Source organism: Arthrobacter sp. NQ7 (assembly GCF_029581595.2).
GTDB lineage: Bacteria > Actinomycetota > Actinomycetes > Actinomycetales > Micrococcaceae > Arthrobacter > Arthrobacter phenanthrenivorans_B.
Window position 1 is genome coordinate 170965 of sequence record NZ_JARFXU020000004.1, and the last position, 57003, is coordinate 227967.

Sequence of the window (57003 nt, forward strand, 5' to 3'; positions counted from 1 at the left end):
TCGGAGCAGTTGCTCACCTGGGGTTGGCGCTTGCCGTTCTGGGCCTCCGCCGTCGTGGTCGTCGCTGCATACCTGATCCGCCGCCACATCCAGGAGCCGCCTGAGTTCGTAAAGGTCCAGGCCGCCAAGGTGAACGTCGCCCCCCTCAGGCACCTTTTGCGCTTCCACTGGCGCGCGGTGCTGCGGATCGTATTCTGTGCGCTCATCGCGGGCACCAGCTACATGATGCAGACCTTCTCGGTGGCGTTCGGGACCGCCGGATACAAGCTGGATAAGCCGACCATGCTCCTGACCACCACAGTCTCGGCAGTGATCGCCCTCGGAATCACGCCCCTGGCAGGATTCCTTGTGGACAAGATCGGCCGCAAAACGATGTTCCTCATCGCAACGGGCGGCGTAGGCATCACCATGGTGCCCTACCTGTGGTCAATCACGACCGGCAACTGGTCGCTGATCTTCCTGTTTGGCATCATCAACTACTCCCTCTTCTACTCCATGGTGAACGCGTCCTGGCCGTCGTTCTTCGCAGAGATGTTCCCGGGCCGGCTGCGCGTCTCCGGACTCGCCCTTGGCACCCAGGTCGGATTCGCCATCTCGGGCGTCATCGGCCCCGTTCTCTCGACAGCACTCGCTGGCCCCGACCTGAAAGATTGGGTTGGCCCGTCGATGGTCGCGCTCGGGTTCATGGTCCTGGCAGGAATCTCCGCCCTCACCGCGAAGGAGACCAAAAAGTACACGCTCAAGGAACTCGACGAGGTGCAGCAGAGTGAGCGGGAGACGGCCGTCCTCACGGCCGCGACCGTGCCCGCGGGCACAGCTACGCACGGCCTCGCTGGTTAGCCTGCCATGCAGATATAACGGGTAATCGGCCCCGAGCTGATCGCGAACTAGCTGTATGGGTCAGGACGTTGGATACATCGTGAATACGTGAAGACCTCTTAGGCGTAGTGGCTACCACACACAGCCAACGAGTAAGAGGTCTTCGCGTTCCGCAGCGTGATGCCCTCCTGGCATAGGGCCCCCGCGTCCGGGCGTGGAGGTCGGAGGACACCGTGACTGTTTCGTAGGACGCAGAAGCGGCGGTACGCATTCGATCCGAATGTGTACCGCCGCTTCTGGGCTTCTCTTGGCTGCTTCAGCCTTCGTCGCAGAGCAGGTGGAACCAGCTGTCGGCGAGGATCTCGAGGGCATGCTCGCGGTTTGGTTCAAGCTTTCGCCGGGTCCAGAGCGTGGCCACATAGTCAAGCTGCGTGAAGGCCAGGGTTCCGCGGATGTGATGCGTTTCCTCGGAGAAGCGGCCAGCGAGACGCATTCCCTTGACCAGATCGGAAATGACTTCCTCGTGCCATTCCTCCACCATGGTGCGCACCTCGCGGTCCACAGCGGCTGCCTCGTCAAGGATGTCGAGGTAGGGGCGGAAGACCGGCCAGAGCGCCGCCCTTGATTCAAGCCAGGCAAGAATGCCCGCCAGCTCGCCCACACGCACCACGTCCACGAGATTGGCTTCCGAAGACCCCGCCTCCGGGCCGTCCGCCCGGTCCAGCACGGCGTTGACGCGCCCCATGAAGTCCCTCATCAGGTCACTGCGTGAGGGGTAGTAGGCATAGAAGGTCACCCGGGTGGTGCCAGCTGCCGCCGCGATCTCATCGATAGTTGTCGCGGCATAACCCTTCTCGGTGAAGAGTTCGAGTGCGCGCTCAACGATCATGTCGCGCGTGAGCTTTTTCTGGGCTTCCCGAAGCGACGACATGGGTCAATCCTAACGTTCTGTGGTGTCAGACGCGGGCGGACCCTGCAGGGCGCAATGCAGCGGGACCTGTGTCAGCCAGGCGACGCAGTTTGGGGACGGGGATACGGTAGTTGACGGCGGCGGCGGTTCCTGAGCCGTCGTCGTTCTGCCATCGCATTAGCAACGACCCGCTCTCCCCGCCGGGCTCACAAAAATCGGCTTCGCCGGTCACGGGCGTGAATCCGACTGCCTTAAGGGAAAGGCCGAAGCCCTCGGTCCAGAAGTACGGCGTGAAGTTCAACTCCGGTGCGGCGTCGCCCTGCAGCAGGCCGACGGCGGCGACCTTCGCCTGGTCGATGGCACTCGTCCACAGGGGAACCCGCTGAACTCCGCGGAGGGTTGGGAAGAATGCCACGTCACCTGCGGCGACGATCTCCGGCCGGGCCCGGCCGCGGGAATCGACGCGCAGCGACCCGTCCGTGAGGATGCCTGAGCCTGCGAGCCACTCGATATTCGGGTCGTCACCGATGGCGGTGACCACCAGATCGGCATGGAGCCCGGTGCCGTCGTCGAGGACGACCCGTGTCCCTGAATCGTGATGTGCAAGGCGGGCATGCCCGCCTTGCACCACGCGCAGGCCGCGCTGGATGGCGGCAGTCGTAAAGATACCGGCAAGATGGGCACCGAGTTGGCGCGCCAGTGGCGCGACGTCGGAGACGAGCGTGACCTCGCAGCCCAGATGCAGGCAACCGGACGCTACCTCCATCCCGAGCGGGCCACCGCCGATCACAATAACGGACGGACGCGAGGCGACGAGTTCCTTGAGGAGGATCGCATCCTCGATGGTGCGCAGGGTGAGCTCGCGGGGACAGCCATCCCCTTGCTGTACGCCAGTGAGGCGCCTCGCCCGGGAACCGGAGGCGATGACCAGGCCGTCATAGGGCAGCTCACCGCCCCCTTCCAGGCGCACGAGGCGGGCATCGGCGTCAAGGCCCGTGGCGCGGACGCCGAGCAACTCGGTTGCATCGTGGGTAGGTTCGGGGAGTTCGTGCGCCTGGAGGGTGTCATCACCGTGAAGCAGCGCTTTGGACAGGGCGGGGCGGCTGTATGGGTGGTGGCGTTCCGCGCCCACAACGGTCAGTTCACCATCGAATCCGGCCGAGCGCAGCGAGTCACAGGCAGTGAGTCCGGCGATGCCGTTGCCGACCACAACGATCCTCCGCATCGTCATGCCGCGGCCAATCGCAGGGCAGCAACGGGACAAACCCTGACCGCCGCTTTGGCGGCGTCCACGTCGGTCCCGTCCACCTCCGGCACATCGATGACCAGTTCGCCGTCGTCATCCAGGTGCATCAGTTTGGGGGCGGCTTCCTCGCAGAGTCCGTGTCCTTCGCAGCGCGGACGGTCCAATTCGATCCTCATGCTGCCACCACCTTTTCAACCTGCAGCGACTCGAAACTCCGGGTGATGTTACTGGGCTCGCGGGCCTCGTCGGAAATGGTCAGCGATTTCACCCGACGGGCAAGGGCCTCGATGATTGCGTGCGCCTCAAGCTTCGCCAGACCCTGGCCGGCGCAGCCGTGCGGCCCATAGCCGAAGGACAAGTGGTCCACGGGATTGCGCTTGATATGGAAGGCGTCCGGGTTCTCGTAGTGCCGCGGGTCCCGGTTGCCGGCCCCGAATAGAATGCCCACCTGGGCGCCCCTTGGAATGATGGCTCCGTCAATCTCCACGTCCCGGGTGGCCTTACGGCCCCAGATATGGACCGGCGCCCAATAGCGCAGCACTTCGGCGAAGGCCGCGGGGACGAGCTCCGGGTTCTGCCGGACCAGCTCGAACTGCTCAGGGTGGCGGCCGAACAGCGCAACGATGTTCCCGATGGAGGCGATGGTGGTGTCAACGCCAGCTCCGAGGTACTGGTGGATGATGTGCCCTGCGGTGCCGGCGGGAATCTCGCCCCGGGTCTCGGCGTCGAAAATGCCGCGGCCAATGGAGCCGGGGGCCAGGTCTTCGGCAATAACCGACGAACACCAGCCGTAGAGCTCGCCGGCGATCGGGAAGCTCTCCTGGGTGCGCTGGTTCAGCGGGCCGATCACCTGCATGGCGGCCTGGCCCCAGCGGAGCATGTTGTCCTTGACGTGACCCTGGAACCCGATCAGATCGGCAACGATTTCGATCGGGAACGCACGGGCCAGGGAATCGATGGCCTCGAAGCTTCCGCTGGCGGCCAGTTCGGCAACGAGCATGTCGGCTTTTCCGTCAATGACCACCTTCAAGCCGCGGAGCGCGCGGGGGGTGAGGTTCTGCGACAGCGTGGCACGAAGCTGGGTGTGGATTGGCGGATCGGAGGCCAGCGAGGTGCCCTGCAGCGCCTCGTTCACCATGGGGTTGAACCCGATGCTGGTGGACGAAAACGTTTCCGGATCGCCAAGGGCGTCACGGATGGCGTCGTAGCGCGTCAGCACATACAGGTCGTTCTTGGGCAGATGAACGACGGCGGCCTGCTCGCGGAGCGCAGCGTAGGTGGGGTAGGGGTCGACGAGGATGTCATCATCCCAGATGTCGATGTCGGATGTGATGGGTGCAGTCATGGGTTTTCCTTTTGGTGATGGCAGGTCGTGGTCGGCGCCGGAGGTCAGCGTTGGACGGTGGCTTCGGCGTTGGCTTCGGTGGTCTCCGCGATGGCGTCGGGCGTAGGTGCCGGGGTCCGTGCTGAGATGAAGAGGGTAAGGACGGCGGAGAGGACCGCCGCGATGCCCGCGGTGAGGTACACAGCCTGGAACCCCTGGCCGAGCGAGGTCTCCGCCACGCCCCGGATCTGAAGCTGTGCAGCGTTGATGGCCTGAACCATGCCCTCGACGGCCTGCACCGGCGCACCACTTGCCGTTGCCTGCCCGGAGAACTGGGCGATCACCCCTTCCCAGCCGGAGAGGAAGCCCAACGGCGGCACGTTTGCCAGCCCGTTGACGGCCTCCGAGGGCAGGCCTGCCCCGCTGAGGATCCCGGCGAGGGGACCCGCGAAGGCCGTGGCTCCGATCCCGAAGGCGATGGCTGAGCCGACGACGGGGCCGAGGGCGAAGCCAAGGTCGCGCAGGAGGTTTGTCGTCGCCGAAGCCATGCCGATCTGCTTGGGCGGGACGGTGTTGATAGCAACAGCGGTGACAGATCCAACGGTGAGGGCGAATCCGATACCCAGCACCAGGAGCGGCGGGATGAATGCCGTCCAAGGGGTGCCGCCGAAGGCCTCCGGGGTGCCCAGGGCGAAGGTGGAGAGCCAGAAACCGGAGACGGCCATAAGCGCGAAGCCAGCAGTGAGCACCCAGCGCGGGGCCACGTGGTGGATGAGCCATCCTACAACCGGGATGAAGGCGAATGCAGGCCCCTGGATAAAGACGAAGAGCACACCGACCTTCCAGGTCTCAGCAAGGGCAAGCCCGCTGACGGCGACGCTGGTGCTGAAGCAGATCGCGAGGAAGGCGAACATGCCCGTGACCGCCACAATGCCGGTGATGGAGTAGGAGCTGTTCCTGAACAGCGACAGGTGGATCAGTGGCTGCGCGGTGCGTAATTCGATAACGACGAACGCAACCAGGAGGACGCCGCCCACGATGTAGCTTGCAATCACCTGGGCGCTGCCGAAGCCGGCATCCACTGCGGTCACCGTGGCGTAGAGAGCGGCGATCAGGCCGAGCGCGAGCGTAATCTGGCCGGGCAGGTCCAGTCTGCGCCCCTCGGCGGCGGCGGAGTCCTTCGCCCGCAGAGCGACGATGAGGACGAGAACGGCAATTACTGCTGCAATCAGGTAGGCGGCCCGCCAGCCGCTGAACGCATTCGGTGCGCCCGGAGCAGCGCCTGGAACGGTAAAGAACTGCGCCGTGAAGCCGGCGAGCACGGGGGAAATAACCGCGCCGAGGGACAGGAACCCTGCCCAGGTGGCAATAACCTTCGCCCGTGCGCGGTGGTCAGGGGTGATGGCCGCGATCATGGACAGCGAGATGGGGAACAGGATGCCCGCCCCGATGCCGCCGACCGCCTGCGCGACGATCATCATTCCGGTGGTCTGCGCCACCGCTGCGAGTACGGACCCGGCAACGCTGACCGCGGCGCCGACGTAGAGCAGCTTCTTGCGTCCGAACATGTCGCCAAGCAGGCCCCAGCTGAGCTCGAAGACCACGATGCCCATCAGGAACATGCCCGCGATCCAGGTCAGGCCTGCGCCTGATGTGCGGAATTCGACGGCGAAGGTGCCGCTGAGGGCACCTGGCAGCGCATTGGTGATCTGAGCCAGGGTAACCGCGCTGTAGGCGGCCACGAAGGTGGCCCGTACCGAGCCGGGACTTCGCGATATTCCCACCTGCGCAGTGTTGGTCGTAGTCATCGGTGAAACTCCTTTGTTTCCTCACTCACGTGATGTCGCTAACAGTCTGAAGCGAACGCTTACACTGTGTCAAGTAAATTTATGCACGAAAGTTTCCTTGACACCGTGTAAAGAATTGTGTGATGCTGGCGACACCGCAACGGAGCGACGGCACGTTTCGAACTCCGCGGCGCTCCTGCATTCAGCACCCGATCTCCAAGGGAGAAGCCAAGTGAGTCACACCACCCCCATCACTGCCGGTGACGCGTTCCAGCCCACGGACGGCAATACCGTCAATACGGTCCTCGGGCCTGTACCTGCTTCTGAACTGGGCGTCGTCGCGGTCCACGAGGCCTTGTTATCGGTGCTCCCGGGTGCCCAGTACGCTCCTGACATCTCCATGGACCGGGCGGAGACCTTCCAAACCCTGGCCGGCAAGTTACGGGACTTCCGCGAGCAGGGCGGCAAGACCATCGTTGACAGCACCGGCATGTTCCACGGCCGCGACCTCAAGCTCTATGAGGCGCTGTCCCGATCCACCGGCGTCCACATCGTCGCCTCCACCGGCCTGGGCCCTGAGGAAGAGCTCGGCGGGTACTTCCTGACACCGCAGACCAACCCGCCCACCCCGTGGCCGGCCGAGAAATTTGCCGATCTTTTCGGCAAGGAGGTCACCGAGGGGATGGTGGTCCCCAGGGTGGAACGCCGTGCGGCAGCCGGAATAGTCGCCACCACCGCTGACCGGGCCGGCATGACCCCGACGGAGGAAAGCCTCTTCCGCGGATCCGCGCGGGCTGCCCGGGAAACCGGGGTGCCCGTCTCCATCCGTTTCGGCGCCGACGCCCTGCACGACCTGGACGTCATCCTGGACGAGCAGCTTCCCGCGGACCGCGTGCTGGTTGGCGGCCTCGATCGGCGGGATGCGAAAGGCTCCGCCGTTGAGGTAGCGGCCCGCGGGGCTTTTGTGGGCATTGACCGCGTGGGACTGAACGATCACGCCGATTACCTCACCGACCAGGAACGCGCCGAACTGATCCTTGAACTGGTGAAAGGCGGCCATGCGGACAAGATCATCCTCTCGGGCAACTCGATCGGCGTGGCCAAGGGCCTGCCGGAGTACAACCTGCCTTACAGCCACGTATTGACCACGTTCATGCCCTTCCTCCACGCCCGCGGACTTGGTGAAGACGACGCCCGACGCATCCTCGTGGAGAACCCGCGCAATCTGCTGACCGTGCGCTAAGCAACGCGCCGCCCCCCCACAACAAGCTTTCGAAACCCTGAGGTGAACGAATGACCAAGGTCAACACGGTGCTGGGAACCATCCCGGCCGAAGAACTGGAAATCGTGGCGGTCCACGAACACATCGGCTACGGCATGCCCGGATCCGAACTGGACACCAGGTGGTGGAAATCTCCGGAGCAGGCGTATGAGGAGACCGTGCCGAAGCTCCGGAAGTTCCGCGAGTACGGCGGCGGGACGATGGTGGACGCCACCGGCATCTGCAACGGCCGCGACATCGACTACTACAAGTCCCTCTCCCGGAAGACCGGCGTCAACATCGTGGCCTGCACCGGCTTCGTCGGCGGCGACACCGCCCTGCCCCACTTCTCCCGCGCCACCGTGGACTACCTGGCCAAAGTCTTCATCCACGAAATCACCGTCGGCATCGGGAATACCGGCGCCAAGGCCGGCGTCATCAAGGTCGGCGTCAGCCGCGGCGGACGCATGACGGACCTGGACAAGCGGATCTACCGCGCCGCGGCCCGCGCCGCCGTCATCACCGGAGCCCCGATCCTCACCCACCTGGCCATCGACCCCGAACCCGCCGTGAGCATCTTCAAAGAAGAAGGCCTGCCGCTGGACCGGGTGCTCTTCGGCCACGCCGACGACGGCCTGAACGCCCCCATCACCCCGCACGACTGGATCTACGAACAAGGCGGCCGGATCGGCTTCGACACCTTCGGCTACGACCTCGAAGTGCCCGACCCGCCCTTCTGGGGCCGCAAACGTGCCGAGCGCATGGAGCACTTCGTCAAGCTCGTCAACAAGGGCTACGCGGACAAACTCCTCGTCTCCGCCGACGCAAACTGCAGCCCCCTTGGCTGGCCGGGCGTGAAGGGCCACACCATCAACTACATCTTCGAGGACATGATCCCCGACATGCGCGCCGCCGGCATCGACGACGCCACCCTCAAGCTCCTCCTGGAAGAGAACCCCGCCGACTTCCTCTCGCTCCACGCCTGACCCACAAAGGCCACCACTCCCTCCACCCCCAGGCCCCGCCTGACACACGAAAGAGACTTATCCAATGAAGGCTGAAGACCTCAAAAACCTCAAGATCGCCATCGTCGGCGCAGGCTACGGCGGCGCTGCCGCGGCCAAGGCACTGAGCCTGCTCGGTGCAAACGTCACGGTCTATGAGCAGGCTCCGCAGATGGGCGAGGTCGGCGCCGGCATCGGCCTGCGCCCGGCCACCGTGGCCCGGTTCCGCCAGTGGGGCATCTTCGACGCGATCGCCAACGTCAGCTCCGCGAGCGACTACTTCCAAATCCTCACAGCCACCGGCGACCCGATCATGAAGGATACCTGGCCGGAATCCGGCGAAGAGAAGCATACCTACCTCATCCATCGCCGTGACTTCATCGAGGCGCTGCTCGGCGTGCTCCCCGAGGGCATGGTGCAGCTGGGCCACCGGCTGGAGACTGTCGAAGACCAAGGCGGCCGCTCCGTCCTGACCTTCGCGAACGGTGAGACCGCCGAGGCCGACCTGGTGGTCGGCGCCGACGGCATCAAGTCCACGGTGCGCGAGCAGCTCTTCAGTGCCAAGGGCCCGGTATTTTCCGGAGAGCACGCCTACCGCGTGGTGATTTCCGCCGACGACGCCCACGGCATGGTGACCGATGACAACCTGCGCATGTACATCGGCAAGGGCACCAAGGTCTACCTGCTGCCGCTGCGCCACCGCAACCAAATGTCCTTTGATATCACCGCCCTGAACCCTGACGGCACCTGGGCGCCCAGCATCACCAAGGAAGACCTCCTGAAGACGGTGGAAGGCTTTGACGAGCGTATCGTCGGCATTGCCCGCGGACTGGACATGGACAGCGTGAACATCCGCGCCGTCTATGACATCGACCCCGTGGACACCTGGCACACCGGCTCGGTGGTGCTGATGGGCGACGCCGCCCACTCGATGCTCCACCACCAGGGCCAGGGCGCCAACTCCGCCATTGAAGACGCCGGAGCGCTGGCCGACGCACTGGCCCAGGCCGGCTCGGTCAAGGAGGCGCTGGCCTTGTTCCAGGCCACCCGCAAGCCCGTTACCGATGAGCTGCAGCGCATCTCCCGCCAGGGCTGGAGCGAAGAAGAGGTCAACGACGTCTTCCCGGGCCAGAAGCCCAAGTCCCAGCAGCCCACCGCCGTAGGACAGGCCTGAGCCCATGTCGCTGCATCCCGAAATTGCCAAGATCCTCGGCACCCTCCCGCCGCCGCCACCGGGCCCGCTGAACCCCGACGCCATGCGTGCCGGCGAAGCAACGCAGGTCCCACCGCTGGAGGACCGCCTGCCGCTGCACGCCGTCGAAGACGCCACTGCCGTGACGCCAGCCGGCGACATACCCATTCGGATCTACACACCGGCCGACGCCAACGCCTACGGCCTGCTGGTCTACTTTCACGGCGGCGCGTTCTTCCTGGGCAGCCTTGACACCCACGACCACGTGGCGCGGGCCCTGGCCAAGGAAACGGGCCACAAGGTCATCTCCGTTGGCTACCGGCTTGCCCCCGAGTCCGCCTTCCCGGCAGGGCTCGAGGACTGCTACGGCGTTGTCCGCTGGGCCGCGGGGCACGGTGACAGCCTGAAATGGGACGGAAAGAACCTCGCCATTGCCGGCGACAGCTCGGGCGGAACCTTTGTGGCCGCCGTCGCAGCCAAAGCCCGCGACGACGGGTTCAACCGGATCACCCACCAGGTCATGTTTTACCCGTCCCTCGACCTGGACTTCGACGAAGACCGGTACCCCTCGATGCGGGAGAACGCCGTCGGGTACGGCCTCGAAACTGCGGGTTTGAAGCCCTTCAACTCCTTCTACCTCCAGAACGGTGCGGACCCGGCCGATCCCCTCGTCTCCCCCATCAAACGCCAGGACCTTACCGGGCTCCCAGCGGCGCTCATCATCACCGCCCAGCACGACCCCCTGCGGGACGAAGGTGAGCTCTACGGCCGGCGGCTGGAAGAGGCCGGGGTGCCCGTCACCGTCAGCCGGTATGCCGGCGCCGGACATGGCTTCGTCCAGCACTTCTCCTGGCTCCCGGAGTACCACCGGGCGTTCGAAGAGACGGCGGCGTTCCTGAACACTGCACCGATAAAAACGGAGGCCGGGCAATGACAACACCTGTCGCTGTCCATCCTCTGGTCTCACCGTGGGGCAGGTTCGGGCTGTACAGCTTCTTCATCGACGCCCCGGAACCCGCCATCGTGGACACCGGGATCGCGTCCTCCCCCGCTGAAGGCATGGCGCCGGCACTGGAAGCCATCGGCCGCCGCATCGAGGACGTCCGCTGGATACTTCTCACCCACGGGCACATCGACCATATCGGAGGCGCGCACGCCCTGTGGGAACTCACCGGGCGGCGCGCCAAGGTGGTAATCCACGAGGCCGATGCCCCCATGCTCCGCTCACGCCGGGCGCACGTGGACGAATATCTTTCAGGCCGGGGCCAGTACCTGCAGGATCCTGACGGCGAGACGAAGCAGGTGGCTGCCGCCAACGCCGTGATCTCGGGGGAGATGGAGCCGTCCATCCTCGTACGCGGCGGCGAGACCATCTCGTTGGGAGACGACGTCACCGTGTCGGTCCACTCGATTCCCGGCCACACGTCGGGTTCAGTGGCCTACGTCATCGACGGGCAGAACGACGTCTTCGTCGGAGACGCTGTGCAGGTCCACGGCGCCGCAAATGGGTTCCCAGGCTACGTGGACCCCGAAGGTTACCGCTCCAGCCTCGAATACCTCCGAGACAAGGTCCGGCCCCGCCGTCTGTATCTGGGGCACCCCTACCGTCGCGGGGACGGCACGCCCTACGGCGTTGAACTCGATGAAGACCAGGCCCGCGAAGCCCTCACCGAAAGCCTGGACACCGAAGCCCGCGTCAGCGCGGCCACCTGCCGGTGCCTGGCCGCTCGCCTTGAGGACACGGAATCCCCATACTCACCCTTCGCACCCGCGGCTCGGGAGCTTCATTACGACGGCGACCCCGCCCTTGAGCCCTCGCCCTTCTTCACCACAATGAACGGCTACCGCACACAATTCCCCACGCCTTTGCAGAGGAGCATTCACCACCATGGCTGAATACCAGACGATCGACGCCGGCGGCCAGAAAATTGCCGTCCGCAAGGACCTGCGCGTCCCCATGCGCGACGGCGTGGAACTTGCCGCCGACGCTTACCAGGGCACCGATGACAAGCCACGGCCCGCACTGGTGGCATTGAGCCCGTACGGCAAGGAACTGCAGGCCCTGGCCCTGAGCACCCCGCCGCAGCGCCGGCCCAGCCCCATGTGGGACGGCTGCATCGAAGCCGGTGACATCGCCCGGATCGTAAAGGAAGACTACGTCCACGTCATCGGCGACCTGCGCGGCTCCGGGCACTCAGGCGGCGAACATATCGGCAACTACAACGCCGGCGGCGTCTCCCTGGGCCAGGACGCCTACGACTTCATCGAATGGGTCGCTGAGCAACCCTGGTGCGACGGCAACGTGGGCATGGTGGGCATTTCCTACTTCGGATCCATGCAGATCCTCGCCGCCGCCGAACGCCCGCCCCACCTGAAGGCCATCTTCGTCTCCGGCGGACACTACGACTTCTACGAAACCACCTACCACGGTGGCGTCATGTGGTTCATGCCCCGCGCCGCCCGCGAAGGCCGCGGCGGGGACTCCGGCTGGGCCTTCACGGATCGGGTGAAGTCCCGGATGATCGAAAAGCACTCCCCGGAGGAACTCAAGGAGCTCGTGGCCAAACGCCTGCAGGACCCGGACGTAGCCGCCTGGCCCAACCTGGTGCACGTCCTGAACTACCCCACAAACCACGAAGCGTGGTTCGACATCGTCATGAACGAACTCGACGGCGACTGGTACGAAGAGCGCAATCCAATCACCCTGGCCCCGAATATCGATATCCCGGTGTGGCTGCAGCTGGACCAGGGCCGCGGCTGGACGCTGGACGGCACCATCGAGCTGTTCAATGCGCTCAAGGGGCCGAAGAAGCTGGACATCGGCCCGTACCCGCCCATGCAGTCCCGGCCCTTCATCGAAGAGCACGACAAGATGTTCCGCTGGTACGACTACTGGATCAAGGGCATCGACAACGGCGTGATGGACGAACCCGCCGTGTCCGTCTTCGTGGAAGGTTCCCGCGAGGTGGTCACGGCGGATGCATGGCCGCCCAAGGACATCGAGTACACCTCCCTCTACCTGCGACCGCGCCACAAGCTCTCCGCTGAACCAGAGTTGATGGGCACCGAATACGCCGCCCCCGACGGCTTCTACCAGGCGCCGCTCACCGTCACCGACCAGGTGCAGATCATCAGCTGGAGCACGGAAGCCTTCCAAGAACCCACCGAGATGATCGGCACCGGTGCCGCACACATCTTCGTTCAAATCGACCAGCCGGACACGAACTTCATCCTGCGCCTGTGGGACACAGCGCCAAACGGGAAGCGGCAGCTCATCACCACCGGGTACCTCAAAGCCTCCCATCGCGAACTCGACGACCGTACCACCGAGGGCAGCCCCTACCACCCGCACACCCGTACGGTTCCCGTGGAGCCGGGGAGAATTGAAGAATACGTAGTTCGCCTCTACCCGTTCGCCAACACCTTCAACCCGGGACACCGCCTCGTTGTCGAACTGTCCAACAACGAGCCACTCGCCGACGAGCACAACGCACTGCTCCCCCCGGACGCCTTCCACCTCCCGGTCGGCAGGCCCGTTACCCACAAGATCTACCGCGACGCCCACCACCACTCCCGGCTTGTCCTGCCATTCACAACGCCCACGCAGGAAACCTGAGACTGCTTTTCGCAGGCAGGACGGGTGGGACATCACCGAACCAACGAGAAGCTGATAAGACATGCCCCTCCGCACGCGCCGAAATGTTCCACAGACCCCGAGCCGGGAAGAATGCCTGCCTCATACGCCGGAGCCCAGCCCGATAGCCGTGGAGATGCCGACCCGTCGGGCAATTCCCGTTGACATAGACGAAATTGTTGCCTCACCCTGGATCGGGCTCCACTATAGGCACGAGTTTCTGCTCCACCACAGGCACGAACTCTTGGTAAAGGCCCAGTCGTGAGCCGTTGCTGAGCCCGAGCGCTTGCTGGCCCCGCTCGCGGGCAGACCCTATTGGTGGGAGCTCCGGATAGAGTCCGGCGGCATCGGACTTCAGCAGGACCAGGATGCCGCCTTTCCGAACTCTCCCTCCACACACCCAGCCGTACAACCAAGCAAGGCTTGGTCCCTGATACGGACCAAGCCTTCCTTGGGTCGAGTCCCTGGCCCAGGCCGTCGCGGCACTGACCTGACTTCGCGTCATCGCAGAGTCCTTCGGGGATGAATGAGGCGGACGCCCGGGCGCACTGACGGTCCAGGGTGACTCAGAGGTTGATTCTCCTCTTTCACGACCATGCGGGCCCGAAACGGAATGATCATGTAGTACCCGTTACTCCGGACCATGAATTGGTGTTGGACGCTCCGCCCAACAAGCCAGAACCGGAACGAGGAACGACAGAAAAGCAGCAGACAGCAGCATAGGACCCACAAGCCAAGGTCCTGATCCCGCCACCCACACACCCGAACAGGCCACCGCGGCGGCCAGGCCAAAGCCCACGAACCAACCGTCAGAGTCAACGGGCCAAAGCTCTGTACACACGCTCAAACCAAAAAACCCCCTCTCTCGAGGCGATTTGTCGTGCCCGAGGTGGGACTCGAACTGTCTTCTAGGCCTTGCATACACCGGGAATTGGCGGAAACACGGGAAATCCGAGCGGGTTCGACCGATATACCTCCCAGTTCAAAGGCCAGAGTGTGGACATTGCCCGCACCCCTGCGCAAGGGCCAATTTCTCGAGCTCGGCCGGTGGTCCCCGCAATGTGCGGTGTTTTACCCGCGTTTCCCGTGCCGGCCATCACACTGGGAGCAGGTGCATCCCGGGGGTAGGTCAGGGCGACCCTCGGGAGCCATGATGACACTATGACTGATCCCCAGCGGAAGCTGTCCGCCGCCGAGCTCACCGAGGCCGGGCTCACCGGCTGGCACCTGATCGGCGAGGCTCTCACCGCCAACTTCAAGACCCGCAAGTTCTCCACCGGACTGGAACTCGTGAACCGCAGCGGCGCCTCCGCCGAGGAGGCCAACCACCACCCCGACCTCACGCTCACCTACCCCGAGGTCCGCGTCACGCTCTCGAGCCACGATGTCGGCGGGATCACCAGCCGCGACATCGAGCAGCCACGCCGCCGACCTCGGGGTCGCCACCGCGGAGTGAGTTCCCGCCGTCGGGCAGAGGCGAAGACTCGTCGAGGCGCTAAGCGGCCTTTACGGAATCTCCACTATCGACGTTTTAAGGGTTCGTTGGCCGAATCCCGAGCTGTCCGGGACTTTGCACCTGCCTGCTTGTTACTTCGAGCTGAACATCTGCTCGACCGCTACAAAGCCCGGAGAGGTGGATATCTACGGGTTCAAGGACTCTCGCAGTTGTCGCAGCGCGTCCTGGACAACGGTTTCAGATCGATGTATCTCCCTCACGTTCATTCCGGTGAATTCTTTTACCGCACGGCGCAGGCTTTGCACATTGGTGAATCCAGACATGGTCGCGATTTCTGAGTAGGTGATCCTTTGGGCGTTGGGCTGAAGGAGGAGTTCGAGGGCTTTGCGGGTCCTTATTGCGCGTATCCGCTGGCCCAAGTGAAATTCTTCGTTCTGGAAGAAGTAGAACAAAGAGCGACGGGAGAGATTGAATTTCTCCGCGACCATAGCCACATCAAGATTCGGGTTGTCATAACTGGCATCAAGATATTTCTTCACTGCGCGGCTTAGGGCCGGTTTCTGCGTCTCATCATTGACTGCGGTTTCGAGCAGGGAACCCACAAGGGTCGCCATAACAGATCGGAGGATTTCTGCGGTGCCCGACGCTTCGCCGTCGATGCCGGGCCGCTTCCAGCTCAGCAGAGCAGGGATCACGAAAGTGCCCACAATTGGGTGATTGGCAAGGTCAGGCAGGCGAAGCAAGGAACGCAGCGCTGCTTGACTCACATTGAGGCTGGTGCGGTCAATGTTGAGTTGCAAGGCGTGAAAGCCTTCGGGCGCATCAAAACTTCCGCCCAGCGAGGTATCGATAAACCTCACGGAGCCTGGTGATATTGGCTCAGGCACCCCGTCGAGGGTGAGGGTTAGGCCCGGTGCTTTGCGGAAATAGGCCAGGCGCACATCCGTGGCGTCGGGGTTGGGCGTCCACAAGCCCCGAGCGGCAGCGTTATGCATTTCTATAAGGCTGAAGCCCGGCCCGGCAAGATTGATGGCTGAGGGGTTGACGGACAAGGGAGTCGTGCGGGCAATCTTCTCCAAGCGCATTGGGGTTTCCACAGCGCTGCCATACCAGACACGCCAATGTTCGAACCGTTGTTCGGGAGTGAGCCCCTCAGGAACTTTATATAGTCGCAGTCGGCCGCTGTTCGCGTTCTCCGATTGAGGCATACCATCCTCCTCACCAGCCGAGCACTTGGGCAGTGCTGAGAGCGGCACGACCGTTAGCAAGCGGTCGCCGGAGGCTCAAACGACCGACTGGAACGACCTCGGCTGTTATGCGTAATTTTACCCGGTTGCACGGGCGATTTGCCTTGGGAAAATGCGGTGGGCGCTTGGAAGTGACTCCTGCCCCGCCTTCTCCTTTACTAATCACAGTGGCATCGCCTCCTGTGACGACTTGATCAGGGAAATGCGTCCTGCAACTGCTCGGGCGTCATGCCCTGGCGCGGTTGGGATGTGTGGGCGGCGTGCCCCATTTTCTGGAGACCATGATTGTCTTCATCTTCGCCGGAATTCAGCCTAGCTGCGAGGTGATTGACTCGGTGAGGGGCGAGGGCATACTCGATGGCCAGGATACTGGCACCAACCACTCCAGCTTCCGGCCCCGTTTCGGATTGGGTGATATTCAGGTGTTGGGTCGCCAACGGGGTTGAACGTGCGTAGACCGTTTCGCGTATCCCGGCGATCAGATGTTCTCCGGATTGTGCGAGCGATCCGCCTACGACAATCAACGAGGGGTTAATCAAGCTCACACACATGTTCAGCATCTCTCCGATGTCACGCCCTGCCTGGCGCACTGCTTGAATCGCGGCCAAATCGCCGGAACGGACGAGTGCGACGACGTCGTTTCCGGTGATGGCCTGAAGCCCGATTTCACGGAGTTGCGCGGCAATGGCGGGTGCGCCGGCTATTCCCTCCAGGCAGCCGCTCTTGCCGCAGCGGCATAGGATTCCTGCTCCTCTGGAAACAGCAATATGGCCGACGTCTCCAGCGACCCCTGCCGCGCCGCGCTGCAATACGCCACCACTGACTACACCCGAACCGATACCGGTAGCGACTTTGAGGAAGATCATGTTGTCCTCAGCGGGCCAGCGCGTCGCCCGCTCCCCGAGGGCCATAAGATTGACGTCGTTATCGACTAGGACGGGAACGTCAAAGATTTGCTGAATGTAAGCGGGGACATCGAATCCGTCCCAGCCCGGCATGATCGGGGGGCTGATCGGCTTTCCGGTGGAGTGTTCCACCGGACCGGGTAATCCGATACCGAAGGCGATGATATCCGTGGCAGGGCGCTTCATCGCTTTCAAATGGCCCGTCAGCGTCATCGTTAGCCAGTCCAGAACAGCTTCAGGTCCGCTGGATATCTCAAGTCGTTCAGTGGTTTCCGTGAGCACTGTTCCCGATAGGTCCGTAAGAGCCAGGGTCGCGTGGGTGGCGCCGACGTCCGCGGCGGCGGCCAGCTTGGCACCCGGGTTGAAGGCTAGCCGTGCTGACGGGCGGCCTCCGGTGGATGGCGCACCCGAAACTGGCGCAACCAGTCCGAGTCTTACGAGTGGCTCCAGGCGAGAACTGATCGCACCTCGTCCCAAGCCCGTTATTCCGGCCAGGTCCGCCCTGGTTCGCGGGCGTCCGTCCCGCAGGATATGCAGAAGTTCGCTGGGGCCGCCGTTGTCCATGTCTCTCCATTTCAAAACTCGAAAGAGGCGAATGATGAGACCGAGGTCGTGGCTCATCAGACTCACTCGGCCCCGACGGGCCCTTATCTTCACCCAGTGTCAGGCGCCTCAATGTTCCCGTCCACTCGTCAATGCCCGCAGCATCAAAAAGTGCAACTTTGGAGTGGATTACCTACCTACCAGCGTCAGAAGGTGCAGACTTTTGCTGGGCGACTGACGAAAGCCCTGTCGTGCATGTCACTGTTTCGGCATGGAAAACCACAGAACCACGACAGCCCCCTCCCGGTTACGGGCCGGGTTCGTCGGCGCCGGGTTCATGGCTCAGGTGCATAGCCGAGCCGCCCGTGCTGCGGGGGCGGAAGTCGCCGGCATCGCATCTTCAAGCCCTGCCAGTGCCGCCCGCGCCAAAGACCGTCTGGGCATCACGCAGGCTTACCCCTCCGTCCAGAACCTCATAGAGGACGATGCGATCGATGTCATCCACGTCTGCACCCCGAATGCCACCCATTTAGCCGTGGCGGAGGCCGCGCTCGCAGCCGGCAAGCACGTGGTCTGCGAGAAGCCCCTGGCTACGAATGTGCAGGATGCCGCCCGTCTGGTGGAGCTGGCCGCGAGCACCGGGACGGTTGCTACCGTTCCCTTTGTGTACCGGTTCCATCCCATGGTGCGGGAAGCCCGGGAACGCATTGCTGCCGGGCAGACGGGGCGGATCTCCTCCATCCAGGGGTCGTACCTCCAGGACTGGCTGCTGTCCCGGGATGACGACAATTGGCGGGTGGACGCCGGTCTCGGGGGCCCATCACGCGCGTTCGCTGACATTGGCTCCCACCTGTGCGACCTGATCGAATTCGTCACGAATGACCGGATCGCCCGGATCGGCGCTGTTAGCCGAACTCTGTTTTCCGGCCGGGCTGACCACGAGGACGTCAAGACGGAAGACCTCGTTGCGGCGGTATTCACCACTGATAGCGGCACTGTCGGAAACCTTCTGGTCAGCCAGGTCGCACCGGGCCGGAAAAACCGGCTGATGATCGAGATCTCCGGCACCGAAAGCACTGTGCAGTTTGATCAGGAAGCACCTGAGACATTGTGGCTGGGCAAACGGGCCGGCTCCCAGCTGCTCGTCCGCGACCCGGACGCCCTGTCGCCGGACGCAGCGCGACTTTCCGTCCTCCCCGCCGGGCATCCACAGGGCTACCAGGATGCCTTCAATGCCTTCGTCGCCGATACTTACGCCGCCATCGGCGGGGGAAGCCCGGAGGGTCTGCCCACGTTCCGGGACGGGCTGCGGGCCGCCGTCCTTACCCAGAGCATCCTCGAATCCAACACAAGCGGTCACTGGAGCGAGGTTCCAAACATCAAACAATTAGAAGGAGTGCAGCAGTGAAAATCATCCAGGTAGGCCTCGGCGCATGGGGCGCCTCATGGCTGAACGTCATTCACCAAAGCAAGACCTGGGACCTCGCCGGCGTCGTCGACGTCAACCCGGTCGCGGCTGGGGCCGCAGGTGAACAGTATGGAATCCCGGCCTACGCCACGATCGAAGAAGCTCTGAATCACAAGGAAACCTTTGACGCGGTCCTGGTTATCGTTCCACCCGAATACCACGCCGCAGTGGCCATCCCGGCCCTCGAAGCCGGTGTGCACGTACTGATCGAGAAGCCCCTCGCACACAGCCTTGAGGACGGAATCCGGATCATCGAAGCGGCGGAAAAATCCGGCAAGCAGGCCATGGTGTCGCAGAACTACCGGTTCAAGCGCGCGGCACGGACCGTCCAACGCCTCATCAGCGAAGGGGTCATCGGAGACCTCGAGCACGTCTTTATCGACTACAAGAAGAACCCCCCGTTCGAAGGCTTCCGGCTCGAAATGGATGAACCCCTCATCGTGGACGCGATGATCCACCACCTGGACCAGCTCCGCGGCATCGTCGGGGTAGAGCCCACAGCCGTGCGTGCACGGTCCTGGAACACGGGCACGTCCAGGTTCAAGGGCAACGCCTCCGCGGTTGTGCAGTTCGACTGCGACAACGGTGCCCGCGTTGTTTACACCGGCTCGTGGAGCTCCTACGGCCCGCAGACCAGCTGGGACGGTGACTGGGAAATCCAAGGCAGCAAGGGCGCCATCACGTGGAAGAACAACGAGGTCACGATCAACTTCGCCTCGCTGTTCGACACCGTCTTCCTCGCCGGCGCGGTGGAACGCTCCGGCGTCATGCACGTCGACCTGGATCCCCTGCCGGTCGAGGAACGTTTGGGAACACTGGCTGCGTTCCGCGACGCCATCGAAACCGGCCAGAAGGCTGAAACGGACGTCACCGACAACATCCAGAGCCTGCAGCTGGTCATGGCCACCGCCGACTCCGCCCGCAAGGACGGTGCGCCCATTTCCCTAAAGACCAACGCCGAACTCTTCGGCAGCAACTAGCACTTCCGGCCTGAGGAAGTGTCGAAATGACTGGAGAAACAACCATGCAGCCACAAACAGCCACCGGCGCAGCCGGCACGGTTAACAGCAAGGCTGGCCCCGGCAGGTCCGGGGACGAGACCCGATCAAAGCTTTCCGGTGTCGGCAGCTTCATCGGCGCGCAGGGTCTGCTCGTCGTCGTCCTGCTCTTCGGTGTACTGCTGACCTTCCTCAGCCCGGTGTTTCTGACCCCGGTGAACCTGGTCAACCTGCTCTACCAGTGCACCATCCTGGGCGTATTCGCCATCGGCATGACCTTCGTGATCCTGACAGGAGGCATCGACGTCTCGGTCGGATCCACCGCGGCCCTGGCCTCCGTGCTGTCCATGGGCGTCATCGTGAAAATGAACATGCCCGCCGAAGTCGGCCTCCTTACCGGCCTGGCCGTCGGAGGGGTGGTGGGCGCCCTGAACGGGCTGATGGTCACGAAACTGGAAATATCCCCGCTGATCGCAACCCTTGCAACCTTGTCCGCCGGATCCGGCATCGCCTTCGCCTACACCGACGGCGGCAACATCACCCCGGTTCCGAAGCTGCTGACCAACATGGTCAGCGCAAAAATCGCCGGCGTCCCCTTGCTCATCCCGGCGGTTCTGCTGCTAGCCTACCTGGCACACCTGGCGCTAACCCGTACCACCTACGGGCGGTCCATCTACGCCGTGGGCGGCAACAAAGAAGCCGCACTGCTGGCCGGTATCCGGGTCGACCGGGTGACCATGAACGCCTACGTCATCGCCGGCCTCTCAGCCGGCATGGCAGGCCTGCTGCTCACCGGCCGCCTGGCCTCGGGCAGCCCGCGCGCCGGAGACGGCATCGAACTGACCATCATCGCGGCCGTCGTCATCGGCGGCACCAGCCTCTTTGGCGGCCAGGGCAACATCAAGGGCACGCTCCTGGGCGTGCTGCTGATCGCCATGGTCTCCAACGCCGTGAACCTTCTGGGCATCCCGTCCTCCTACGACAAAATCGTCCAAGGCGTAGTCATCTTCGCTGCCGCCGCCCTGGACGTCTACCGCTACAAGTACGTCAAGCGGAACCTCTCGAGGAAACGCAAGATCGGACCCGCGCCCGCCGCAGACCAGAAAGCGGGCAGCCCCAAGGTGACCGAAGCCGGCCAGGACCAGACGGCCCGGACACCCGCCTAACCTCCTCGATGCCACCGCACGTCGGTGCACCCGTCGGAATAACCTACAGAAAGAGCAAGTCAATGAAGACCTCACCTAAATTGGCGATCCTAGCGGCAGTGTCCGCCGCCACCATCGCCCTCAGCGGTTGCGGCGCATCCCCCTCTTCATCGGGCCAGGACGCCAGCGGCGGAGCCAAGCCAAAAAAGATCGCGGTACTGCTCTACAGCCAGAGCTTTGAATTCATGGTCGCCCTCGGACAAGGCATCAAGGACAGGGCCAAAGAACTCAACGTCGACGTGACCGTCCTGGATGCCAAGGGCGATTCCAGCACCCAGATCAGCCAGATCCAGGACCAGCTCGCCAAGGGCGTGGACGGCATCGTATTGAGCCCGAACAACTCGGCAGAACTCGCTCCCGGGGTCCAGATGATCCACGACGCCGGCAAGACGGTCACCACGGTTGACTCGGTGATTCCCGGTGACGTCGCCGATGCCGCCGTTGCCTTCGACAACAAGAAGGCTGGGAAGCTTGGCGCCGACGCGCTGGCCAAGCTGATGGGGAACAAGGGAACGGTACTCGAATACCAGGGAGCGAAGGGTGCATACCACGCGATCCTCCGCGGTGAGGGCTTCACTGAAGGCATCCAGCAGAACCCCGGCATCAAGGTTATCTCCCGCGACGCGCAGTGGACGGCCGATAACGCCCTCTCGCTGACGGTGGACAACTTCACCTCGGATCCAAGCATCAGCGGCCTCTTTAGCCACAACGACGAAATGGTCCGCGGCGTCGTCTCGGGACTCTCTCAGATCAACAAGGGCGCCCCCGTCGGGGCCGCTGGCCACATCCCGCTCGTCGGAGTGGACGGCACACCGCTGGCCCTGGACCGGATCCGCAAGGGCGTCCAAGACGCCACCATGGACCAGAACCCGTTCGAGATGGGAGCCCTCGCCCTGCAGGCCGAGGTCGACATTCTGGACGGAAAGCAGGTCCCGAAGATGCAGCTGACCGACACCCAACTCATCACCAAGGAAAACGTCGATGACCCCAAGCTCTGGGGAAACATCTTCAAAAACTAGGCCAGTCCGGCTCAACTAACCCGGACGGGCCAGGCGCCACTGTCTGGCCCGTCCAGCACCGACAGTAATTCAAGGAGAAAATGTGTCCCGCTTCAAATATTCCTACAACGCCATCGTTTACTACCAGGAAGACATCGCCAAAGGAATCGACCGTGTAGCCCGCTACGGCTACGACGCCATCGAACTCGTCGGAGAACCCGCAACACACAACGTCGAAGAGATCAACAAGCTGACCAAGGATGCCGGCATCGACGTCAGCTCCATCTGCAGCATCTGGTTCGGCGAGGAACGTGACCTGATCAACCCCAGCGCAGCCAACCGGCAGAAGGCACTGGACTACGGCAAATCCGTCGCCGACTTCGCCGCCGGCGTCGGAGCCCCGACCATCATCGTCGGACCATCCCCGGTCGGCAAGACCGAGGCTCTGGCCAGCGACGAACAGGAATGGGACTGGGCCGTGGAGAACGTCCGCACACTCGGTGAATACGCCGCAAGCGTGGGCGTGAACATCACCCTCGAACCGTGGAACCGTTACGAGACACACTTCCTCAACCGGCTCGACCGCGCAGTCGAGCTCCTGGACGCTACAGGTCTGAAGAACGGTGGTGTGCACGGCGACCTCTTCCACATGAACATTGAGGAAGACACCATCCACGGCGCCTTCGCCCGCGCCGGCGGCAAGGTCAACCACGTCCACCTCGCAGACTCGAACCGTGCCGCCCCCGGAGTAGGACACATCGACTTCCGCCCGACCCTGCAGACACTCAAGGACATCAACTTCGACGGTTACCTGACCTTCGAACTCCTTCCGGCCGCATCGAACCCGTTCGCGATGATGGCACGCGGCGGCCACCTGGAGTTCCTGGACCCCTACACGGAAAAGGCCATCAACGAGATGAAGAAGCTGGAACAGGAGCTGTGGCCCAATGAGTAAATACCAATTCGGGATCAGCACCTTCATCCTGGTCTCACCCTTCACCGACCAGGACGTTGACCAGTTCGACGTTGCCAAAGACATGGGCTACGACCTCATCGAGGTCTGCATCGAAGACCCTGCCGTGGTCAGCGCGGAAGCGCTGAAGAAGGCCTCCGAGCGCACCGGGCTGCCCGTATCCATCTGCGGGGCGTTCGGACCGGACCGGGACGTCTCCCACGAGGACCCCCAGAAGCGGCGGCAGGGCATCGACTACCTGAAGCTGTGCGTCGACATCGCCCAGGAAGTCGGATCCCCGCACGTGGCCGGCCCGATGTACTCCGCCACCGGCAAAGCCCGGCTGCTTCCCCCGGAAGAACGCCGCCAGCAGCGCCAGTGGGCGGCCGACAGCCTCAGCGAAGTCGCCGACTACGCGGCCGAACGCGGCGTCACCCTCGCCATCGAACCGCTCAACCGCTTCGAAACGGACCTGGTCAACACCGTCCAGCAAGGTCTGGAACTGTGCGAACTGATCGGCCGGGACAACGTGGGCCTCATGCTCGACACCTTCCACATGAACATCGAAGAGAAGAACATCGGTGAAGCCATAACGGCAGCCGGTGACAAGGTTTTCCACTTCCAGGTCTCCGAAAACGACCGCGGAACGCCCGGCAGCGGCCACGTCCCCTGGTCCGAGACCTTTGACGCGCTGAAAACGATCGATTACCAGGGTTCCATCGTCGTGGAGTCCTTCCTGCCCACCGTTGAAGAAATCGCCAAAGCCGTGTCCCTGTGGCGCCCTGTGGCACCGTCCATGGACGCACTCGCCCGTGACGGACTTACCTTCCTGAGGAGGGAACTGCCGTGACCCCAACGCCCGGAGGTGCTCCGGCCATCGTCGAAGCACGCAACCTTGTAAAACTGTTTCCGGGCGTTGTCGCCCTCTCCGGCATGAACTTTGAGCTTCATGCCGGAGAGGTGCACTGCGTCTGCGGTGAAAACGGCGCCGGAAAATCAACGCTGATCAAGACACTGAGCGGTTTTTACACTCCCGACGAAGGTGGGGTCTACGTCGACGGCCAGCTCATGCACGCCAGCACCGTCGCCTCCAAGGCCGCCGGCATCGCCACCATCTACCAGGAACACAACCTCGTGCCGGACCTCTCCGTCGCGGAGAACATCCTTCTCGGCAACTGGGGCGGTAAAAAAGGGTTCCTCTCCCGCCGCGAGATCCGCAAACGCGCCCGGAAAGCCCTCGACCAGGTCGCCCCGCACCTCAACCTCGACACCCCCGCCATGGCCCTTTCCACCGTGGACGGTCAAATGGTCGAAATCGCCCGCGCCATAGCGCAGGACGCCAGGGTCATCATCATGGACGAACCCACCACCGCCCTGACCGAGCAGGACGTTGACAAACTCTACAAGCTGGTCCACGAACTGCGGGGCAAAGGCCTGGCGATCATGTACGTGTCGCACAAACTGGAGGAAGTCTTCACCCTGGCCGACAAGATCACCGTAATCCGTGAAGGCAAGACCGTTGCATCCTCCGTCCCGGCGGACCAGCTCGACGCCCGCTCCGTCGTGCAGCTCATGGTCGGCAAAGACGTCGATCTCTACGAGCACGTCCCCCGGGAACGCGGTGATCTGGTACTCGAAGCCCGCGGCCTAAGCCGCGCAGGTGCCTTCGCGGACGTGCATCTGAAGCTGCACGCAGGGGAGATCGTCGGATTGGCCGGACTCGTCGGAGCCGGCCGTACCGAGGTCGCCCGCTGCATCTACGGCGCCGATAAGGCCGACGCAGGAACCGTCGAGATCGGCGGGCGAAAGCTCCGCCTGAACGACGCTACAGCCGGGATCGCAGCGGGAATCGCCCTCGTCCCCGAGGAACGGAAGCTCCAAGCCATCATTCCCATGCTGTCCATCCGGGAAAACACCACGCTGACACTCCTAAAGCACATCAGCCGCTGGGGAGTGCTGAAGCGCGGCTATGAAAAGAAGATGGTAGCCGACTACATCAAGGAACTCGATGTCAGGACCCCGTCGGCCGAAACCCCGATACAGTCCCTCTCCGGCGGCAACCAGCAAAAAGTCATCATCGCACGCTGCCTGGCCAGCAACCCCAAGGTCCTCATCCTGGACGAGCCAACAAAGGGCATCGACATCGGCGCCAAGGCCGAAATCCACCGCCTGATTGAACAGCTCGCCCGCCAAGGGGTGGCCGTCCTCGTCATCTCAAGTGAACTCCCCGAACTGCTCGAACTCTCCGACCGCGTCATGGTCATGCGGGCCGGCCGGGTCGTGGCCGAGCTCGACAAGGCCCAGGCAACCAAAGAGAACGTCATCGCCTACGCCGCGGCATAAGCCATCCTCCCAGAACGGAAACCATCATGACCGATCAACAAACCCGCCCGTTCACCCTGTTCACCGGCCAGTGGGCCGACCTGCCCTTCGAGGAAGTCGCGCGCCTGGCCTCCGGCTGGGGTTATGACGGCCTGGAAATCGCCGTCTCCGGCGACCACCTGGACGCCTGGCGCTGGGACGAACCCGGCTACGTTGACGCCAAACTCGCCATCCTGGAGAAGTACAACCTGAAGGTCTGGGCGATCTCCAACCATCTCAAGGGCCAGGCCGTGTGCGATGACCCGATCGACTTCCGCCACGAAGCGATCGTCGGGTCCACGGTCTGGGGCGACGGCGATCCCGAAGGCGTCCGCACCCGCGCCGCCGAGGAAATGAAACACACCGCCCGGCTCGCCAAGGCCCTCGGTGTGGACACCGTGGTCGGGTTCACCGGCTCCTCCATCTGGCAGTACGTCGCCATGTTCCCGCCCGTCCCGGAAAAGGTCATCGACGCCGGCTACCAGGACTTCGCCGACCGCTGGAACCCCATCCTGGACGTCTTCGACGAATGCGGGGTCCGTTTCGCCCATGAAGTCCACCCGTCCGAGATCGCCTACGACTACTGGACCACCGTCCGAACATTGGAAGCGATCGGGCACCGCGAAGCGTTCGGCCTGAACTGGGACCCGTCGCACTTCATGTGGCAGGGCATTGACCCGGTCTCCTTCATCTGGGACTTCAAGGACCGGATCTACCACGTGGACTGCAAGGACACCAAGCTCCGGCCCACCGGCCGGAACACGGTCATGGGCTCGCACCTGCCCTGGGGCGACCCGCGCCGCGGCTGGGACTTCGTCTCCGCCGGCCGCGGCAACGTCCCCTGGGAAGCCTCCTTCCGCGCCCTCACCGCCATCGGCTACAACGGACCCATCAGCATCGAGTGGGAAGACGCCGGCATGGACCGCCTCCACGGCGCCCCCGAAGCCCTCGCAGCGCTGAAGAAGTTCGACTTCCCCGCCTCCCAAACCAGCTTCGACGCCGCCTTCAGCAGTTGAGGTTCGCTGGATTGAAATACTCCTGAACCGGACAAGAAAATGTCCGTCTTGAAGTCGCTTGCACTAGCCTTCGCGGCCCTGTGGATGAAGCAAAGGCGGCAACGACAAGGAGCGGGTATGCCCAACCGCTTCGTCCTCCGACCACAGGCAGACCGCTGCTATTGGCAGGCATGCGAGCGAGCCATCCACAAACCATAGCGGCACCGACGAAGTCATGGACTAGGAATGCGCAGGCCGGTAGAGCGGTCGAGCCGCAGGTATCGGCAGGCGGTGCAGTCTCCATGCCTAGGCTGCATCTGCAACTCTTCCGCACGGTTTGCCTCCGCGGAACAACAAGCGGTCTCTAATACCGTTGCCACGTCGTAGTTCCCGATTGATGTGGCCAGTCCTACAGGGCTCTGTCGTATAAGGATTGAATGCATCGGATCGGCACCCCACGAATGTTGCAGATCGATCATCTCGGGCCGTCCGTGCGAGTTGAAGACGGCAACGAAGAGCGGTGGTGTTGCCCAAGGCATTGGTTTTGTCGGCTGTGGCCATGGTTGAGCGGCGCGGCTTCCGCCGTCAACCCAGCGGCACAATCAAGGAGAACCCGGAAGGGCCGAAAAGTAACCGTTCGCCACGCAGCCCCGCAGCTGACCAGGAGAGCAAACGCAAAAGAGGGAAGGCCCGATTGGCCTTCCCTCTTCTTTGTCCCACAGGTTTCGCGTCGGACGTTGCGGTCAGACGCGGGACCTGCCGCGGACAAAGTGGATGATCAGGACGATCACGGCCACTACCAGCAGGATGTGAATGAGTCCGCCGCCGATGTTGGCCAACAGGCCGAGCAGCCAGAGAACGGCGATAATGATGGCTATCCAAAGCAACATGAATATCTCCTTCGTTCACTCTGCGGATGGAATACTGCTCCCCGCCCGCTGTCCGTATAGTGCGCTCAGCCTACGACATGTCACAGCAGTACGGCCGGAACCTGGCGATTCTTTCGTCTGCTGCGCCGATCTGCTCGCGCACTTCACCAATCCAGGCGTCGAACCGGCCTTCACGCTGATCACCGGCTACGCGTGGGCATGTGCGGAGCGACCGCGGGCCTTGGTTTTTCGGAGTGACAGCGACAGCGTGACGACCAGCAAGGGCAGCACCGTAGCGTGATAGGCCACGTCAGCAGGTTGTCCGCCACTGAGCGTAAAACCGAACCCGACGAGGAAGCCCACGATAGCGAAACCCGTTGCCACTACCGCTGCTGTGCGCCCGCGCGCCGGACTGCGTATGGCCAGCACGGCGCCGGCAATGAGGACCACTCCAATGATTGCTTCGGCGATCCCGGCGGCCGCCGGGTTGTAGTGCTTGGCGCCGCCGGCGATGACACCGGAGAGGTGCAGTCCCGAGATCACCGCCAGGGACTGGGCCTCAAAGAGCATCAGGGAGGCGACGGCGCGGCGAATGCGGTCCGAGGAAAATCCCTGCCCGGAGTTCTTGATGGTTGTCATACCAACGACGCTAATCGGCAGCCGCACGTCCCGCATCGTCCCGGGGAGGTATCTGGGGTTACTCCCTAAGCAGTACTGCTGCGACCCCAAGAGACTACTCCTACGGCAAGAAGCGCGAGGCCGTCAAGGTGATCTCCCGCCAGGACGCGCCCCAGCTCCTACCGCCTAAAGCGGCGGCGGCCTTACGGTCCCTGCGGCAGCGTCTAGACCTGAGATTTCATTAAGTCAAGCTTTGTCAACACTGCTCACGCCAATACGCCGCTGACCTGCGGAAACATTGTGCCCGAGGTGGGACTCGAACCCACACACCTTTCGATACCGCATTTTGAGTGCGGCGCGTCTGCCAATTCCGCCACTCGGGCGCGGAATACGAGGAGCAAGAGTACGCCCACAGCTGACTGTGAGCAACGCGATCGCTTCACGTACGCGGAATTACTCTACATGCAGATAGGCTGAATTCCAGAATCGCGCCGCCGTCGCCGCAAACGAACCCCTGCAAGCCAAGTACAGCCGCGGTGGCACCTAAGATAGTGATGTCCCGCCGTACCTTTTCAAGGAGATCCCGTGACTGAACAGACGGAGTCCAAGCCCACGTCCCAGCCGGCGCGCCGCGTCATTGTGGCAGAGGATGAAACCCTCATCCGCCTCGATATCATCGAGATCCTGCGCGGCGAAGGCTACGACGTTGTGGGTGAGGCGGACAATGGCGAAAAGGCCGTCCAGCTCGCCGAGGAACTGAAGCCGGACCTGGTCCTCATGGACGTCAAGATGCCTGTCATGGACGGCATCTCTGCGGCCGAAAAGATCGTCAAGGCCCGCATCGCCCCCGTGGTGCTGCTGACCGCCTTCAGCCAGAAGGAACTGGTGGAGCGTGCCCGCGACGCCGGCGCCATGGCCTACGTGGTCAAGCCGTTCACCCCGGCGGACCTCATCCCCGCCCTGGAGATCGCGCTCTCCCGCCACGAGGAGATCAAGGCCCTCGAAAGCGAGGTGTCGGACCTGCAGGAACAGTTCGCCACCCGCAAGCTGGTCGAACGCGCCAAGAGCCTGCTCACCACCAAGATGGGCCTGACGGAACCGGAAGCGTTCCGCTGGATCCAGAAGACCTCCATGGACCGCCGCCTCAGCATGCGCGAGGTTGCCGAAACCATCATCAACCAGGTCAACTAGCCGGCCGGCCGGGCCTCGGGACATTACGACGACGGCCCGGCCGCCCAAGTGTAAGGCGGCCCCAGGGTAAGGCGGCCCCACAGTAACGGTCACCAAGGCGGCCACGCCAGCACAGCGAAAAGGACCCCCGCCAACCGGCAGGGGTCCTTTTGCGTTGAAGCCTAGGCCTGGGCGGCTTGGTTCTTCTTCTTCTTTTCCGGCCAGGGGCCGAGCTTTTCCTTGTTGCTCACGAACTCTCCGGCGCGCGTGGAGTCGGCGAGGTCGCCTACCTTGTGCACCTTCAGGGAGTTCGTGGAGCCGGCCTTTCCGGGAGGCGAACCGGCAGCGATGACCACCAGGTCACCGTCCTCAACCAGCCCCATTTCCTCCAGGCTGCGGTCAACCTGGGCGGTCATGGCGTCGGTGTGGTCCACCATCTGCACCAGCACGGGCTGGATGCCCCAGGTCAGCGCCATCTGGTTCCAGACCTGCTCCACCGGGGTGAACGCGAAGACCGGCTTGATGGGGCGCAGGCGGGACAGGCGACGGGCCGAGTCGCCGGACTGGGTGAACGCACAGATGTACTTTGCGTCCAGCTGGTCGGCGATTTCGACGGCGGCACGGGTGATGGCACCGCCACGGGTCCTGGGCTTGGTGCCCAGCGGGGGGACGCGCTCCAGGCCGTGGACCTCGGTGGATTCGATGATCCGGGCCATGGTCTTGACGGTCTCGATCGGGTACTTGCCCACGCTGGTCTCACCGGAGAGCATGACGGCGTCGGCACCGTCCAGGACGGCGTTGGCGCAGTCGGACGCCTCTGCACGGGTGGGGCGCGGGTTGTCGATCATGGACTCGAGCACCTGGGTGGCCACGATGACCGGCTTCGCCCAGCGGCGTGCCAGTTCCACTGCACGCTTCTGCACGATCGGCACTTCCTCCAGCGGAAGCTCCACGCCAAGGTCGCCACGGGCCACCATGATGGCATCGAACGCGTCGATGATCTCAGGCAGCTGCTCAACGGCCTGCGGCTTCTCGATCTTGGCGATGACCGGCACGCGGCGGCCTTCCTCGTCCATAATCTCGTGCACGCGGGTGATGTCGGAGGCGTCGCGGACGAAGGACAGTGCCACCAGGTCAACGCCGCGGCGCAGGGCCCAGCGGAGGTCGTCCTCATCCTTTTCGCTCAGCGCGGGGACGTTCACGGCCACGCCGGGAAGGTTGATGCCCTTGTTGTTGGACACCATGCCGCCGACGGTCACCTCGGCGACCACCTTGACGTCGTCCACCTCGATGGCACGCAGGGCCACCTTGCCGTCGTCGATCAGCAGGGCGTCGCCCACCTTGACGTCCTCGGTGAGGCTCTTCAGGGTGGTGGAGCAGATCTCCTGCGTACCGGGGACGTCCTCGGTGGTGATGGTGAAGATGTCACCGACGGCCAGCGCGTGCGGGCCGTCGACGAAACGGCCCAGGCGGATCTTGGGACCCTGCAGGTCGGCCATGATCGCCACGGCCTTCCCCAGGTCGGAGGCCGCCTTCCGCACGTTTTCGTAGGTGTTGTCATGCACGGTGTAGTCGCCGTGGCTCATGTTCATGCGGGCGACGTCAACGCCGGCCTCCAGCACAGCCAGGGTGTTCTCGTAGCTGGCAATTGCCGGGCCGAACGTAGCCACAATTTTTGCGCGTCTCATATACCTACCCTATTGGTCTCTTGCATTGGTTAAGTTGTCGGCGAGGTGAACCCTCGGTGCATCCCCCGGGTCTGTGGCTAGAGGACGGCGATGGCGCGGTCCGTCGGCGCAACGGGAGCGGGGAGGATGGTGCTTCCCATCAGGTACTTGTCCACGGCTGCTGCGGCGGCACGGCCTTCGGCGATGGCCCACACGATCAACGACTGTCCGCGGCCGGCGTCACCGGCGACGAATACACCTTCGGTGTTGGTCATGTAGTAGCCGTCGCGGGCCACGTTGCCGCGGCCGTCGAACTCGGCGTGCACCTGCTCGGTGATGCCGGCCGGCTCAGCGCCGGTGAAGCCAAGGGACAGGAACACCAAGTCGGCCGGGATGATCCGCTCGGTGCCGGCCTTGGGCAGGCGCTTGCCGTCCACGAATTCCGTCTCGGCCACCTTGACGCCGGTCAGCCTGCCGTTTTCGCCAACGAACTCGACGGTGGAGGCGAGGTAGGTGCGTTCGCCGCCTTCCTCGTGGGCGCTGGCCACCTCGAACAGGGTGGGGAACGTCGGCCACGGCTGGTGGCTGGCACGCTCCGACGGCGGCTGCTTGCCGATTGCCAGGGTGGTCACCGAGGCAGCGCCGTGCCGGTGGGCGGTACCCAGGCAGTCGGCACCGGTGTCGCCGCCGCCGAGGATCACCACGTGCTTGCCGTGCGCGTTGATCTGGTTTTCGATGGTTTCCCCAGCGACCGCGCGGTTGGCGGGAACCAGGTAGTCCATGGCGAAGTGGATGCCGTCCAGGTCGCGGCCCGGGATGGGCAGGTCGCGCGGGACGGTGGCGCCGGTGCAGACCACGACGGCGTCGTAACGCCGGCGCAGCTGCTCCCAGGTCACGTCGGTCCCCACGGCCACGCCGGTCCGGAAGCGGGTGCCTTCGGACTTCATCTGTTCGACGCGGCGGTCCACCTGCTCCTTTTCCATCTTGAAGTCGGGGATGCCGTAGCGGAGCAGTCCGCCGATCTTGTCGTCCCGCTCGTAGACGGCCACGGTGTGGCCCACCCGGGTGAGCTGCTGGGCGACGGCCAGGCCTGCAGGGCCGGAACCGACCACGGCCACGGTCTTGCCGGTGAGGCGCGTGGGCGGCAGCGGGTTAACCCAGCCGTTGTCCCAGGCCTCGTCGATGATCGACACCTCAACCTGCTTGATGGTCACGGCGGGCTGGTTGATACCCAGCACGCAGGACGCCTCGCAGGGTGCCGGGCAGAGCCGGCCGGTGAACTCCGGGAAGTTGTTCGTAGCGTGCAGCCGCTCGATCGCTTCCTCGCCCTTGTCCCGCCACATGAGGTCGTTCCACTCGGGAATCAGGTTGCCCAGCGGGCAGCCCTGGTGGCAGAACGGGACGCCGCAGTCCATGCAGCGCCCGGCCTGGGCCTTCAGCGTGCCCTTTTCCTGCGCCTCATAGACTTCCTTCCAGTCCATGATGCGGACAGGAACGGGACGGCGCGGCTGGGTTTCACGCTGGCGTACTTTCAGAAATCCGCGTGGATCAGCCACCGGTCACCTCCAGGATTCGAGACCATACTTCTTCGCCGTCCGGGTCAAGGCCCTCTTCGATGGCGTCGAGACGGGTTTGCAGCACGGCCGCGTAGTCGCGCGGCAGCACCTTGGTGATGCGGGCAGCGGTGTCATCGAAGTTCTCGAGGAGGCGCGCCGCCAGCTGGGAGTCAGTTTCTTCCACGTGCTTGACCAGCAGGCCGTGGACGATGTCGCGGTCCTCGGCGTCCAGCTCGCGGAGCTGGAGTTCGCCGGACTGCAGGGCGTCCTTGTTGACCTTGGCGGTATCCAGGTCCAGGACGTAGGCGGTGCCGCCGGACATGCCGGCGCCGAAGTTGCGGCCGGTGCGGCCGATGATCAGCGTCTGGCCGCCGGTCATGTACTCACAGCCATGGTCGCCGATGCCTTCGACGACGGCGGTGGCACCGGAGTTGCGGACCAGGAAGCGTTCGCCCACCTGGCCGCGCAGGAACAGCTCACCGCTGGTGGCGCCGTAGCCGATGACGTTGCCGGCGATGACATTGGTCTCCGCCTTGAACACGTTGGTCCGGTCCGGGCGGACGATGATCCGGCCGCCGGAGAGTCCCTTGCCCACGTAGTCGTTCGAGTCACCGAAGAGCCGCAGGGTGATGCCTGCGGGCAGGAAGGCGCCCAGCGACTGCCCGGCGGTGCCGTTCAGCGTGATGTCGATGGTGTCGGTTGCCAGGACGTCGGTACCAAAGGTCTTGGTGACAACGTGGCCCAGCATGGTGCCCACAGAACGGTCGGTGTTGATGACGTCCACGGTGATCTTCACCGGGCTGCGGTCCGTCAGCGCTTCGGTGGCCATGGTGATCAGGCGCTGGTCGAAGTGCTTGTCCAGTTCATGGTTCTGGCCGGTCATGTTGCGCAGCGGCGCGTCGTCGTCGAACTCCAGGCCGTGCAGGATCGGATCCAGGTCCAGGCCCTCGGCCTTCCAGTGGTCGATGGCTTCGCGGGTGTCCAGGACTTCGGCGTGGCCGATGGCCTCCTCGAGGCTCCGGAAACCGAGCTCCGCGAGGATCTCGCGGACTTCCTCGGCCAGGAACTCGAAGAAGTTCACCACGAACTCCGGCTTGCCGCTGAAGCGGGCGCGCAGCTCGGGGTTCTGGGTGGCGACGCCCACGGGGCAGGTGTCCAGGTGGCAGACGCGCATCATGATGCAGCCTTCCACCACCAGCGGGGCGGTGGCGAAGCCGAACTCCTCACCGCCAAGCAGGGCGGCGATGACCACGTCGCGGCCGGTCTTGAGCTGGCCGTCCACCTGCACCACCACGCGGTCGCGCAGGCCGTTGAGCATCAGCGTCTGCTGGGTCTCGGCGAGGCCGAGCTCCCACGGGACACCGGCGTGCTTGAGCGAGTTCAGCGGCGAGGCGCCCGTGCCGCCGTCATGTCCGGAGACAAGTACGACGTCGGCCTTCGCCTTCGTCACGCCGGACGCCACGGTGCCGATCCCGACTTCCGAGACAAGCTTCACGTGCACCCGTGCCGAGGGGTTGGCGCGCTTGGCATCATAGATGAGCTGCGCGAGGTCCTCGATCGAGTAGATGTCGTGGTGCGGGGGCGGGGAGATCAGCCCGACGCCGGGGGTCGAGTGCCGCGTCCGGGCCACCCACGGGTAGACCTTCTGCGCCATGAGCTGGCCGCCCTCGCCGGGCTTGGCACCCTGAGCCATCTTGATCTGGATGTCGTCGGCGTTGGTGAGGTAGAGGCTGGTGACACCGAACCGGCCGGAGGCGATCTGCTTGACCGCGGAACGGCGCTTGGGGTCGAGCAGGCGGTCCACGTCCTCGCCGCCTTCCCCGGTGTTGGACTTGCCGCCCAGCTGGTTCATGGCGATGGCCAGCGTCTCGTGGGCCTCCTGGGAGATGGAGCCGTAGCTCATGGCTCCGGTGGAGAACCGCTTGACGATGCTGGAGACGGGCTCCACTTCCTCAAGGGGCACGGAGGGGCGCTCGTTCTTGAACTTGAGCAGGCCGCGGAGGGTCATCAGGTTGGTGGACTGGTCGTCCACGCCCTTGGTGTAGGCCTTGAAGATGTCGTAGCGGCGTTCACGGGTGGCGTGCTGCAGCCGGAAGACGGTCTCCGGGTTGAACAGGTGCGGCTCGCCGTCGCGGCGCCACTGGTACTCGCCGCCGCCCAGCAGTGGGCGGTGCGGCTGCTCGATGCCGCCCTCGGGGTAGGCCATCTGGTGCCGCGCGGAAACTTCGGCCGCGATGACGTCCAGGCCCACGCCGCCCAGCTGGGAGTGCGTGCCGGCGAAGAATTCGTCCACCAGTTCCTGGCCGAGGCCCAGTGCCTCGAAGGTCTGGGCGCCGGTGTAGGAGGCCACCGTGGAGATGCCCATCTTGGACATGATCTTCAGGACGCCCTTGCCCAGGCCCTTGATGAGGTTGTAGACGCCGTCCTGCGGGGTGACGCCGGTGACGTCGCCGGCAGCGATGAGCTGCTCCACCGATTCCATGGCCAGGTACGGGTTGACGGCGGATGCGCCGTACCCGATCAGGACCGCAACATGGTGCGTCTCGCGGACGTCGCCGGCCTCCACCACCAGGGCGGTCTTGGTGCGGTTGGCACTGCGCAGCAGGTGGTGGTGCACGGCGCTGACCAGCAGCAGGGACGGGATGGGTGCCCACTGGGCGTTGGAGTCGCGGTCGGAGAGCACGATGTACTGCACGCCGCGGTTGATCGCGCCGGACACCTGCTCGCAGATTTCGGTCAGCCGTGCGCGCAGCGCGTTCTCGCCGCCTTCGGGCCGGTAGAGGCCGCGGACCTTCATGGCCACGCGGTTGCCGTCGGCGTCCTCGATGTTGGCGATCTTGGCGAGCTGGTCGTTGTTGATCACCGGGAAGGGCAGCTGGACCTGCGGCTGGCGGACCTGCTTGGTGTCCAGGAGGTTGCCGTTGGGGCCGATGGCGCAGGTCAGGGAGGTGACCAGTTCCTCGCGGATGGCGTCCAGCGGCGGGTTGGTCACCTGCGCGAAGGACTGCACGAAGTAATCGAAGAGCAGGCGCGGGCGCTTGGACAGCACCGCCACGGGGGTGTCCGAACCCATGGCGCCCAGCGGCTCGGCACCGGTGCGGGCCATCGGGCCCAGCAGGATCTTCAGTTCCTCGGTGGTGTAGCCGAAGGTGCGCTGGCGGATGTTGACGGAAGCTGCCGTGTGCACCACGTGCTCGCGCTCGGGAAGTTCGTTGAGGTCGATCAGGTTGTCCTTGACCCAGTCGGCCCACGGGTTTGCCGCGGCAACCTCTGCCTTGACCTCTTCATCGTCGATGATGCGGCCGGCCTCGGTGTCCACCAGGAACATCTTGCCCGGGGACACGCGGCCCTTTTTGACCACTTTGGAGGGCTCGACGTCGATGACGCCCACCTCGGAGGCGAAGACGATCAGGCCGTCCTCGGTGATCCAGAAGCGGCCGGGGCGCAGGCCGTTGCGGTCCAGGGTGGCGCCCACCAGGTTGCCGTCGGTGAAGGAGACGGCGGCGGGGCCGTCCCACGGTTCCATCAGCAGCGAGTGGTACTCGTAGAACGCACGGCGTGCGGGATCCATGGTGGCGTGGTTTTCCCAGGCCTCGGGGATCATCATCATGATCGCGTGCGTGATGGGCCGGCCGGAGAGCCACAGCAGTTCCGCTACCTCGTCGAAGGACGCGGAATCGGAGGCGCCGGGGGTGCAGATGGGGTACAGCTCTTCCGGCGAGTCGCCCAGCAGCGGGTTGGCGAGCTGCGACTGGCGGGCACGCATCCAGTTCCGGTTGCCCTTGACGGTGTTGATTTCACCGTTGTGGGCGATGGTCCGGAACGGCTGCGCGAGGGGCCAGGACGGGAAGGTGTTGGTGGAGAAGCGCGAGTGCACGATCGCCAGCTTGGTCTTGAACCGCTTGTCGGACAGGTCCGGGTAGAACGGCTCCAGCTGGGCGGTGGTGAGCATGCCCTTGTAGACGATGGTGCGGGAGGACAGCGACGGGAAGTAGACGCCGAACTTGTTCTGGGCCCGCTTGCGGATGCGCCAGGCCCGGGCATCGAGTTCGTTGCGGTCCAGTTCCTCCCCGTTGGCGGCGGCCAGGAACGGCTGGGAGAAGTAGGGCATGCAGGCACGCGCCATGGCCCCGACGAGGTCGGCGACGACGGGCACTTCGCGCCACCCGAGGACTTTCAGGCCCTCATCGGCGGCAAGGCCTTCGATGCCGGCCTTGGCGGCGTCGGCTTCCCGCTGCTCGGCAGGCAGGAAGGCAGTGCCGGTAACGTACTGGCCCGGGGCCGGCAGTTCGAACTCGGTGACGGCGCGGAAGAATTCGTCCGGGATCTGCATCAGCAGGCCGGCTCCGTCCCCGGTTCCCTCGTCGGCGCCCACGGCACCGCGGTGTTCCAGGTTGCGCAGCGCGGTCAGGGCGGCATCAACGATGTCGTACCCGGGCTCGCCGCGGAGGGTCGCGATAATGGCAAGGCCGCACGCGTCCTTCTCCTGCTCCGGGTTGTACAGCCCGGCAGCCTCCGGCATGGCGGCGAAGCGCTTGAACGGCGACAGTGCAGTCCCGGGCTGATCCGGTTCAGACCAGCTGGGAGTGTTAAGAGTTTGGGTCATGGGAGACGTCCTTCCTCCTGATCGTGCGTATGGAAGGGACACCGTTGGCCCCACTCGTCGGCGCCGTTGCAAGGGCACAACAAAGTGTTGATTACTGGAAATTGTAGGTCAGCGCAGCCTGCTGAACTAACGGTTACGCAGGCCCCTGCCCGGGACAACACCGGCCAGCAGCTTCACGCTGTACGGATGGTGCCCCATGCCACGACATTGTGGTTGCGGGCCCTTCGAGCGGTGGCTCTGCTGCCCTGCCTGGCCGGCGTCCTACTTGCCGGAGCCGGCCTCCGATGCGGACCCTGTGGCTGTGCTGCCGGAGTGCCCGGCAGCCGTTGCATCCGGTCCGGGCTTGGAGCCCGCCGGTGCAGCCTCGGCTTCTTCCGTGGGGTCGGAAGCACGCCTGGAACCGCTTTGGTTATCAGGGAGATTACCACGCGAATCACTATCTGAGACAACGGCGTCCGGATCACGGACTTCTGTGACTGTCCCGGCATCCGGGCGTTCCGTGCTGTCCCCAACAGGCTCGTGGCCGGGGAGGTAGACGGTGTCGGGGTCCGGCCGGCCCTTGAGGCCCAGCAGGATGAAGGCGATCAGTGCCGCGAGGAATACGAAGATGCTGGTCCACACGTTCAGGCGCGTGGTGATGCCGAAGATGGTGATCTGTTCGGCGTCGTCGATCCGCATCGCTTCGATCCACACGCGGCCCAGCGTGTAGTACATGGCATAGAGCCAGAAGAGCCGGCTGCGGCGGAAGTGGAAGCGCCGGTCCAGGGCAAGCAGGATCAGCACGCCTGCCAGGTTCCACAGCGATTCGTAGAGGAAGGTGGGGTGGAACAGGGTGTCTGCGGGCATGCCGGCCGGGAAGTTGGGGTTGTCGGCGTCGACCTGCAGCCCCCAGGGCAGCGTGGTGGGGCCGCCAAAAAGTTCCTGGTTGAAGTAGTTTCCCCAACGGCCCACCGCCTGGGCCAGGAGCAGCCCGGGCGCAGCCGCGTCCACGAACGCGCTGAGCTTGACCCCGCTGCGGCGGCAGCCGATCCAGGCACCCACGGCGCCCAGGACCACGGCACCCCAGATCCCCAGGCCGCCGCGCCAGATCTGCGGAATCAGGGAGAGGTCTCCGGTGCCGTCGAAGCCGGGGCCGAAGTAGGCGTCCGGGGAGGACACCACGTGGTAGAGCCGGCCGCCGATAATGCCCAGCGGGATGGCCCAGATGACGATGTCCCAGACACTGCCTTCAGGGGCGCCGCGCTTGGCCCAGCGGACGGAGGTCAGCCACAGGCCGACGATGATGCCGGCCAGGATGCACAGGGCGTAGGCGTGGATCCGCAAGGTTCCCCAGGGCAGGGGGATGTCGAAGCCGGACCAGTCCGGGCTGGGGATGCTGGCGGGAACCAGGCCGGGGGCCAGGGCTGCCGCCTGGAGGAATGGCTGCATGGCCTAGGCCCCGGCTTCCTGGGTGCGGCCGGTTTCCGGCACGAGTCCCGTGCTGAGGTCCTTGGTGAGGGCGGCGACGGCGTCTACTCCCCCGTCCCGCAGTGCTGCCACCAGGGCGGTGCCTACGATGACGCCTTCTGCGTAGGCGGCAATTTCGCGGACCTGGTCCGCGGTGGAGACGCCAAGTCCTACGCAGACGTGTTCGGCACCTGCCGCGTGGGCTGCTGCCACAACGTCCTTCGCCGCCGTGCTGACCGATGTCCGGGCGCCGGTGACGCCCATGATGGAGACGGCGTAGACGAAGCCGCGGCTGGCGTCCACGGTGCGCTGCATGCGCTCGGGGGTGGAGGACGGGGCCACGAGGAACACCCGGTCCAGGCCGTACTTGTCCGAGGCGTCCATCCACTCGGCTGCTTCATCAGGGATGAGGTCCGGGGTGATGAGCCCGGCTCCCCCGGCCTCGGCCAGCCGGCGGGAGAATTCGTCCACGCCCATGCGGACCACGGGGTTCCAGTAGGTCATGACCAGGACGGCGGCGTCGGTCCTGCTGGTGATGCCGGCCACGACGTCGAAGACCTGGCTGACATGGAAGCCCTTGGCGAGGGCCTCGGTGGTGGCGGCCTGGATGACCTGGCCGTCCATCACCGGATCCGAGTACGGGATGCCGATCTCGATCAGGTCGGCACCGTTCTCCGCCAGGGCAATGCCGGCGGCGATGGTGTCCTCCACGCTGGGGTAGCCGGCGGGGAGGTAGCCTATGAGGGCGGAGCGTCCCTGCGCCCGGGCCCGGTCAATGGCGGCTGCCGACTTGCTGGTCATCTCTGCGTGGTTCACAGCTGCTCCCCCTCTTTGCCGATTTCGGATTCGGCGGAATTCTTGTCCAACAGGTCAAACCATTCGGCGGCGGTGGCCACGTCCTTGTCCCCGCGCCCGGACAGGTTGACGATGATGATTTTTTCGCCGGCGGTGGCTGGGTCCTCGGCGGCCAGGCGCTGGCCTACCTTGATGGCTCCGGCCAGGGCATGCGAGGACTCGATGGCGGGAATGATGCCCTCGGTGCGGCACAGCAGGCGGAAGGCCTCCATGGCTTCGCTGTCCGTGATGGGCTCGTAGCTCACCCGCCCAATGTCGGACAGGTAGGAGTGCTCCGGGCCGACGCCGGGGTAGTCCAGGCCCGCCGAGATGGAGTGCGACTCAATGGTCTGGCCGTCGTCGTCCTGCATCAGGTAGGACCGTGCGCCGTGGAGGACGCCGGGCTTGCCCAGGCTGATGGTGGCAGCGTGCCGGCCGGTCTCCACGCCGTCGCCGCCCGCCTCAAAGCCGTAGATCTTTACGGAGGGGTCGTCCAGGAACCCGTGGAAGATGCCGATGGCGTTGGAACCGCCGCCGATGCAGGCGCAGACGGCATCCGGGAGGCGTCCTTCCTGCTCCAGGATCTGGGCGCGGGCCTCGTCACCGATGACCTCGTGGAAGTAACGCACCATGGCCGGGAACGGGTGGGCGCCGGCCGCCGTGCCAAGCAGGTAGTGGGTGTTGGCGACGTTGGCCACCCAGTCCCGGAGGGCGTCGTTGATGGCGTCCTTGAGGGTCTGCGAGCCGCTGGTCACCGGGATCACCTTGGCGCCCAGGAGTTCCATCCGGGCGACGTTCAGCGCCTGGCGGCGGCAGTCCTCGGCGCCCATGTAGACCACGCATTCCAGGCCCAGGAGTGCAGCCGCGGTGGCGCTGGCCACGCCGTGCTGGCCCGCGCCGGTTTCGGCGATGATGCGGGTCTTGCCCATGCGCTTGGCGAGCAGCGCCTGGCCCAGGACGTTGTTGATCTTGTGGGACCCGGTGTGGTTGAGGTCCTCGCGTTTGAGGAAGACCCGCACCCCGCCGGCGTGCTGGGAGAACCGCTTGGCCTCGGTCAGCAGGGACGGCCGGCCGGAATAGTTCTTGTTCAGGTCCGCGATCTGTGCGCGGAACTCTGGATCGTCCTTGGCCTTGTTGAAGGTCTCTTCCAGTTCGTCCAGGGCGGCGATCAGCGACTCGGGCATCCATCGGCCGCCGTAGTTGCCGAAGTACGGCCCCGGGGCGTGGCGGAGGGATCCGCCCTGCAGGAATGCTTCCGTAGTGATGTTGTCAGCTTTTCCTGAGGGTGCGTCAGCCATCAGTCCTGTCCTGTTCAGAGTTGGTCGGTCAAAAAGCATGCTGGTCCGGCGGCGCCGGACGATGTTCCTGGGGCCGGCGGCAAGCCGGACCCGCAGGGGTTTGCGTCCAGGTGTGGTCAGGCCCGGGCGGCGATGGCTGCGGCACCTGCCGCAGTGAATTCGGCAATCCGCTCCCGGGGAGTGGCGTGGCTGACCAAAGCCTCGCCCACCAGGATGGCGTTGGCGCCGCTGGCGGCGTAGTGGGTGACGTCGTCGGCGTCGCGGACGCCTGATTCGGCCACCACGACTGCCTCCGCGGGTATCAGCCCTGCCAGGGAGGCAAAGACTGAGCGGTCGACGTCGAGCGTCTTCAAATTGCGAACGTTGACGCCGATGATCCGGGCGTTGGCCGCCACGGCCCGCTCGATTTCCTCTTCGGTGTGGGTCTCCACCAGCACGTTCATGCCAAGCTCGCGGCTGAGGGCGCTGAACTCGGACAGCTGGGCGTCGGAGAGCGCGGCCACGATGAGGAGGATGAGGTCGGCCCCGTGGGCACGGGCCTCCCAGACCTGGTACTCGTCGAGCGTGAAATCCTTGCGCAGCAGCGGGGTGTCGACGGCGGCGCGCACGGCGTCGAGGTCGGCGAGGGAGCCGTTGAAGCGGCGCTGCTCGGTGAGGACGCTGATGACGGAGGCCCCGCCGTCGGCGTATTGCCTGGCGAGGGACGCCGGATCGCCGATGCTGGCGAGGTCGCCCTTGGAGGGGCTGCGGCGCTTGATTTCGGCAATGACTTTCAGCTGTTCCCGGGTTGGGGAGGTTCCGCCAAGGGCCGCCCAGGCGTCGCGGGCAGGCGCGGCGGCCTGGGCACGGTCCTTCAGCTGAGCCAGGGAAACGAGCCGCTTCCTGGCCTCCATATCCTCCCTGACACCGGCGTTGATGTCGTCGAGAACAGTCGCCATCAGTGGCCGGAGTTCTTCAGCTTGCTGCCTTCGACGCCGTAGCCTGCCTTGCGCATGACGTAACCGAGGATCAGGCCGATGACCATGACCACGGCGCCGCCGATGAAGATGGGCGTGCTGGCGATGACGAAGGCGATGGCTGCGATGAGCGCACCGACGAGCATGACGATGACGCAGGTCCAGGCGGCCGGGCTGTTGCCGTGGCCCAGTTCCTGGCTGTGGTCAATGACGCCGGGGGCCACCGTGCGGGTGCCTGACTTGGAAACGGACGCAGGTGCTTTGCTCATGGAAAATCTCCTCAGGGTGGATACTGCTTACATTCTGCCATTTTTTGGCTGCCACCCGCGTATCGGCGGGCGTCGGCGCCCGGACCGCGGCGGCAGCCCCTGGCCTTAGGTCGGGTCCTCGCCGCGCGACAGCCGGTCCCAGCTGTCGATTTCATCCACCGGGCCCACTGGTGCCGCGGCCCCCGCGGTGGCGGGTGCGTCATATTTCGTCCGCGATTTCCAGTAACGGGATGCGGGCACGATCAGCAGGGCGGCCAGCACCAGCAGGCAGCCGGCGACGACGGCGAGCACCGGGAAGGCGGTGAGTTCAACGTGCGCCTGGCTTCCGGAGACACCCGTGGCGGCTGCGATGCTCCCCTGTGCCGCCGCCAGCGGATCGGCGAGGACAGTGGCCGCAGCGGCTGCCACGCCGGCGGAGGCAAGGACGATGATGGCGGTGATGACCCACCGGGCGATCCTGCCGGCAATGGCTGCGGCCAGGCCGCCGGCCAGCGCTACAAGGGCCAGTGCCGTGACGGTGGTGGCCGCCTTGCTGCCCTGGACCTGGATGGCATTCTGGGCGGCGCCGGCCTGGCCCACCTGGTTGGGGTCCAGGGTGGCACTCATCCACGTCTGGGTCGTGGTCCCGAAGGCAGCCAGGGCCAGGAGGGTGATCAGCATGACCAGCGTCGACTTGCGCGCCCACACCGGCACCGGCCTTCTCTTCCCGGCCTTTCCGGGGCGGTCAGCAGCGGTACCCGGATCCGCCATCAGGACTCCGTCCCGCCGGGGAGGGATTCCGCGGAAATGTTGTGCAGCGACCCGGCCGTGTGCACGGCGCGCAGCGGGGCGGCGGCCTTGTTGACGGTTTCGAGGGCCTCGGTGGGGTTTACGGAGTCGGCAACGATGCCGCCGCCGGCCTGCACGTAGGCGCGGCCTTCCCGGATCAGGGCGGACCGGATGGCAATGGCCATGTCCATGTCGCCGGCGAAGTCGAGGTAGCCCACCACGCCGCCGTAGATGCCGCGGCGGTGGGGTTCCAGCTCGTCGAGGAGGCGCAGTGCCCTGGGCTTGGGCGCCCCGGACAGGGTGCCGGCCGGGAAGGTGGCCTTGAGTACGTCATAGGCCTTGGCCTTCGGTGCCAGCCGGCCCACCACGGTGGACACCAGGTGCATGATGTGGCTGAAGCGCTCCACCTCCATGAACTGGGTGACGTCCACGGTGCCGGCCACGCAGACCTTCGAGAGGTCGTTGCGGGACAGGTCCACCAGCATGAGGTGCTCGGCGCGTTCCTTCTGGTCCGCGAGGAGCTCCTCGGCGAGGGCCTTGTCCGCCTCCACCGTCTTGCCACGCGGCCTGGAGCCGGCGATCGGGTGGGTGATGACTTCCCCGCCCGTGACCGTCACCAGTGCTTCCGGAGAGGACCCCACGATGGAGTACTCGCGGCCTTCGGCGTCGGCCAGGCTGAAGATGTACATGTAGGGGCTGGGGTTGGTGTTCCGCAGCACCCGGTACACGTCCAGCGCGGACGCCTGGCATTCCATCTCGAAACGGCGCGAAATCACCACCTGGAAGACCTCGCCGTCCACAATGGCTTCCTTGCCGCGGTCCAGCGCCGCAAGGTATTCGGCCTCGTCCCACCGCTCCTGGACGCTGGAGGCGAAGTCCAGGGCGGCAGGAGCCAGGACGGAGACGGGCTGCACCACCGGTGCGCTGATCTTCGCCAGGAGTTCCTTGACGCGTGCCACGGCGTCGTGCCAGGCCTCGTCCACCCGCTCGGAGCTGTTGTCGAAGTTGATGGCGTTGGCAATCAGCAGGACTGTGCCGTCCACGTTGTCATGCACTGCCATGTCGGTGACCAGGTTCAGCGCCATCTCGGGCAGTTGCAGGTCGTCCTCGGGCGGGCTGACCAGCCGTTCCCAGTGCCGGACGGTTTCCCAGCCGAGGAAGCCGACCAGGCCGGAGGTGAAGGGCGGCAGCCCGTCGAAGCGGTCGGTGCGCAGGGCGTCGATGGTGTCCCGGACGGCGTCGACGGGGCTGCCGCTGACCGGTACGCCTGCGGGCGGTTCACCGAGCCAGTGCGCCTGGCCGTCCTTCGTGGTCAAGGTGGCACGCGACCTGGCCCCAATGAAGGAATAGCGGGACCAGGCTCCGCCCACAGCCGCGGATTCCATCAAGAAGGTGCCGGGTTGGCCCTGGGCCAGCTTCCGGTAGAGGCCGATGGGGGTTTCGGCGTCGGCGAGGACCTTGAGCCGGACAGGAATGACGCGGCTGTGGCCGGCAAGTTCCCGGAATTCCTCGAGGCTTGGGCTGATGGTTCCAAGGTCCTGCATGGCTATGCTTGTCCGCCTGTTCTTCGAAAGGGGCCCGCGTTGGGAGCGCCTGGAGTGTGCTTGCTGGGTGGCGCGGCCGGGTATGCGGCTGCGCTGCCGGCGCCTGCCGGTCAGCCTGCCTGGCCGGCCACTACGTCGAGGGCCCGGCCGTCAAAGCAGGTGCGGGTGCCGGTGTGGCAGGCGGCACCCACCTGGTCGACGCGCACCAGCAGTGCGTCGCCGTCGCAGTCCATCGCCACGGATTTAACCCACTGCACGTGGCCCGAGGTGTCACCCTTGCGCCAGTACTCCTGCCGCGAGCGGGAGTAGAAGGTCACCCGTCCGGTGGTCATGGTGCGGTGCAGGGCCTCGTCATCCATCCAGCCCAGCATGAGCACCTCGTTGGTGTCGTACTGCTGCACCACTGCGGCCACCAACCCCGCGGCGTCGCGCTTGAGCGCCGCGGCAAGCCCTTCCGGAAGCGGGCTGGCGGGGGGTGCGGCCGGGGCGGATCCTGCGGACGGCGCCACGGCTGACGGCACGGGCGCGGACGCGGCTGTTCCTGCGGTTGGGACGGGGGTTGGCTGCTCAGACATCGGATCAAGTCTAGTGCCTTCACGGGCACGTTCTCCTGTTGTGAACAACGGCACGCCACCGGGTACCGCCGTGCTGCCCAACTGCGCAGCTCTCGTGCTAGTTTTCCAAGTGATGCATTTCGTCGAACCGTCCCGAGAAGTCCTGGCCGAAACCCTGCTTGCGGCGGGCCCTGATGCGCCCACGCTGTGCAAGGGCTGGCGTACCAGGGACCTTGCCGCGCACCTTTACCTGCGGGAGCGCAAGGCCGCCGTCGGGCTCGGTTTGATCATCAAGCGCCTGGCCAAGGCATCGGACCAGGCGACCGCCAAGCTCGCGGCCAAGCTGACCAGCACCGAGGACTATGCCCGGCTGGTGAACACCTTCCGCGCGGGTCCGCCGGCGCTTTCCCCGATGAGCATCAAGGCGCTGGACGAAAGCGCCAACCTGATCGAGTACTTCGTCCATACCGAAGACGTGCGCCGCGCCGTGGACCGCTGGGCGCCCAGGGCCCTGGACGAGGCCTACTCGGATGCACTCTGGGATGAACTGGTCAAGCGTGCCGCCATCCTGTACCGCGGCGTGGACCTTGGCATTGTGCTGGTCCGGCCGTCCGGTCCGCGCCACGTTGCCAAGCGCGCACCCGTGTCCGTGGCGATTGTCGGGGAGCCGGGCGAACTGCTGATGCACGCCCACGGCCGGACCCGCCACGCCCTGGTCACCTTCGAAGGCCAGCCCGACGCCGTCGCCCTCCTGCAGTCAGCCGAAGTCGGGCTCTAGTCCCCACCACCGGAGATTGAGCCTGTCGAAATCCAGCGTCGACAGGCTCACCCACTGCTACCTGACTTCGAAGCCCGCGTCCCGGATGGCGTCCTTGACCAGGTGCATCATGTTGTCCGGCCCCCAGTGGAAGATGGAGGCGGCCAGCACCGCGTCAGCGCCGGCTGCGACCGCCGGCGGGAAGTGCGCCGGCTCCCCCGCACCGCCGGAGGCGATGATCGGGACCCTGACGGCGGCACGGACCAGTTTGATCAGTTCGAGGTCGAAGCCGTCCTTGGTGCCGTCGGCGTCGATGGAGTTCAGCAGGATCTCGCCCACGCCCCGGTCAGCTGCTTCCTTTGCCCACTCGATGGCGTCGATGCCGGTTCCGGTGCGGCCGCCATGCGTGGTCACTTCGAAGCCCGACGGCGTGGGCTTCGATCCCGGGCGGGTGCGGCGGGCGTCGACGGACAGGACGAGTACCTGGGAGCCGAAGTGCCGGGTGATCTCGTCGATGACGTCGGGGCGGGCCACGGCAGCGGTGTTGATGGAGGCCTTGTCCGCGCCGTAGCGCAGGAGTTTGTCCACCTCGGCCACGCCGCGGACACCGCCGCCCACCGTCAGGGGGATGAAGACTTCCTCGGCGGTGCGGCGGACCACGTCAAAGGTGGTCTCCCGGTTGCCGGAGGAGGCCGTGACGTCAAGGAATGTCAGTTCGTCGGCGCCGGCGTTGTCATAGCGGTGGGCAAGCTCCACGGGGTCGCCGGCGTCGCGGAGGCCCTCAAAGTTGACGCCCTTGACGACGCGTCCGGCGTCAACATCAAGGCAGGGAATGACCCGTACTGCTACTGCCATGGGAACTCCTGGAATTCTGTGGTGCTCTGGTGGGGGCCGGTATCAGATGCGGCAGGCGTGGATGCTGCTGACCAGGATGGCGCGGGCGCCGAGGTCGTAGAGCTCATCCATGATCCGGTTGGTTTCCTTCTTGGGCACCATGGACCGGACCGCCACCCAGTCGGAGTCGCGCAGCGGCGAGACGGTGGGCGATTCGAGTCCGGGGGTCAGGCCGGCCGCCTTCTCCACGAGCTCCTTGCGGATGTCGTAGTCCATCAGCACGTACTGCCGGGCCACGAGGACTCCCTGGAGGCGCCGGATGAGGACCTCGATTTCCTTGGCCGTGCCGTTGGCCGCGCCACCGTTGCCGGTGCGCCGGATCAGGACGGCCTCGGACTTCAGGATGGGGTCTCCGAAGATTTCCATGCCGGCGGCCTTGAGGGTGTTGCCGGTTTCGACGACATCGGCAATGGCGTCGGCGACGCCGAGCCGGACCGAGGATTCCACGGCACCGTCGAGCCTGACCACCTTGGCGTTGATGCCCCGTTCGGCCAGGTAGTTGCGCAGCAGGCCGTCGTAGCTGGTGGCGAGGCGTTTGCCGTCAAGTTCGGCGGCGGAGCTGAAGTCGCCCACCGGCCCTGCAAAGCGGAAGGTGGAGGCGGCAAACCCCAGTGGAAGCAGCTCTTCTGCTTCCACCTCGGCGTCCAGCAGGAGGTCCCGGCCGGTGATGCCGACGTCGAGCGTTCCCTGGCCCACGTACACGGCGATGTCACGGGGACGGAGGAAGAAGAACTCGATGTCGTTGTCGGGGTCCACCATCACCAGCTCGCGGCTGTCGCGCCGCTGGCGGTATCCGGCTTCGGAGAGCATGGCGGAGGCGGCTTCGGACAGGGAGCCCTTGTTGGGGACAGCTACTCGCAGCATGGGGAATTCTTTCTGGGGTGGAAGGTCTTGGTCTCGTCAGGCAGTGCAGGCCACGGCGGGCACGGCGGCAAATGCGCCGGCCGGTGGCTACAGATGCTTGTAGACGTCTTCCAGGGTCAGGCCTTTGGCGAGCATCAGAACCTGCAGGTGGTACAAAAGCTGGGAAATTTCCTCTGCCGCGGCTTCATCGGATTCATATTCGGCAGCCATCCATACTTCGGCTGCTTCCTCAACGACTTTTTTGCCGATGCCGTGAACACCGGACTCCAATTCTGCGACGGTGCGGGAGCCTTCCGGACGGGTGGCTGCCTTCTCGCTGAGCTCAGCGAACAGCGTCTCGAAATTCTTCACGCCCTCCAGCCTACTTGGTGCGGCCGCGGCGGCGCTTCCCGGGCCGTTGCATGACGGGCGCGATGTGAGCGAATACACACCGCGCCCGTGCAGCGCAGCGGTGCCTAGCTGCGGTACTGCTTGAGGACGACGGCGGTGGTCAGCGCTGCGGTGACGGCTTCGTGGCCCTTGTCTTCCTTGGATCCGGGCAGGCCGGCGCGGTCGAGGCCCTGCTGTTCGGTGTCGCAGGTGAGCACACCGAAGCCGACCGGCACGCCGGTGGAGACGCTGACGTCGGTCAGGCCCGACGTCGCAGCCTGGCAGACGTAGTCGAAGTGCGGGGTTCCGCCACGGATCACGACGCCGAGGGCCACCACGGCGTCGAAGTGCGGTGCCAGCCGCGCGGCGGCCACCGGCAGCTCAAAGCTGCCGGGTACCCGAAGGACGGTGGGCTCCGCGATGCCGGCGTCCTTGGCAGCCCGGAGGGCGCCGTCCAGGAGCCCGTCCATGATCTGGGTGTGCCAGCTGGCTGCAACGATCGCCAGCTTCAGCTGCGAGGTTTCCGCCGGGTTGAGGGTGCTGAGGTCGATGTCGGGCGCGCCGTGTCCGCTCATGTGATCTTGGTTCCGTTCGTTCTGTGGAAGTTCAGTCTTGTTCGTGGTCGTAAAGGGCTTCAGCTGCGGTGACAGTCACGGGAGTGATGTGCGTGTCCAGCAGCAGCCGGTGTTCCATGCGGTCCTTCTTGGTCCGCAGGTAACGTATGTTCTGCTCGCGGGACGGGACCTCGGTGGGCACCATCTCCACGACCTTCACCCCTGCCTTGGCCAGCCTGTTCTGCTTGTCCGGATTGTTGCTGAGCAGCCGGACCTCGTGCAGCCCCATTTCCGCGAGGATCTGGGCGGCGGCCTTGTAGCAGCGGGCATCGACGGGCAGGCCCAGCTGTTCGTTGGCCTCTACCGTGTCAAAGCCCGCCTCCTGGAGCGCATAGGCCTTGATCTTGTTGGCCAGGCCGATCCCGCGGCCCTCCTGGCCGCGCAGGTAGAGCAGGGTGCCGCCGTTGTCGCGGATCAGTTCCAGCGCGTAGGCGAGCTGTTCGCCGCAGTCGCACCGGTACGACCCAAAGACATCGCCGGTCAGGCACTCGGAGTGGAGGCGCACCAGGGGTGCTTTTCCGTCGGTGGGCGCGGCGGGGGAACTGACGGCCAGATGTTCCACGCCGGTGACCAGGTCCGTCCATGCCTGCGCCACGAAATCGCCGAAGGCGGTGGGCAACTGCACGACCGGTCCGCCGCTGACGGGATGGGGTGCCTCGCCGGATACACCTTTGTGTCCCACGGGGCCCTCCTGGTGGCTGTCGTCGCTGGCTGCGGCTGCCGTCATCGTTTCTCCTTTTCTTCGCCCGGTGTTACCCGGGCATCCTCACCCTGGGCTCCCCCGGCCCCGGCTTCAAGATACGCCACCAGGTCCTCAATGGAGATCAGGGGGCACCCATGTTCAGCTGCGAACGAACGGAGCCCGTCGAGGCGCATCATCTCGCCATCGTCGTACACCACTTCCGCGATGACGCCGACAGGTTCCAGTCCAGCGAGGCGGCACAGGTCCACGGCGGCTTCGGTGTGGCCCTGGCGTTCCCGCACACCACCATCAACGGCACGCAACGGGAAAATATGCCCCGGCCGGGTGATCGAGGCCGGTGAGGCGTGCGGATCGGCCAGGATGCGGGCCGTGAGTGCCCGGTCCGTGGCCGAGATGCCCGTGCTCACGCCGGTGGCGGCGTCACAGGACACGGTGTAGGCGGTGCCTTTGGCGTCCTCGTTGACCGCGGTCATGGGAGGCAGTGCCAGGGCGTCGGCCCGGTCCCCCGTCAGGGGCACGCAAATGACGCCGGAGCTGTACCGGATGGTCCAGCCCATGAGTGCCGGCGTGGCGTGCTGGGCGGCGAAAATGATGTCACCTTCGTTTTCGCGGTCCTCGTTGTCGACCACGAGCACGGGCCGGCCGGCGGCCAGGGCACGCACCGCGTCCCCGATCGGGTCCAGCCCCCTGGCGGGCACGGTTCCGTGTCCCTCAGCAACCAGGGCAGCCGTGGCGGGATCTGCTGCGGCGGGTTCCAGGCGCACGGCTGCGTTCACAGCGCACCTCCCGCACGTGCTGCTTCGCCGGTGCCGGTTGCCGCGCCGTCGGTCCGGAAGGCCAGCAGCCGTTCGGTGTACTTGGCCAGGACGTCCACTTCCAGGTTCACCCTGCTTCCGGTGGTTTTAGTCCCCAGGCCGGTCTCGGCCAGGGTGGTGGGGATGAGCCCGACTTCAAACCAGGGCTCTGCCTCCGCGGCGGGGCTGACAGCCGTCACGGTGAGGGAGACCCCGTCGATGGCGATGGAGCCCTTCTCGGCGATGTACCGGGCCAGGTTCGCGGGGACACCGAAGCGCAGCCGCTCCCAGTTCCCCTGCGGCTCCCGTTCCAGCAGGACACCAACGCCGTCGACATGGCCCTGCACCACGTGGCCGTCGAGGCGGCCGCCGGCCGGCACGCAGCGCTCCAGGTTGACGGAGTCTCCTGCGGCGAGTTCGCCGATGGTGCTGCGGACCAGGGTCTCGCCCATGACGTCCACGCTGAAGTCCTGGCCGTCGATGGCGGTTGCCGTGAGGCACACGCCGTTCACGGCGATCGAACCGCCCAATGCCAGGCCCCCGGTGGAGGAGGGTGCGTGCAGCCGGACGGTGGCGCTGGTGTTCCCGTCACGCTCCACGGACAGCACCCGCCCCTGTTCGGCAATAATTCCGGTGAACATCAGTAGCCTCCCTGGGCTTGTTCCGCAGTGTCGCGGGTTGGTGGGTGGTCGAGTGCAACTCTGCGTTGCGGTCTGAGGTGAAGCCGTAGGTCCCTGCCCAGCGTCCGGACCGCGCCGCCGTCGGACGCATCCCATTCCCACTGCTGGGCGTCCGGAAGGCTGGTGATCCCCAGTCCGTTCAGGGCAGGCGTTCCGGATCCCAGCAGGGTGGGGGCCAGGTACACGATGAGTTCGTCCACCAGGCCCGCCGACAGGAAAGCGCTGAGGATCCGTGAGCCGCCCTCCACCATGACGTGCCGGATGCCGGATTCGTACAGCAGGGTCAGGGCTTCGCGGGGATCGCGGGTTGGAAGGTGGACGGCCAGCCCGTCGTCGCCAAGGATTGCGGCGTCAGCGGGCACGTCGCGGAGCCCCATGACCGCCCGGACGGGCTGCTTGGGCGCCGGCTGGCCGGATGAATCGCGGGCGGTGAGGCGGGGGTTGTCCACCAGGACGGTCTGCGTTCCCACCAGGATGGCATCGATGCGGCCGCGGATTCCGTGGTTGTCCGCCAGCGACTCCGGGCTGGAAATCCACTGGCTGGTACCGTCTTCGGCGGCAATCCGGGCATCCAGGGTCTGGGCGATGTGGAGCGTAACGAAGGGGCGCTTGGCGGCCACTGCCTCAAACCACTGCCGGTTCAGGTCCAGGGACTCCTCGGCGGCAAGGCCGCTGCGGACGCGGACCCCGGCGGCACGCAGGGTGGCGGCGCCGCCGGCAGCGGGGTCATGGGGGTCGTCGACGGCGTACACCACATCGGTGATCCCGGCGCCGATGATGGCTTCCGTGCAGGGTCCGGTGCGGCCCACATGGTTGCACGGCTCCAGCGTGACCACCATGGTGCAGCCGGAGAGGTCGAGTCCCGCGTCAGCGGCCTGGGTGATGGCGTCGGCTTCGGCGTGGGCGGTGCCGGCACCCCGGTGGTAGCCCGTGACCACATGCCGGCCCCCGGAGTCGATCACGACGGCGCCCACCAGCGGATTCGCTCCCCGCGGCCCTTTGAGGGCGGCCTGCAGGGCCAGGCCCATGGCCTGGGTTTCCCCGGAAGTGAAAGCGGTGACCACCCCGTCGGCGGGCTGGAGCTCCACACGCGCCGTCATGCGGCGGACCTGGTGGTGGTGCCTGCCATGGACGTGGCAGGAGTAGTGGCATCAAAGAGCCATCGCTGGGGGTTCATCCCTGTCGTTCCTTCCCTCTCGAACCGCGATGGCTCCGGGGATTTACGACAGCAGAACGCTGCGGGACCGTAGGGTCCGCAGATACAGCTGTACGTGCTTCTCTCATCCAGACTTTAACTGTCGGTACCGGAATTCCACCGGTTCAACCGTCCGCCGACGGTTCCTTGGGGAACCACCGGCTCGCGGGTCGCGGACTGTCACCGCCGGTTCGGACTTACACCGACCCCGGAGCACGTATGTGTGTTGTTATTGTGCCACAACCGGCCGGCGCTTCCGGTTATTCCGTCGCCGGGCGTAATGCCCGGCGGCCTTTTTCACGCAACAGGTCGATGGCCGCGGCGGGATCGTCGGCACCATAGACAGCGGAGCCGGCAACGAAGACATTGGCGCCGGCTTCGGCGGCGCGGGCGATGGTGTCTTCACTGATGCCGCCATCAACCTGGATGGCGAGCCCCAGTCCGGAACCTTCGACGGCGGCCCGGGCGCGGCGGATCTTGGGCAGGGTGACGTCCAGGAACGCCTGACCGCCAAAACCGGGTTCCACCGTCATGATCAGCAGCATGTCCAGCTCAGGCAGCATGTCCAGGTACGGTTCCACGGGTGTGGCGGGGCGCAGCGCCATTCCCGCTTTCGATCCCCTGCTGCGCAGTTCGCGGGCCAGCTTAATGGGCGCTATCGATGCCTCTGCGTGGAACGTCACCGAGGCCAGGCCGGCGTCAGCGAACCCGGGTGCCCACCGGTCGGCGTCGGAAATCATTAGGTGGGCGTCGAGCGGAACCGGGCTGACCGCCTGGATGCGCTGGACGACGGGCAGCCCGAGGGTCAGGTTGGGGACGAAGTGGTTGTCCATGACGTCCACGTGCACGGCGTCGGCGTTGCTGATCCGTTGCAGTTCGGCTTCAAGGTTGACGAAGTCGGCGGAGAGGATGCTCGGGTTGATGCAGCATTGCGTCACGTGGTGTGCCTTTCGCTGAAGGTGCATGGGTCAGGCCTTCTTCCGGATGAGGGCCAGGAACATGGCATCAGTGTGATGGATATGCGGCCAGAGCTGTGCTGTCAGTTCGTGGCCGGCACCGAGGTTTCCGGTCAGGCTCACGGCGTCGAGGGCTGCGCCGGCGTCGAGGAGTTCAAGGTCGGTGCGTTTCCGGAGGACATCCGCCACTACCGCCGTGGTTTCGGCCGGATGCGGTGAACAGGTGACATAGGCTACAACTCCCCCGGGCCGGACAGCCGCCAGGGCGGAGGACAGCAGTTCACGCTGCAGCGGGCCCAGATCGGTGATGTCCTTGGGAGAGCGCCGCCACCGGGACTCAGGCCGGCGCCGAAGAGCTCCAAGGCCAGTGCACGGGACGTCCACCAGGACCCGGCTGAACCGTTCCGGCTGCTCGGCGCCCACTTCGCGGCCGTCACCCGTACGGACCTGCCAGCTGTCATGCGGGACGGCGGACAGTGCCTGGCTGACGAGTTTGGCCCGGTGGGGGGCCGGTTCGTTCGCCAGGAGCGTCGCGCCGCGCTGGTGCGCCAAGGCACCAAGGAGCGCAGCCTTACCGCCGGGGCCGGCACAGAGATCCAGCCACGCTTCACCGCCGGAGCCGGCGGCAGGGAGATCTGTACCTGAGAGCTCTGCAGCGGGGAGCTCCACGGCAGCAAGGGCCCTTGCCACGAGCTGGGAACCGACGTCCTGCACGCGGGTGGTGCCGGCCCGCACGGACGCCAGCCGGCCGAGGTCTCCACCGCTGGACAACGCGGAACCTTCCACCAGTTCGCCCGGCGTGGCCCCGTTGTCCAAGGCCTCCTCCAGGCTGCCCAGGCCGGGCAGGGCCACAAGGTTGACCACGGGCGCGGCGTTATCCGCTTCGAGCAGGTCGTTGATCTCGGCCGCTGACCGGCCGTGTGCGACCAGCGACTGCCGCATGGCCCGGACAATCCATTCTGGATGCGCGTACCTCAGCGACGCGATTTTGGTTTCGTCGGTCTCGCCGGCCACCAGCAGGTCCAGCCACTCGTCAAGGGAGTGGGCGGTGACTTTGCGGAGGACAGCGTTGATCAGGGCCGACGGACCCGCCCCGATGACGGCCCGGGCCAGCCCCACCGTCTGGTCCAGCGCAGCGTGGGCCGGGACGCGCATGGCGAGCAGCTGGTGGGCGCCGATGCGCAGGGCATCGAGGATCGCGGGGTCGAGCTGGGCCAGCGGCCGGTCCACGCAGCGCGCCAGGATGGCGTCATAAGTGCCCTGGCCGCGCAGGGCGCCGTAGCTTAGTTCCGTGGCGAAGCCGGCATCCCGTTTGTCCAGGCGGTGATGGCGGATCCGCGCCGGCAGCACCAGGTTGGCGTAGGCGTCTTCCTCCGCCACGGCGCGCAGCACTTCGAAGGCCACGAGGCGGGCGGGATCGGCACGCCTGGTCCGCTGCGACGGCGCCTGCTCCGTAAAGCTCCGTTGCGGGCCCCGGTTGCGTTCGCGTCCCTTGGCATTGCGGTTACTGGAATCCCGTGGTCCGCCCCTGCCGCGGCCGCTGCCGGCAGCTCCCCCGCCGCCCGGACCGCTCTTTCCTGCGCTGCCGCGTCCCCCGGCACTTCCACGCCCGCCTGCGTTGCCGCCGGACCCGCTCATTCGAACACCACGCTCTCCAGTGAAGCCATGCCGCGCGCCCAGTCGGCGGCGGCCATCATCTTTTTACCGGCGGGCTGGATCCGGGTGAGTTCCACCGCATGCGATCCAGTCCCAACCAGCACAACTTTCCCCTGCAGGGCCACCGCTCCCGGCGCGAGGCCCGACACCTCCGGCCGGAGCCGGACAGGTTCGAGCTTGACCCGCTGCCCGTCCAGCACGGTCCAGGCACCCGGCTCGGGAGTGACGCCGCGTGCCTGCCTGCTGATGGCCAGGGCAGGATGGGACCAATTGAGGTGGCCGTCCTCCAGCGTCAGTTTCGGTGCGAGCGAGACGTCACCCGCCTGAGGCTGCGGGGCCGCTTTTCCGGCGTCGATGGCCGACAGTGTTTGCGCCAGCAGCACGGCGCCGCTGTGGGACAGCCGCTCGAGGAGATCACCGGCCGTGTCCTGGGGCCGCACCGATTCGGTCAAGGTGCCAAACACCGGTCCGGTGTCCAGGCCTTCCTCCAGCTGGAAGGTGACAGCACCGGTGATCTCATCGCCGGCCATGACGGCCCGCTGCACAGGCGCGGCTCCGCGCCAGGCAGGCAGCAGGGAGAAGTGGAGGTTGACCCAGCCGTGCCGTGGGATGGCCAGGGCGGGCGGGGGAACCAGTCCGCCGTACGCCACGATGGCCGCCACGTCCGGCTGTACCGCGGAAATTTTGTCAATGGCTTCAGCGTCAACCCGTGCGGCGTGGATGACGTCAATGCCCAGTTCCGCAGCCCGCTGCGCAACGGGCGACGGCGTCAGCACCCGTTTGCGCCCAATCGGCGCGTCGGGACGCGTCAGGACGGCAACGACGTCGAACCCGGCCTTGATGAGTGCGTCCAGTGACGGCACTGCAACGGCGGGCGTGCCCGCAAAGAGGACCCTCACCCGGCCGCACCAAAGCTGGAGCCGGGGGCGCTGGTCCCGCCGAAGCTTGCCCCGCCGAAACTCGACCCGACGCTCTTGGCGCGCTTGGCCGTAGTGCGTCCGGCGACGGCGTCGTAGTTGGCGTTGCGGATGGAGCGCAGGGCGGCCTTCCGGTCTTCACCCTCGAGCCGGTCGGTGTAGAGGATGCCGTCCAGGTGGTCGTTTTCATGCTGGAAGCACCGCGCCAGCATGCCCTCCCCTTCAAGGGAGACAGGGTTGCCGTGCATGTCCACGCCGGTGACCCGGGTGGACCGGAAGCGGCGGACCGGGAAACCGAGGCCGGGAATGGAGAGGCAGCCTTCCACGTGGTCCTGCTGGTAGTCATCGCTGTTTTCGAGCACAGGATTGATGATGTGCCCCTCGACCCCGTCAATGCGGTAAGTGAAGACACGCTTGCTGACGCCGACCTGCGGAGCGGCGAGCCCCGCGCCGTCCACGTCTTCCATGGTCTCGGTCATGTCGGCGACCAGTTTGGCAAGCTCGGGTCCGAAATCCGTCACGGGATCGGCAACTGTGCGCAGCACAGGATCACCGATGATGCGGATATTCAGAATAGCCATGCGCTCTAAGTCCTCACGGTTGGCGGTAAAGGGAACCTGTCCAGTTTAGGTGCACTCTCCTGCGGCGGGCCCCGCTACGCCGTGCGGGCCTGGGCCAGCGGCGGCGGGGCGATGGGCAGCAGGGCCGTGCCGGCACTGACGGTGTCGGCCGAGAGTTCCCAGACCCGGCGAAGGGCGCAGAACTTCCACCAATGGTGCTTGAGGACTTCGGGGTTGGCGCGGACCGGGCGGACTTCCGTCTCGCCGATGGCAACGGCCAGCAGCACGGGGTTGTCCCCGTACTTCCAGGGCTCCCAGGTGCCGGCCTCCGGGTCCACGAGGCTTTCTTCCGCCTTCATGCCGGCCACCAACTGCATCACCACTTTGTCGTCCAATGGCTTGACCAGCCCGTCCCGGGTGGTGCCCTTGGTCTTGTAGTCGATGAGGCAAACGCGCCCGTTGATCCGGGCGACGAGGTCCAGCGTCCCGGCATACCCCACGGAATTGTTCCAGACAGTGATTTCGGGCGCGATGGGCTCCACCCGGAAGAGCTCCCACCATTCGTCGAAACGGACGGCGAAGGCTTCCTCCCCGTTGGCGGCCAGCGCCTCGCGGGCCTCTTTCATTGCGTGCGGGCGTCCCAGCGCCCGGAGTGCCACCTGCTCGCAGTAGTAGTGGACACGGTCCCCGCGCCTGGCGGCGTCATCCCGGTAGGTTTCGGCGGCCTTGGCCGCACGGTTGATGGCCTGCTTGATCTTCGCCGGGCTGCCCAGGCAATCCGCCAGCAGTGGGTCGTTGGCCAGGCTGCTGGCACCCATGTAGCCGAACCAGCCGTCCAGGCCGTGCGGCTGCTGGCTGATCACCGTGGTGATGGACGGAACCGAGAACTGTTCGGACGTTGACCGTGCATACATGCGGCCGTATTCAGTGGCGTGGGCGAGAAGCGGATCAGTCATGGAAAAGACTCTTTCACAGGGGGCCGACAAAAGCTCCGGGGGCGGGAGCCGCACACAAAAAAGGCCCGTTCCCGCTGCTGATGAGCGGAAACGGACCTCTGCGGTGGGCGATACTGGGTTCGAACCAGTGACCTCTTCGGTGTGAACGAAGCGCGCTACCACTGCGCCAATCGCCCCGATGCATTTGAATGCTAGCCCACCATCGGCGCTTTTCAAAAATCGTGGTTCGGGTCCGGCCTGCAGCCCTTTGCAGAGGGGTGTGCACCCTTCCCGCCGAAGGCTTCAAAGCGCTCTTAGGCACTAAGCGCGCCCGGGCCGCCGTCGTAAATTACATGCCTGTAAGTCCCAAAATCCGCGCCAACACAAGGAAGCAGACGGAGTGCCGGCCTGCGGGACAGCGTCGATTTGGAGAATCCCGCAACCTCCTATATTGTTTTTACTCGTTGGAACGCGAGGAAATGCCGGAAACGGCAGGAATCAGACCTCCAAAATGCGGACGTAGCTCAGCTGGTAGAGCACCACCTTGCCAAGGTGGATGTCGCGAGTTCGAATCTCGTCGTCCGCTCGCAGGACACTGTCACAGCTAATATTCCCCGGAATTGACGCTAACACGGTGGGTTGGCCGAGA

General features: G+C 65.4%; 50 protein-coding genes, 4 tRNA genes, 1 pseudogene and 1 riboswitch (2 of these 56 cut by a window edge). Of the genes and pseudogenes, 20 read left to right on the top strand and 35 right to left on the bottom strand.

What is annotated here, in order from left to right; translation table 11 throughout:
* A protein-coding gene (locus tag PUN71_RS06975) for an MFS transporter (RefSeq protein ID WP_277797831.1) crosses the window boundary here: on the top strand, positions 1–840 show its 3' portion. It extends 540 nt beyond the left edge of the window; the window shows 840 of its 1380 coding nt (coding positions 541–1380); its start codon lies off the left edge, out of view; the stop codon is at positions 838–840.
* A gap of 295 nt (positions 841–1135) precedes the next feature.
* Here the strand turns inward: PUN71_RS06975 and PUN71_RS06980 are convergent, their stop codons facing one another.
* Genes PUN71_RS06980 through PUN71_RS07000 form a run of 5 tightly spaced genes read right to left on the bottom strand, consistent with a single transcriptional unit; the run spans position 1136 to position 6107 of the window.
* On the bottom strand, positions 1136–1750 hold the full coding sequence (locus tag PUN71_RS06980; protein ID WP_277797832.1) for a TetR/AcrR family transcriptional regulator: 615 nt from the start codon (positions 1748–1750) through the stop codon (positions 1136–1138).
* 25 nt (positions 1751–1775) lie between these two features.
* On the bottom strand, positions 1776–2960 hold the full coding sequence (locus tag PUN71_RS06985; protein ID WP_277797833.1) for an NAD(P)/FAD-dependent oxidoreductase: 1185 nt from the start codon (positions 2958–2960) through the stop codon (positions 1776–1778).
* Positions 2957–3151: a ferredoxin gene (locus PUN71_RS06990; protein WP_277797834.1), complete on the bottom strand. Its 195-nt coding sequence runs from the start codon at positions 3149–3151 to the stop codon at positions 2957–2959. Before PUN71_RS06990 ends, PUN71_RS06985 begins: the two co-directional genes overlap by 4 nt.
* Complete coding sequence (locus PUN71_RS06995) at positions 3148–4320, bottom strand: cytochrome P450 (protein ID WP_277797835.1); 1173 nt, start codon at positions 4318–4320, stop codon at positions 3148–3150. Before PUN71_RS06995 ends, PUN71_RS06990 begins: the two co-directional genes overlap by 4 nt.
* Positions 4321–4364: 44 nt before the next feature.
* Entirely contained in the window at positions 4365–6107 is a 1743-nt protein-coding gene (locus PUN71_RS07000; RefSeq protein ID WP_277797836.1) for an MFS transporter, read from the bottom strand.
* A 211-nt stretch (positions 6108–6318) separates the two neighbouring features.
* Here PUN71_RS07000 and PUN71_RS07005 point away from each other — a divergent pair, with 211 nt between their 5' ends.
* The 7 genes and pseudogenes from PUN71_RS07005 to PUN71_RS07035 form a co-directional block, all read left to right on the top strand.
* Positions 6319–7329 (top strand): phosphotriesterase family protein, encoded by a 1011-nt coding sequence (locus PUN71_RS07005; protein ID WP_277797837.1) that lies wholly within the window; start codon positions 6319–6321, stop codon positions 7327–7329.
* Between the two features lie 50 nt (positions 7330–7379).
* The gene (locus PUN71_RS07010; protein WP_277797838.1) at positions 7380–8333 is read left to right on the top strand and encodes a phosphotriesterase family protein; all 954 of its coding nucleotides are present in this window, start codon (positions 7380–7382) and stop codon (positions 8331–8333) included.
* Positions 8334–8397: 64 nt separating this feature from the next.
* Entirely contained in the window at positions 8398–9525 is a 1128-nt protein-coding gene (locus PUN71_RS07015; protein ID WP_277797839.1) for an FAD-dependent oxidoreductase, read from the top strand.
* A 4-nt stretch (positions 9526–9529) separates the two neighbouring features.
* Positions 9530–10477 carry an alpha/beta hydrolase gene (locus PUN71_RS07020; protein WP_277797840.1) on the top strand — a complete coding sequence of 316 codons (948 nt, stop codon included), beginning with the start codon at positions 9530–9532 and terminating at the stop codon, positions 10475–10477.
* Positions 10474–11439, top strand: a complete 966-nt coding sequence (locus PUN71_RS07025; protein WP_277797841.1) for an MBL fold metallo-hydrolase — start codon at positions 10474–10476, stop codon at positions 11437–11439. Before PUN71_RS07020 ends, PUN71_RS07025 begins: the two co-directional genes overlap by 4 nt.
* A complete protein-coding gene (locus PUN71_RS07030; RefSeq protein WP_277797842.1) occupies positions 11432–13159 on the top strand; it encodes a CocE/NonD family hydrolase in 1728 nt (575 codons plus the stop codon). The genes PUN71_RS07025 and PUN71_RS07030 overlap by 8 nt, the downstream gene beginning before the upstream one ends.
* 1179 nt (positions 13160–14338) lie before the next feature.
* A pseudogene (locus PUN71_RS07035) lies at positions 14339–14533 on the top strand (4a-hydroxytetrahydrobiopterin dehydratase); the annotation flags it as partial.
* A gap of 285 nt (positions 14534–14818) precedes the next feature.
* Here the strand turns inward: PUN71_RS07035 and PUN71_RS07040 are convergent.
* Together PUN71_RS07040 and PUN71_RS07045 are read right to left on the bottom strand one after the other, a co-directional pair.
* A complete protein-coding gene (locus tag PUN71_RS07040; RefSeq protein ID WP_277797925.1) occupies positions 14819–15718 on the bottom strand; it encodes a helix-turn-helix domain-containing protein in 900 nt (299 codons plus the stop codon).
* A gap of 356 nt (positions 15719–16074) precedes the next feature.
* Complete coding sequence (locus PUN71_RS07045) at positions 16075–17349, bottom strand: ROK family transcriptional regulator (protein WP_277797926.1); 1275 nt, start codon at positions 17347–17349, stop codon at positions 16075–16077.
* 250 nt (positions 17350–17599) lie between these two features.
* On the opposite strand from PUN71_RS07045, the gene PUN71_RS07050 reads away from it, so the two are divergent.
* From PUN71_RS07050 to PUN71_RS07085, 8 genes are all read left to right on the top strand, one after another.
* The gene (locus PUN71_RS07050) at positions 17600–18736 is read left to right on the top strand and encodes a Gfo/Idh/MocA family protein (RefSeq protein ID WP_277797843.1); all 1137 of its coding nucleotides are present in this window, start codon (positions 17600–17602) and stop codon (positions 18734–18736) included.
* Positions 18733–19776 carry a Gfo/Idh/MocA family protein gene (locus tag PUN71_RS07055; protein ID WP_277797844.1) on the top strand — a complete coding sequence of 348 codons (1044 nt, stop codon included), beginning with the start codon at positions 18733–18735 and terminating at the stop codon, positions 19774–19776. The genes PUN71_RS07050 and PUN71_RS07055 overlap by 4 nt, the downstream gene beginning before the upstream one ends.
* 26 nt (positions 19777–19802) lie before the next feature.
* On the top strand, positions 19803–20960 hold the full coding sequence (locus PUN71_RS07060; RefSeq protein ID WP_277797845.1) for an ABC transporter permease: 1158 nt from the start codon (positions 19803–19805) through the stop codon (positions 20958–20960).
* Between the two features lie 62 nt (positions 20961–21022).
* A complete protein-coding gene (locus PUN71_RS07065) occupies positions 21023–22018 on the top strand; it encodes a sugar ABC transporter substrate-binding protein (RefSeq protein WP_277797846.1) in 996 nt (331 codons plus the stop codon).
* 82 nt (positions 22019–22100) lie between these two features.
* Complete coding sequence (locus tag PUN71_RS07070) at positions 22101–22952, top strand: TIM barrel protein (protein ID WP_277797847.1); 852 nt, start codon at positions 22101–22103, stop codon at positions 22950–22952.
* On the top strand, positions 22945–23799 hold the full coding sequence (locus PUN71_RS07075; RefSeq protein ID WP_277797848.1) for a sugar phosphate isomerase/epimerase family protein: 855 nt from the start codon (positions 22945–22947) through the stop codon (positions 23797–23799). Before PUN71_RS07070 ends, PUN71_RS07075 begins: the two co-directional genes overlap by 8 nt.
* On the top strand, positions 23796–25292 hold the full coding sequence (locus tag PUN71_RS07080) for a sugar ABC transporter ATP-binding protein (RefSeq protein ID WP_277797849.1): 1497 nt from the start codon (positions 23796–23798) through the stop codon (positions 25290–25292). The genes PUN71_RS07075 and PUN71_RS07080 overlap by 4 nt, the downstream gene beginning before the upstream one ends.
* Before the next feature lie 26 nt (positions 25293–25318).
* Positions 25319–26326 (top strand): sugar phosphate isomerase/epimerase family protein, encoded by a 1008-nt coding sequence (locus PUN71_RS07085; protein ID WP_277797850.1) that lies wholly within the window; start codon positions 25319–25321, stop codon positions 26324–26326.
* A gap of 722 nt (positions 26327–27048) precedes the next feature.
* Here the strand turns inward: PUN71_RS07085 and PUN71_RS07090 are convergent.
* The 3 genes from PUN71_RS07090 to PUN71_RS07100 all read right to left on the bottom strand — a co-directional run bounded on the left by PUN71_RS07090 (position 27049) and on the right by PUN71_RS07100 (position 28175).
* Positions 27049–27195: a lmo0937 family membrane protein gene (locus PUN71_RS07090; RefSeq protein ID WP_110543403.1), complete on the bottom strand. Its 147-nt coding sequence runs from the start codon at positions 27193–27195 to the stop codon at positions 27049–27051.
* Between the two features lie 186 nt (positions 27196–27381).
* Complete coding sequence (locus tag PUN71_RS07095) at positions 27382–27813, bottom strand: hypothetical protein (RefSeq protein ID WP_277797851.1); 432 nt, start codon at positions 27811–27813, stop codon at positions 27382–27384.
* A gap of 280 nt (positions 27814–28093) precedes the next feature.
* A tRNA-Leu gene (locus PUN71_RS07100) sits at positions 28094–28175 on the bottom strand.
* Positions 28176–28377: 202 nt separating this feature from the next.
* Here PUN71_RS07100 and PUN71_RS07105 point away from each other — a divergent pair.
* Positions 28378–28983 carry an ANTAR domain-containing response regulator gene (locus tag PUN71_RS07105; RefSeq protein ID WP_009358190.1) on the top strand — a complete coding sequence of 202 codons (606 nt, stop codon included), beginning with the start codon at positions 28378–28380 and terminating at the stop codon, positions 28981–28983.
* Positions 28984–29144: 161 nt separating this feature from the next.
* Here the strand turns inward: PUN71_RS07105 and pyk are convergent, their stop codons facing one another.
* The 11 genes from pyk to hisI form a co-directional block, all read right to left on the bottom strand.
* Positions 29145–30650 carry a pyruvate kinase gene (gene pyk / locus PUN71_RS07110; RefSeq protein ID WP_277797852.1) on the bottom strand — a complete coding sequence of 502 codons (1506 nt, stop codon included), beginning with the start codon at positions 30648–30650 and terminating at the stop codon, positions 29145–29147.
* A 77-nt stretch (positions 30651–30727) separates the two neighbouring features.
* Positions 30728–32185: a glutamate synthase subunit beta gene (locus PUN71_RS07115; protein WP_277797853.1), complete on the bottom strand. Its 1458-nt coding sequence runs from the start codon at positions 32183–32185 to the stop codon at positions 30728–30730.
* Positions 32178–36791, bottom strand: coding sequence for a glutamate synthase large subunit (gltB, locus tag PUN71_RS07120; protein ID WP_277797854.1), 4614 nt, complete (start codon positions 36789–36791; stop codon positions 32178–32180). The genes PUN71_RS07115 and gltB overlap by 8 nt, the downstream gene beginning before the upstream one ends.
* Before the next feature lie 261 nt (positions 36792–37052).
* Positions 37053–38219 carry a prolipoprotein diacylglyceryl transferase gene (gene lgt, locus PUN71_RS07125; protein WP_277797855.1) on the bottom strand — a complete coding sequence of 389 codons (1167 nt, stop codon included), beginning with the start codon at positions 38217–38219 and terminating at the stop codon, positions 37053–37055.
* Between the two features lie 3 nt (positions 38220–38222).
* Positions 38223–39038: a tryptophan synthase subunit alpha gene (trpA, locus tag PUN71_RS07130; RefSeq protein WP_277797927.1), complete on the bottom strand. Its 816-nt coding sequence runs from the start codon at positions 39036–39038 to the stop codon at positions 38223–38225.
* An 11-nt stretch (positions 39039–39049) separates the two neighbouring features.
* Complete coding sequence (gene trpB, locus PUN71_RS07135) at positions 39050–40369, bottom strand: tryptophan synthase subunit beta (RefSeq protein ID WP_043449553.1); 1320 nt, start codon at positions 40367–40369, stop codon at positions 39050–39052.
* A 116-nt stretch (positions 40370–40485) separates the two neighbouring features.
* A complete protein-coding gene (trpC, locus tag PUN71_RS07140) occupies positions 40486–41307 on the bottom strand; it encodes an indole-3-glycerol phosphate synthase TrpC (protein ID WP_277797856.1) in 822 nt (273 codons plus the stop codon).
* Positions 41307–41594 carry an HGxxPAAW family protein gene (locus PUN71_RS07145; protein ID WP_043449549.1) on the bottom strand — a complete coding sequence of 96 codons (288 nt, stop codon included), beginning with the start codon at positions 41592–41594 and terminating at the stop codon, positions 41307–41309. Before PUN71_RS07145 ends, trpC begins: the two co-directional genes overlap by 1 nt.
* Before the next feature lie 105 nt (positions 41595–41699).
* Positions 41700–42344 (bottom strand): Trp biosynthesis-associated membrane protein, encoded by a 645-nt coding sequence (locus tag PUN71_RS07150; RefSeq protein WP_277797857.1) that lies wholly within the window; start codon positions 42342–42344, stop codon positions 41700–41702.
* Entirely contained in the window at positions 42344–43906 is a 1563-nt protein-coding gene (locus PUN71_RS07155; protein ID WP_043449545.1) for an anthranilate synthase component I, read from the bottom strand. Before PUN71_RS07155 ends, PUN71_RS07150 begins: the two co-directional genes overlap by 1 nt.
* Before the next feature lie 110 nt (positions 43907–44016).
* Positions 44017–44481 carry a phosphoribosyl-AMP cyclohydrolase gene (hisI, locus tag PUN71_RS07160; protein WP_277797858.1) on the bottom strand — a complete coding sequence of 155 codons (465 nt, stop codon included), beginning with the start codon at positions 44479–44481 and terminating at the stop codon, positions 44017–44019.
* A 112-nt stretch (positions 44482–44593) separates the two neighbouring features.
* Between hisI and PUN71_RS07165 the strand changes: the two genes are divergently transcribed.
* Positions 44594–45238 carry a TIGR03085 family metal-binding protein gene (locus PUN71_RS07165; protein ID WP_043449543.1) on the top strand — a complete coding sequence of 215 codons (645 nt, stop codon included), beginning with the start codon at positions 44594–44596 and terminating at the stop codon, positions 45236–45238.
* 57 nt (positions 45239–45295) lie between these two features.
* Here PUN71_RS07165 and hisF read toward each other — a convergent pair whose 3' ends face one another.
* The 14 genes from hisF to PUN71_RS07235 form a co-directional block, all read right to left on the bottom strand.
* Positions 45296–46072: an imidazole glycerol phosphate synthase subunit HisF gene (gene hisF / locus PUN71_RS07170; RefSeq protein ID WP_277797859.1), complete on the bottom strand. Its 777-nt coding sequence runs from the start codon at positions 46070–46072 to the stop codon at positions 45296–45298.
* Positions 46073–46114: 42 nt separating this feature from the next.
* The gene (gene hisG, locus PUN71_RS07175) at positions 46115–46975 is read right to left on the bottom strand and encodes an ATP phosphoribosyltransferase (protein ID WP_277797860.1); all 861 of its coding nucleotides are present in this window, start codon (positions 46973–46975) and stop codon (positions 46115–46117) included.
* Positions 46976–47062: 87 nt separating this feature from the next.
* On the bottom strand, positions 47063–47326 hold the full coding sequence (locus PUN71_RS07180) for a phosphoribosyl-ATP diphosphatase (RefSeq protein ID WP_009358176.1): 264 nt from the start codon (positions 47324–47326) through the stop codon (positions 47063–47065).
* Between the two features lie 104 nt (positions 47327–47430).
* Positions 47431–47919: a 6,7-dimethyl-8-ribityllumazine synthase gene (gene ribH, locus PUN71_RS07185; RefSeq protein WP_277797861.1), complete on the bottom strand. Its 489-nt coding sequence runs from the start codon at positions 47917–47919 to the stop codon at positions 47431–47433.
* A 31-nt stretch (positions 47920–47950) separates the two neighbouring features.
* Entirely contained in the window at positions 47951–48685 is a 735-nt protein-coding gene (gene ribA / locus PUN71_RS07190) for a GTP cyclohydrolase II (protein WP_043449534.1), read from the bottom strand.
* On the bottom strand, positions 48682–49437 hold the full coding sequence (ribB, locus tag PUN71_RS07195) for a 3,4-dihydroxy-2-butanone-4-phosphate synthase (RefSeq protein ID WP_502860208.1): 756 nt from the start codon (positions 49435–49437) through the stop codon (positions 48682–48684). Before ribB ends, ribA begins: the two co-directional genes overlap by 4 nt.
* Entirely contained in the window at positions 49434–50096 is a 663-nt protein-coding gene (locus PUN71_RS07200; protein ID WP_277797862.1) for a riboflavin synthase, read from the bottom strand. Before PUN71_RS07200 ends, ribB begins: the two co-directional genes overlap by 4 nt.
* On the bottom strand, positions 50096–51235 hold the full coding sequence (gene ribD, locus PUN71_RS07205) for a bifunctional diaminohydroxyphosphoribosylaminopyrimidine deaminase/5-amino-6-(5-phosphoribosylamino)uracil reductase RibD (protein ID WP_277797863.1): 1140 nt from the start codon (positions 51233–51235) through the stop codon (positions 50096–50098). Before ribD ends, PUN71_RS07200 begins: the two co-directional genes overlap by 1 nt.
* 167 nt (positions 51236–51402) lie before the next feature.
* Positions 51403–51551, bottom strand: a riboswitch (FMN riboswitch).
* Positions 51552–51590: 39 nt separating this feature from the next.
* Positions 51591–52268: a ribulose-phosphate 3-epimerase gene (gene rpe, locus PUN71_RS07210; RefSeq protein WP_277797929.1), complete on the bottom strand. Its 678-nt coding sequence runs from the start codon at positions 52266–52268 to the stop codon at positions 51591–51593.
* A 30-nt stretch (positions 52269–52298) separates the two neighbouring features.
* Positions 52299–53924 carry an RsmB/NOP family class I SAM-dependent RNA methyltransferase gene (locus PUN71_RS07215; RefSeq protein WP_277797864.1) on the bottom strand — a complete coding sequence of 542 codons (1626 nt, stop codon included), beginning with the start codon at positions 53922–53924 and terminating at the stop codon, positions 52299–52301.
* The gene (gene fmt, locus PUN71_RS07220; protein WP_043449526.1) at positions 53921–54841 is read right to left on the bottom strand and encodes a methionyl-tRNA formyltransferase; all 921 of its coding nucleotides are present in this window, start codon (positions 54839–54841) and stop codon (positions 53921–53923) included. The genes PUN71_RS07215 and fmt overlap by 4 nt, the downstream gene beginning before the upstream one ends.
* Positions 54838–55440: a peptide deformylase gene (gene def, locus PUN71_RS07225; protein ID WP_043449524.1), complete on the bottom strand. Its 603-nt coding sequence runs from the start codon at positions 55438–55440 to the stop codon at positions 54838–54840. The genes fmt and def overlap by 4 nt, the downstream gene beginning before the upstream one ends.
* 74 nt (positions 55441–55514) lie before the next feature.
* Positions 55515–56375, bottom strand: a complete 861-nt coding sequence (locus PUN71_RS07230) for a cytochrome (protein ID WP_277797865.1) — start codon at positions 56373–56375, stop codon at positions 55515–55517.
* 104 nt (positions 56376–56479) lie between these two features.
* Positions 56480–56551 (bottom strand) — tRNA-Val (locus tag PUN71_RS07235).
* 316 nt (positions 56552–56867) lie between these two features.
* On the opposite strand from PUN71_RS07235, the gene PUN71_RS07240 reads away from it, so the two are divergent.
* Positions 56868–56940, top strand: a tRNA-Gly gene (locus PUN71_RS07240).
* Between the two features lie 47 nt (positions 56941–56987).
* Positions 56988–57003 (top strand) — tRNA-Cys (locus PUN71_RS07245); it runs 55 nt beyond the window's last position.

What these genes read in the sequence shown, in the direction of transcription:
- PUN71_RS06980 (WP_277797832.1), bottom strand. Translation starts at nt 1,750, where the DNA reads ATGTCGTCGCTTCGGGAAGCCCAGAAAAAGCTCACGCGCGACATGATC.
- PUN71_RS06985 (WP_277797833.1), bottom strand. Translation starts at nt 2,960, where the DNA reads ATGACGATGCGGAGGATCGTTGTGGTCGGCAACGGCATCGCCGGACTC.
- PUN71_RS06990 (WP_277797834.1), bottom strand. Translation starts at nt 3,151, where the DNA reads ATGAGGATCGAATTGGACCGTCCGCGCTGCGAAGGACACGGACTCTGC.
- PUN71_RS06995 (WP_277797835.1), bottom strand. Translation starts at nt 4,320, where the DNA reads ATGACTGCACCCATCACATCCGACATCGACATCTGGGATGATGACATC.
- PUN71_RS07000 (WP_277797836.1), bottom strand. Translation starts at nt 6,107, where the DNA reads ATGACTACGACCAACACTGCGCAGGTGGGAATATCGCGAAGTCCCGGC.
- PUN71_RS07010 (WP_277797838.1), top strand. Translation starts at nt 7,380, where the DNA reads ATGACCAAGGTCAACACGGTGCTGGGAACCATCCCGGCCGAAGAACTG.
- PUN71_RS07015 (WP_277797839.1), top strand. Translation starts at nt 8,398, where the DNA reads ATGAAGGCTGAAGACCTCAAAAACCTCAAGATCGCCATCGTCGGCGCA.
- PUN71_RS07020 (WP_277797840.1), top strand. Translation starts at nt 9,530, where the DNA reads ATGTCGCTGCATCCCGAAATTGCCAAGATCCTCGGCACCCTCCCGCCG.
- PUN71_RS07025 (WP_277797841.1), top strand. Translation starts at nt 10,474, where the DNA reads ATGACAACACCTGTCGCTGTCCATCCTCTGGTCTCACCGTGGGGCAGG.
- PUN71_RS07030 (WP_277797842.1), top strand. Translation starts at nt 11,432, where the DNA reads ATGGCTGAATACCAGACGATCGACGCCGGCGGCCAGAAAATTGCCGTC.
- PUN71_RS07040 (WP_277797925.1), bottom strand. Translation starts at nt 15,718, where the DNA reads ATGCGCTTGGAGAAGATTGCCCGCACGACTCCCTTGTCCGTCAACCCC.
- PUN71_RS07045 (WP_277797926.1), bottom strand. Translation starts at nt 17,349, where the DNA reads ATGGACAACGGCGGCCCCAGCGAACTTCTGCATATCCTGCGGGACGGA.
- PUN71_RS07050 (WP_277797843.1), top strand. Translation starts at nt 17,600, where the DNA reads ATGGAAAACCACAGAACCACGACAGCCCCCTCCCGGTTACGGGCCGGG.
- PUN71_RS07060 (WP_277797845.1), top strand. Translation starts at nt 19,803, where the DNA reads ATGACTGGAGAAACAACCATGCAGCCACAAACAGCCACCGGCGCAGCC.
- PUN71_RS07065 (WP_277797846.1), top strand. Translation starts at nt 21,023, where the DNA reads ATGAAGACCTCACCTAAATTGGCGATCCTAGCGGCAGTGTCCGCCGCC.
- PUN71_RS07075 (WP_277797848.1), top strand. Translation starts at nt 22,945, where the DNA reads ATGAGTAAATACCAATTCGGGATCAGCACCTTCATCCTGGTCTCACCC.
- PUN71_RS07085 (WP_277797850.1), top strand. Translation starts at nt 25,319, where the DNA reads ATGACCGATCAACAAACCCGCCCGTTCACCCTGTTCACCGGCCAGTGG.
- PUN71_RS07090 (WP_110543403.1), bottom strand. Translation starts at nt 27,195, where the DNA reads ATGTTGCTTTGGATAGCCATCATTATCGCCGTTCTCTGGCTGCTCGGC.
- PUN71_RS07095 (WP_277797851.1), bottom strand. Translation starts at nt 27,813, where the DNA reads ATGACAACCATCAAGAACTCCGGGCAGGGATTTTCCTCGGACCGCATT.
- pyk (WP_277797852.1), bottom strand. Translation starts at nt 30,650, where the DNA reads ATGAGACGCGCAAAAATTGTGGCTACGTTCGGCCCGGCAATTGCCAGC.
- gltB (WP_277797854.1), bottom strand. Translation starts at nt 36,791, where the DNA reads ATGACCCAAACTCTTAACACTCCCAGCTGGTCTGAACCGGATCAGCCC.
- lgt (WP_277797855.1), bottom strand. Translation starts at nt 38,219, where the DNA reads ATGCAGCCATTCCTCCAGGCGGCAGCCCTGGCCCCCGGCCTGGTTCCC.
- trpA (WP_277797927.1), bottom strand. Translation starts at nt 39,038, where the DNA reads ATGACCAGCAAGTCGGCAGCCGCCATTGACCGGGCCCGGGCGCAGGGA.
- trpB (WP_043449553.1), bottom strand. Translation starts at nt 40,369, where the DNA reads ATGGCTGACGCACCCTCAGGAAAAGCTGACAACATCACTACGGAAGCA.
- trpC (WP_277797856.1), bottom strand. Translation starts at nt 41,307, where the DNA reads ATGGCGACTGTTCTCGACGACATCAACGCCGGTGTCAGGGAGGATATG.
- PUN71_RS07145 (WP_043449549.1), bottom strand. Translation starts at nt 41,594, where the DNA reads ATGAGCAAAGCACCTGCGTCCGTTTCCAAGTCAGGCACCCGCACGGTG.
- PUN71_RS07150 (WP_277797857.1), bottom strand. Translation starts at nt 42,344, where the DNA reads ATGGCGGATCCGGGTACCGCTGCTGACCGCCCCGGAAAGGCCGGGAAG.
- PUN71_RS07155 (WP_043449545.1), bottom strand. Translation starts at nt 43,906, where the DNA reads ATGCAGGACCTTGGAACCATCAGCCCAAGCCTCGAGGAATTCCGGGAA.
- hisI (WP_277797858.1), bottom strand. Translation starts at nt 44,481, where the DNA reads ATGTCTGAGCAGCCAACCCCCGTCCCAACCGCAGGAACAGCCGCGTCC.
- PUN71_RS07165 (WP_043449543.1), top strand. Translation starts at nt 44,594, where the DNA reads ATGCATTTCGTCGAACCGTCCCGAGAAGTCCTGGCCGAAACCCTGCTT.
- hisF (WP_277797859.1), bottom strand. Translation starts at nt 46,072, where the DNA reads ATGGCAGTAGCAGTACGGGTCATTCCCTGCCTTGATGTTGACGCCGGA.
- hisG (WP_277797860.1), bottom strand. Translation starts at nt 46,975, where the DNA reads ATGCTGCGAGTAGCTGTCCCCAACAAGGGCTCCCTGTCCGAAGCCGCC.
- ribH (WP_277797861.1), bottom strand. Translation starts at nt 47,919, where the DNA reads ATGAGCGGACACGGCGCGCCCGACATCGACCTCAGCACCCTCAACCCG.
- ribA (WP_043449534.1), bottom strand. Translation starts at nt 48,685, where the DNA reads ATGACGGCAGCCGCAGCCAGCGACGACAGCCACCAGGAGGGCCCCGTG.
- PUN71_RS07200 (WP_277797862.1), bottom strand. Translation starts at nt 50,096, where the DNA reads ATGTTCACCGGAATTATTGCCGAACAGGGGCGGGTGCTGTCCGTGGAG.
- ribD (WP_277797863.1), bottom strand. Translation starts at nt 51,235, where the DNA reads ATGACGGCGCGTGTGGAGCTCCAGCCCGCCGACGGGGTGGTCACCGCT.
- PUN71_RS07215 (WP_277797864.1), bottom strand. Translation starts at nt 53,924, where the DNA reads ATGAGCGGGTCCGGCGGCAACGCAGGCGGGCGTGGAAGTGCCGGGGGA.
- def (WP_043449524.1), bottom strand. Translation starts at nt 55,440, where the DNA reads ATGGCTATTCTGAATATCCGCATCATCGGTGATCCTGTGCTGCGCACA.
- PUN71_RS07230 (WP_277797865.1), bottom strand. Translation starts at nt 56,375, where the DNA reads ATGACTGATCCGCTTCTCGCCCACGCCACTGAATACGGCCGCATGTAT.